Source organism: Pseudomonas sp. VI4.1 (assembly GCF_002029345.1).
Lineage (GTDB): Bacteria > Pseudomonadota > Gammaproteobacteria > Pseudomonadales > Pseudomonadaceae > Aquipseudomonas.
Map to the genome: position 1 here is coordinate 1 of NZ_MULM01000131.1, position 44,038 is coordinate 44,038.

The 44,038-nt window shown below is 59.9% G+C and carries 28 protein-coding genes and 8 pseudogenes; 25 read left to right on the forward strand and 11 right to left on the reverse strand.

The features are described 5' to 3' along the window. From BZ163_RS09835 to BZ163_RS09860, 7 genes and pseudogenes are all read left to right on the forward strand, one after another. Window positions 1-255, forward strand: a pseudogene (locus BZ163_RS09835) (PIG-L family deacetylase); the annotation flags it as partial. Continuing rightward, window positions 252-852 (forward strand): annotated as a pseudogene (locus BZ163_RS09840) (SAM-dependent methyltransferase). The pseudogenes BZ163_RS09835 and BZ163_RS09840, both read left to right, overlap by 4 nt. 124 nt (window positions 853-976) lie before the next feature. After that, complete coding sequence (locus BZ163_RS09845) at window positions 977-1,735, forward strand: PIG-L deacetylase family protein (protein ID WP_128870746.1); 759 nt, start codon at window positions 977-979, stop codon at window positions 1,733-1,735. Window positions 1,736-2,068: 333 nt separating this feature from the next. Continuing rightward, entirely contained in the window at window positions 2,069-2,869 is an 801-nt protein-coding gene (locus BZ163_RS09850; RefSeq protein WP_128870747.1) for an endonuclease/exonuclease/phosphatase family protein, read from the forward strand. 33 nt (window positions 2,870-2,902) lie between these two features. Next, window positions 2,903-3,027 (forward strand): annotated as a pseudogene (locus tag BZ163_RS36350) (autotransporter outer membrane beta-barrel domain-containing protein); the annotation flags it as partial. A gap of 38 nt (window positions 3,028-3,065) precedes the next feature. After that, a complete protein-coding gene (locus tag BZ163_RS09855) occupies window positions 3,066-3,533 on the forward strand; it encodes a hypothetical protein (RefSeq protein ID WP_371916797.1) in 468 nt (155 codons plus the stop codon). Window positions 3,534-3,772: 239 nt separating this feature from the next. After that, complete coding sequence (locus BZ163_RS09860; RefSeq protein ID WP_128870748.1) at window positions 3,773-4,837, forward strand: autotransporter outer membrane beta-barrel domain-containing protein; 1,065 nt, start codon at window positions 3,773-3,775, stop codon at window positions 4,835-4,837. 87 nt (window positions 4,838-4,924) lie between these two features. On the opposite strand, the pseudogene glgB reads toward BZ163_RS09860, so the two are convergent. The 3 genes and pseudogenes from glgB to BZ163_RS09875 form a co-directional block, all read right to left on the reverse strand. Next, window positions 4,925-7,155 (reverse strand): annotated as a pseudogene (glgB, locus tag BZ163_RS09865) (1,4-alpha-glucan branching protein GlgB). A 2-nt stretch (window positions 7,156-7,157) separates the two neighbouring features. Further along, on the reverse strand, window positions 7,158-10,499 hold the full coding sequence (treS, locus tag BZ163_RS09870; RefSeq protein WP_128870749.1) for a maltose alpha-D-glucosyltransferase: 3,342 nt from the start codon (window positions 10,497-10,499) through the stop codon (window positions 7,158-7,160). A gap of 173 nt (window positions 10,500-10,672) precedes the next feature. Continuing rightward, on the reverse strand, window positions 10,673-12,667 hold the full coding sequence (locus BZ163_RS09875; protein ID WP_128870750.1) for an alpha-1,4-glucan--maltose-1-phosphate maltosyltransferase: 1,995 nt from the start codon (window positions 12,665-12,667) through the stop codon (window positions 10,673-10,675). Window positions 12,668-13,509: 842 nt separating this feature from the next. Between BZ163_RS09875 and BZ163_RS09880 the strand changes: the two genes are divergently transcribed. The 8 genes from BZ163_RS09880 (at window position 13,510) to BZ163_RS34790 (ending at window position 21,163) form a co-directional block, all read left to right on the forward strand. Beyond that, entirely contained in the window at window positions 13,510-14,262 is a 753-nt protein-coding gene (locus BZ163_RS09880; protein ID WP_128870751.1) for a sulfite exporter TauE/SafE family protein, read from the forward strand. A 61-nt stretch (window positions 14,263-14,323) separates the two neighbouring features. Next, window positions 14,324-15,850, forward strand: coding sequence for a 4-hydroxyphenylacetate 3-hydroxylase family protein (locus BZ163_RS09885; protein WP_128870752.1), 1,527 nt, complete (start codon window positions 14,324-14,326; stop codon window positions 15,848-15,850). 68 nt (window positions 15,851-15,918) lie between these two features. Further along, a complete protein-coding gene (locus BZ163_RS09890) occupies window positions 15,919-16,962 on the forward strand; it encodes an aromatic ring-hydroxylating dioxygenase subunit alpha (protein WP_168187336.1) in 1,044 nt (347 codons plus the stop codon). A gap of 15 nt (window positions 16,963-16,977) precedes the next feature. After that, a complete protein-coding gene (locus tag BZ163_RS09895) occupies window positions 16,978-18,357 on the forward strand; it encodes a diaminobutyrate--2-oxoglutarate transaminase family protein (protein ID WP_128870754.1) in 1,380 nt (459 codons plus the stop codon). Next, window positions 18,354-19,658: a SidA/IucD/PvdA family monooxygenase gene (locus BZ163_RS09900; protein ID WP_128870755.1), complete on the forward strand. Its 1,305-nt coding sequence runs from the start codon at window positions 18,354-18,356 to the stop codon at window positions 19,656-19,658. Before BZ163_RS09895 ends, BZ163_RS09900 begins: the two co-directional genes overlap by 4 nt. Before the next feature lie 181 nt (window positions 19,659-19,839). Further along, on the forward strand, window positions 19,840-20,466 hold the full coding sequence (locus BZ163_RS09905; RefSeq protein ID WP_168187337.1) for an FMN-binding negative transcriptional regulator: 627 nt from the start codon (window positions 19,840-19,842) through the stop codon (window positions 20,464-20,466). A gap of 8 nt (window positions 20,467-20,474) precedes the next feature. Then, window positions 20,475-20,864, forward strand: coding sequence for a tautomerase family protein (locus tag BZ163_RS09910; protein ID WP_128870757.1), 390 nt, complete (start codon window positions 20,475-20,477; stop codon window positions 20,862-20,864). A gap of 134 nt (window positions 20,865-20,998) precedes the next feature. Next, complete coding sequence (locus tag BZ163_RS34790) at window positions 20,999-21,163, forward strand: hypothetical protein (protein WP_168187338.1); 165 nt, start codon at window positions 20,999-21,001, stop codon at window positions 21,161-21,163. A 111-nt stretch (window positions 21,164-21,274) separates the two neighbouring features. Here the strand turns inward: BZ163_RS34790 and BZ163_RS09915 are convergent, their stop codons facing one another. Then, complete coding sequence (locus tag BZ163_RS09915; RefSeq protein WP_128870758.1) at window positions 21,275-21,793, reverse strand: MgtC/SapB family protein; 519 nt, start codon at window positions 21,791-21,793, stop codon at window positions 21,275-21,277. A gap of 127 nt (window positions 21,794-21,920) precedes the next feature. Between BZ163_RS09915 and BZ163_RS09920 the strand changes: the two genes are divergently transcribed. From BZ163_RS09920 to mapR, 3 genes are all read left to right on the forward strand, one after another. Continuing rightward, window positions 21,921-22,154: a DUF3203 family protein gene (locus BZ163_RS09920; protein WP_128870759.1), complete on the forward strand. Its 234-nt coding sequence runs from the start codon at window positions 21,921-21,923 to the stop codon at window positions 22,152-22,154. Window positions 22,155-22,349: 195 nt separating this feature from the next. Next, window positions 22,350-23,780 carry a cytochrome c oxidase accessory protein CcoG gene (gene ccoG, locus BZ163_RS09925; protein ID WP_128870760.1) on the forward strand — a complete coding sequence of 477 codons (1,431 nt, stop codon included), beginning with the start codon at window positions 22,350-22,352 and terminating at the stop codon, window positions 23,778-23,780. Between the two features lie 97 nt (window positions 23,781-23,877). Beyond that, window positions 23,878-25,287, forward strand: coding sequence for a GntR family transcriptional regulator MpaR (gene mapR, locus BZ163_RS09930; protein WP_128870761.1), 1,410 nt, complete (start codon window positions 23,878-23,880; stop codon window positions 25,285-25,287). 197 nt (window positions 25,288-25,484) lie between these two features. On the opposite strand, the gene BZ163_RS09935 is transcribed toward mapR, so the two are convergent. The 7 genes and pseudogenes from BZ163_RS09935 to tpx all read right to left on the reverse strand — a co-directional run bounded on the left by BZ163_RS09935 (window position 25,485) and on the right by tpx (window position 38,430). Then, window positions 25,485-26,231 carry an SDR family oxidoreductase gene (locus tag BZ163_RS09935; RefSeq protein WP_128870762.1) on the reverse strand — a complete coding sequence of 249 codons (747 nt, stop codon included), beginning with the start codon at window positions 26,229-26,231 and terminating at the stop codon, window positions 25,485-25,487. Between the two features lie 171 nt (window positions 26,232-26,402). Then, window positions 26,403-28,480 (reverse strand): annotated as a pseudogene (locus BZ163_RS09940) (putative bifunctional diguanylate cyclase/phosphodiesterase). A gap of 270 nt (window positions 28,481-28,750) precedes the next feature. Beyond that, window positions 28,751-30,233: pseudogene (locus BZ163_RS09945) on the reverse strand (efflux transporter outer membrane subunit). After that, window positions 30,230-33,337 (reverse strand): efflux RND transporter permease subunit, encoded by a 3,108-nt coding sequence (locus tag BZ163_RS09950; protein ID WP_128870764.1) that lies wholly within the window; start codon window positions 33,335-33,337, stop codon window positions 30,230-30,232. The pseudogene BZ163_RS09945 and the gene BZ163_RS09950 overlap by 4 nt, the downstream one beginning before the upstream one ends. Continuing rightward, window positions 33,334-36,438, reverse strand: coding sequence for an MdtB/MuxB family multidrug efflux RND transporter permease subunit (locus tag BZ163_RS09955; protein ID WP_128870765.1), 3,105 nt, complete (start codon window positions 36,436-36,438; stop codon window positions 33,334-33,336). Before BZ163_RS09955 ends, BZ163_RS09950 begins: the two co-directional genes overlap by 4 nt. After that, on the reverse strand, window positions 36,435-37,751 hold the full coding sequence (locus BZ163_RS09960) for an MdtA/MuxA family multidrug efflux RND transporter periplasmic adaptor subunit (protein ID WP_128870766.1): 1,317 nt from the start codon (window positions 37,749-37,751) through the stop codon (window positions 36,435-36,437). Before BZ163_RS09960 ends, BZ163_RS09955 begins: the two co-directional genes overlap by 4 nt. 178 nt (window positions 37,752-37,929) lie before the next feature. Continuing rightward, window positions 37,930-38,430: a thiol peroxidase gene (tpx, locus tag BZ163_RS09965; protein WP_128870767.1), complete on the reverse strand. Its 501-nt coding sequence runs from the start codon at window positions 38,428-38,430 to the stop codon at window positions 37,930-37,932. 264 nt (window positions 38,431-38,694) lie between these two features. On the opposite strand from tpx, the gene BZ163_RS09970 reads away from it, so the two are divergent. From BZ163_RS09970 to BZ163_RS10000, 7 genes and pseudogenes are all read left to right on the forward strand, one after another. Next, entirely contained in the window at window positions 38,695-39,129 is a 435-nt protein-coding gene (locus BZ163_RS09970) for a YciI family protein (protein WP_256578982.1), read from the forward strand. 599 nt (window positions 39,130-39,728) lie between these two features. Further along, a complete protein-coding gene (locus BZ163_RS09975) occupies window positions 39,729-40,520 on the forward strand; it encodes a hypothetical protein (protein WP_128870768.1) in 792 nt (263 codons plus the stop codon). 10 nt (window positions 40,521-40,530) lie between these two features. Beyond that, complete coding sequence (locus BZ163_RS09980) at window positions 40,531-40,758, forward strand: hypothetical protein (protein WP_128870769.1); 228 nt, start codon at window positions 40,531-40,533, stop codon at window positions 40,756-40,758. Between the two features lie 12 nt (window positions 40,759-40,770). Next, window positions 40,771-41,724, forward strand: coding sequence for a transporter (locus BZ163_RS09985; RefSeq protein ID WP_128870770.1), 954 nt, complete (start codon window positions 40,771-40,773; stop codon window positions 41,722-41,724). Window positions 41,725-41,784: 60 nt separating this feature from the next. Then, entirely contained in the window at window positions 41,785-42,765 is a 981-nt protein-coding gene (locus BZ163_RS09990; RefSeq protein ID WP_128870771.1) for a MoxR family ATPase, read from the forward strand. Further along, window positions 42,762-43,696 (forward strand): annotated as a pseudogene (locus tag BZ163_RS09995) (DUF58 domain-containing protein). Before BZ163_RS09990 ends, BZ163_RS09995 begins: the two are co-directional and overlap by 4 nt. Next, window positions 43,693-44,038 (forward strand): annotated as a pseudogene (locus BZ163_RS10000) (DUF4381 domain-containing protein); the annotation flags it as partial. The pseudogenes BZ163_RS09995 and BZ163_RS10000, both read left to right, overlap by 4 nt.

Here is a 44,038-nt window from a genome sequence, read left to right on the forward strand (position 1 = left end):
GGCCCGGCGCGTGGGGGCAACCGTGCACGAACTGCCCGGTCTGGACCTGGCATTGGGCAACCCCCGATGACAGTGGCGTGCCGTGGCACCGGGCGCGAAAAGTCTTGCTCACGCCGCATCAGGTGGCGCGCAGCGCATGCCGTGCACGCTTTCGCCAGCCAGTTGGAAGGCGACCCGCGCATCGGCTTGCCGCCGGTCCTGGCGCCCTATGTGCTGGATCGTTTGCTGCAACCCTTCGAAGTGGTGTTTCTATGAGCGTCGAGGATCGCTACTTCGACGGCTTGTTCGCGGGTAATGACGATCCCTGGGCGTTCCGTGATCGTTGGTACGAGCAGCGCAAACGCGCCATCACCCTGGCCGCGCTGCCCCGCCCACGTTATCGCGCCATCTTCGAGCCGGGGTGCGCCAATGGCGAACTGAGCGCAGACCTGGCCACCCGCTGCGACCGCCTGTTGTGTTGCGACACCGCCGCCGCCGCGGTGACACTGGCGCGCCACGCGCCTGAGCCTGTTCGATCATGCCGAAGTCCGTCAGAGCCGCCTGCCGGGCGACTGGCCGAACGAACAGTTCGACCTGATCGTGCTCAGCGAAGTCGGCTACTACCTCGACGCCCCGGACCTCAAGCAACTGATTGAACGAGCCGCACAATCGCTGACCGCCGACGGTCAACTCCTGGCCTGTCACTGGCGCCCGCCGATCGATGGCTGTCCGCTCAATGCCCGACTCGTCCATGACCTGCTCCACGCGCATTTGCATTTGCCGCGCCTGGTCCTGCATCAGGAGGCCGATTTCCTGTTGGAGCTGTGGAGCCGCGAACCCCGTTCAGTGGCGGCCCTGGAAGGCTTGCGCTGATGGGCGATTTTCCCATTCCATAGGACATCGACGCGACGAATGGCCGGACATGAGCAATACTCAGCTCTCGGCAATCCAAGGTTTGGAGCGCTGCACATTGCAACCAGACAAGGACGTAGCCCCGATGAAACCTGTTTCCATCAATGAAAGCAGCCAGCCCGCACAGATCTGGAACAGCGCCCCTCAGCTGGACACCATCCCTGTCATCAACACCGAAACCCTGGTTCCCCCCGGCGCGCGTGCCGTGGTGATCGCGGCGCATCCCGGCGATGAAGTCGTGACCTGCGGCGGCTTGTTGCAGCTGCTCAGCAACTTGGGGCATCCCCTGCAGTTGATTTCGATGAGCGGCGGCAGCGCCAGCCATCCGGGGTCGCTGCAGTGGTCGGAGAAACGCCTGAGTGTGTTTCGCCCCCAGGAAAGCGTCGAAGCCTTGCGCCGGCTGGGGTTACCGATGCACAGCCTGAAGTGGATTCGCGGCGGCTTTACCGACAACGCCCTGGCCGGGCGCGAGCTTCAATTGACTCAATTCATCGTCCGTTACTTGCGGCCCGGTGATGTGGTGTTCAGCACCTGGGGCGAGGACGGCAATGATGACCATGGGGCGGTTGGCCGGGCCAGCGCCAAGGCTGCCGCCATGGTCGGCGCGACGTTTCATGAAGTACCGCTGCGGGCCTGGCACTGGCCGACCCGCGATCGCGCAATGATTCCCTGGCACCGCGCGCGCAAGATCCGGCTCGACACCTGGACCGTCGCGCGCAAAAGCCACGCCACCCATGCTTACGCCAGCCAGCTCGACGGTGAACCCGCCATCGGCCTCGCCCCGCTGCTACCCCGGGCACTGCTGGAGCGGATTCGCCTGCCCTATGAAATCGTCTTTGTCTGAACCACCCCAATCCAGATGTAGGAGCTGGCTTGCCAGCGAAGGCGGTCTCGAGCCTTGCAGTGCCCATGAAGACGCCTTCGCCAGCAAGCCGGCTCCTACAGGATTCGGCGTTGACCACAATCCACCTGTACACCGGTGATCCCTTGTAGGAGCTGGCTTGCCAGCGAAGGCGGCCTCGAGTCTTGCAGTACCCATGAGGACGCCTTCGCCAGCAAGCCGGCGCCTACAGGGTTCGGATTTTAGCCATGAAACCAACGTCACGACGAATTCCGCTGAACTGCCCGCCCCCGCATCAGTCGCATGCATAAGCAGCCCGAAATCAGAGGAGTGACCGTGAGCAGCGATGTCAAGCCGCAGGCCATCGAATCCACGCCGTTGGACACGCCACCGGTGGTTCATCGGCTGAGAATTCTCACGGTCAACACCCACAAAGGTTTTACCGCGCTCAACCGACGCTTCATTCTCCCGGAACTGCGCGAAGCGGTGCGCAGCACCTCGGCGGACCTGGTATTCCTGCAGGAAGTCGTCGGCGAACACGGGCGGCATTCCTCTCGGTTCGACAATTGGCCGCAAACCTCGCAATACGAGTTCCTGGCCGACAGCATGTGGAGCGACTTCGCCTACGGCCGTAATGCGGTCTACCCCGATGGTCACCACGGCAATGCCCTGCTGTCGAAGTACCCGATCCGCGAATACCGCAACCTCGACGTCTCGATCACCGGCCCCGAACGCCGCGGCCTGCTGCATTGTGTGCTGGATGTGCCGGGGCACGCCGAGGTCCACGCGATTTGCGTGCACCTGAGCCTGCTGGAAAGTCATCGCCAGTTGCAGCTTCAACTATTGTGTCAGCTGCTCGAATCCCTGCCTGACGCAGCACCCGTCATCATCGCCGGCGATTTCAACGACTGGCAGCTGCAGGGCAATGCCGCCCTCGTGCGCCGCGACTACCTGCATGAAGCCTTCGAACGCCACCATGGCCGGCCTGCGAAAACCTATCCGGCGCGGTTCCCGCTGCTGCGCCTGGACCGGATTTACCTGCGCAACGCCAGCAGTCATGACCCGCGGATCCTGGGCACCAGACCGTGGACACACCTGTCGGATCACTTGCCGTTGGCGGTCGAAGTCCACCTCTGAAAATCCGCACTTATATGAGCTCCCTGTTGCGACATCCTGACGGTTCAGGGTAATTACGCCGGTAACGGTGGGCAGCTTTTTTACAAAGTGCGCTGGGAGACGACAATTCCGCCAGCGACAAGCTGGTGGTCAGCGACGGGACATTGACGGGGCGTTCAACGGCTTTCAGGTCGGCAATGACCTGTTCGGTGCGCAATTGGCGGGCGGGCAAACCTGGCGCACGGGTTTCTTCGTTGGCCACAACCGCCTGAAGGGCGATGTCGACGGCTTCAACCAGGGCTTCGAAGGCAAGCGCGCCGGCAAGGTAGAGCTGGAGGGAGACAGCCTCGGCCTATACGGGACGCTGACCGATACCGTTCCCGGTTGCGGCAAACTGGGTGGTGGAACCCCAGGCACAGGTGACACCCACAGGGTTACGTTTGACCACGCCGATCAGATCGAGACGCAGCAGAAATCCACCCAGGCCGACGTCGGCGTCGGGCTGATCCTGAGCCTTGCCCCGGCGGTCAGCGTCTATGCCGGTGCCGACTACAGCAAGCAACCAGCAACGGGCCCAGTCCGGCAATACCGGTCTCAGGGTCAGCTGGTAGCGTTGCGCTGGCTTTACAGCTCGCGCTTTTTTGACGATCTGACGAACAAACAAGAGGTTAGAGAAGCGCCATAATTCAGTCACTTATAGCCCCTAAAAATACCAGTACCGCTCATCGGCCAATTTCTTGACGCAATGTCAAGGGTCTTCTTAGCTACACGTTACTACCCCCGGAACCATACCAGGGGCAAGCCTTCAGGCACCCGCGAGAACGGGCGGCCAGAGGTTTGCCCAACCCATTCGGTCGCCCCTCATTCGGGGTAGGAGAGAGACGCCAAAGCGAGATAAGGCATGCTATTGCAAGGAAGACCGCCATGAAAAAGTCACTCAGCCCACAAGAGATCAAATTCACGTTTTGCACGGTCTCGAGTTCTCTCCTGCTGTGCTCGGCCATGGGGGTCCACGCCTCGCCCGAGGATGAAAAAACCGCCTGGTATGACCAGGAGGTTCAGCGGCTGAGCTTGCCCGCCCTCGCTGCAACCGATCCTGGCCGCTTCAATGCCCACCCTGACTTGCGCAGTTCCCAGCTCACCGTTGAAGATGCCGCGCCGTTGGCCTGGGATCAGCTTTACGGGCAGGCATCGCGGCAGGCACAAACCGACTATCTGGCGCAGGGCGCTTCCATCCCGGAGGCCAACACCCTCAAAGGCCCGGCGATCCTCACCCTGCAAAATGGCAGTGGCCATACCCAGCGGGTCGGGCTGATCGGTGGCCCGAGTCAGTTCCAGGGCAATGGCAACGGCTTGCTGACCAGTCGCGCCCTTGCCGACCCTCACACCGAAACCCTCAACCTGCAAGGCGAGAGCCTCGGCGCCTATTGGAGCCTGACCGGCCCCCAAGGCTGGCACGTGGACTTGAGCGCCAGTGGTGGCCGGGTCAACGGTTACAGCCGTGACGGCCAGGGCGCCCGGCAAGCGGCCGAAGGCAGTGCGGTGACGCTGTCGGTGGAAGGTGGTTTCCCGATCGGCCTGAGCGAAAACTGGGTGGTTGAACCCCAGGCGCAGTTGATCAATCAACGAATCACCCTGGACACCCCGAACCGGGACTCGAGAGATCCGTCGTCCAGCGACCTGACGTCGTGGAGCGGTCGGGTCGGTGCAAAGTTGAAAGGCAGTTACGACATCAATGGCCTGCCCATCGAACCTTACGTGCGGACCAACTTGTGGCACACGGTGTACACCGGCAATACGCTGACCCTTGATCAAGTCGACAAGATCAGCAGCAGCCGCTATTCATCGTCCGTCGAAGTGGGGTTGGGCCTGGTGGCCAGAGTGACGCCCGCGGTGAGCCTGTACGTCAGTGCCGATTACAGCAGTGATGTGGATGACAATGATCTGAATGGGTTGATCGGGAGTATGGGGGTGCGGATGCGGTGGTGAGTGTTTGACCTGAGGGAATGCATTGTTTGAGCCGACGCCTTCACGAGCAAGCTCGCTTGCTCGCGAAGGGCGCGCCGCGATGTTAGATCAACCCTCCGGGCGCAGCATCAACACCGCCAACGGCGGCAGATTCAACACCAGCGACAACGCCTGCCCATGGCTTGGCTCATCGTCGGTAAACGCCCCGCCGCTATTGCCATAGTTGGAACCGGCATACGTCGCCGAATCGCTGTTGATCACCTCGGTCCAGCGCCCGGCAAACGGCACGCCAATGCGATAAGCCTCGCGCGGCACCGGTGTGAAGTTTGCCACCACCAGCACCGGCCGTCCGTCCTTGCTCCAGCGCAGGAAGGCATAGACGCTGTTGACCGCGTCATCACCGATCAACCACTGGAAACCCTGCGGCGCGTCGTCCTGCTCGTGCAGTGCCGGCTCTTCGCGGTACAGCCGATTGAGATCGCCGACCAGTTTCTGCACGCCCTTGTGTTCCGAATACTGCAACAGGTACCAATCGAGTTGCTGGTCGTGGTTCCACTCGCGCCACTGGCCGAACTCGCAGCCCATGAACAGCAGCTTCTTGCCCGGATGCCCCCACATGAAACTCAGGTACGCCCGCAAGTTGGCGAATTTCTGCCAGCGATCGCCGGGCATCTTGTCGATCAGCGAATGCTTGCCGTGCACCACTTCATCGTGGGAGATCGGCAGGATGAAGCGCTCGGACCACGCATACACCAGGCCGAAACTCAGTTCGTTGTGGTGATGGGCGCGGTACACCGGATCCTGCTGGATGTAATGCAGCGAATCGTGCATCCAGCCCATGTTCCACTTGTAGTCAAAGCCCAGGCCACCCTGTTGCGTGGTCTGGCTGACACCTGGCCACGCGGTGGACTCTTCGGCAATCACCAGCGCGCCGGGAGCTTCGAGGTTCACCACATCATTGAGATGACGCAGGAAGTCGATGGCTTCAAGGTTCTCCCGGCCGCCATGCCGGTTCGGTACCCACTCGCCGGCCTTGCGCGAGTAGTCGCGATACAGCATCGAGGCCACGGCATCGACCCGCAGGCCATCGACGTGGAAATGCTTGAGCCAGTGCAGCGCCGACGCCAACATATAGCCGTGCACTTCGGTGCGGCCCAGGTTGTAGATCAGCGTGTCCCAATCCTGGTGAAAGCCTTCCTGCGGATTGCCGTATTCGTACAGCGCGGTGCCGTCGAACTGTGCCAGGCCATGGGTATCGGTCGGAAAATGCGCCGGCACCCAATCGAGGATTACGCCGATTTCCGCCTGGTGACAGGCATTGACGAAGGCCGCGAAGTCATCCGGCGAACCATAGCGGGCACTCGGGGCGAATTGCGACAGCAGTTGATAACCCCATGAACCGCCGAACGGATGTTCCATGATCGGCATCAATTCGATGTGGGTAAAGCCCAGTTCCTTGACGTACGGAATCAGGCGCTCGGCCAATTCATGCCAGGTGTACTGCCGGGCTACCTCGCCCAGGTCATCCAGTTCGCACTGCCAGGACCCGGCATGCAGTTCGTAGATCGACAGCGGCGCGTTGGAACGATGACGGTCGCCGCGCGACAGCATCCAGTCCTGATCCTGCCAGTCGACGCTCAGCGGCGAGCGACTTTCGACGCGGTGTCCGGCGGCAACGAGGTGGCCAGGGCCATCGGGTCGGCCTTGAGTGGCAGGATGCCGTGGCTGCCGAGGATTTCGTATTTATAGGCCTCCCCTGCCTGCATGCGCGGGATGAAGACTTCCCAGACGCCGGTGGGATGGCGCAGACGCATGGGGTGGCGGCGACCGTCCCAGTTGTTGAAGTCACCGACCACCGACACCCGCCGGGCGTTCGGGGCCCATACGGCAAAGCGCACGCCGTCGACACCGTCGACTGTCTTCAGTTGCGCACCTAGGCACGCACTGAGGTCGCGATGGTTGCCCTCGGCGAACAGGTACAAGTCCATCTCGCCGAGCAACGGGCCAAAGCTGTAAGGGTCTTCGGACAGTTGTTCGCCACCCGCCCAGCGGGTGCGCAGCAGATACGGCTGGGCCCGATCGAAGTGCCCGACAAACAACCCGGGTGTCTGGGTGGCCTCGAGGGTGCCGAGTTCCTCCCCGGAGTCCCTGGCCACTACCTGCACGCTCAAGGCGTCCGGCAGATAGGCCCGAATGAATTGCCCGCCGGCGCCATCGCCGTGGGGGCCGAGAATTGCAAAAGGGTCATGATGCTCGGCACGTACCAGAGCATCGATATCCCGTGCATTGGGCAGCAGCGCTTCTTTAGCGTGACCCTGATCCCTGTTCGAGAAACTCATGACTACTCTCCATCAAAATCGGAAAAGGGTTTAAGCCCACTCAATAGCCCATATAAACCGTGCAGTGGCACGGGCAACCATGTGGGGCGATTTTCAGCCTCGTACGCCACCTCATAAGCCGCCTTCTCCAGACCGAACAACGCCAGCGCGGCGTCCTCGCCTTCCGGATCTTGCCACGCATGAGCAAGACTAGCTGCAGCCAGCCGATAAGCGTCGATAAATGCTTGTCGTGCTTCATTTAAATAGCGTTCGGCGACGCGCTGGCGAGCGGCTTGGGCCAGGTCGGTGTTGTCGACGTTGTGCACGTTGATCGTCATCGCCGCGGCGTAGTCGAAGGAACGCAACACGCCACTCACATCTTTATAAGGACTGTGTTTGCCCCGACGCTCGTGCAGCGGCCGCGCCGGCTCGCCTTCGAAGTCGATCAGGTACGCATCGCCCTTGATCACCAGGACCTGACCGAGGTGCAAGTCGCCGTGGACCCGGATCCGCAGGCCGCCGGCGGCCTTTTTGCCCAACTCCTGGACGTGGCTGAGCACGGCTTTTTTGTTGTCCAGTAAACGACTGACCAGGGTTTTGTCCGCCGGGTTCAGTTCGCTTTGATGCTGCTTGAGCAATTTCAGGGCGTTTTCCAGCTGTGCCGCCACATCCTTGGCCGAGGCCAGTGCCTCCTTCTGCGTGGTGACGTGCGGCGCGAAGTCCGGGTTGTCGGTCGGTGCCGCCAGCACCTGGTGCATTTCCCCCAGGCGCTGGCCGAGCATGCCGGCGAAATCCTTCAGCTCGCCGAGGGCGTTGTAGTGCTGTTCCTGCTCGGACATGGCGTCGGCCAATTCATCACGCAACGCCCGTTCCAGGTTGTTCTGCGTCCATTCCCAGGCATCCCCCTGATTGCTCAGGTAACCCTGGGCGATCATCAACAGATTGTCCTCGCCCGCCGCATCGCGGCGAATCACCGAGCCCAGCAGCGGCGAAATATTGGCGAAACCGGCTTCGGTCAGGTACGCGCTCATTTCCAGTTCCGGGTGCACACCCGAGGCGACTTTACGGATCAGCTTGAGCACCATGCTGCTGCCGACCACCACCGAACTGTTGGACTGTTCGGCGGACAGGTAACGCACTTCCGGCTCAGCCGTGAGCCCCAGCTTGTCCAGTTCGTCGGTGGCTTCGAAACGGATCTCGCCGCCATCCGACGGCAACAGGGTGTTGTTCTGCATGCCCTGCACCACCGTGCGGATGAAGTTTTCCAGGGCGAACGCATCGGTGATCAAGCCGACCTGCGGCCCGCGTCGCACCCGCGACAGTGCCAGTTGCTGCGGCAAGGCGGGGCCGACCTGATCATCGACAATGAAGCCGAACGGCAATTGGTAACGGCTGGTCTGGCCGCCGCTGGTGACTTCGATTTCACTGAGCAGCACCGGATGCTGCGCATCGCCGAAGCGCACGCCATAGGCCAGGTGGACCTTGTCGATGGCCGCGTCCTTGCCCGCGAACCAGCGGCGGTTTTGCAACCAGTTGGGCAAGATGCCCTGCTCCATCGTGGCGCGTGATGGCGCTTCGAGCAGTTCTTCCATGCGTTTCTTCAATACCAGCGTCGTGAAGTCCGGAAGGCTTTGCGCCGGTTCTACGTGCCAACTGGGCATTTGATTCTCCGCGGCGAGTCCAAACCAGTAAAAACCGTAAGGCGCCAGGGTCAGCAGGAAATTCAACTGGCCGATCGGCGGGAAGGCGTTACCGCCCAGCATCTCCACCGGCACCATGCCGGCGTAGGCGGACAGGTCCAGTTCCGCCGCCTGCGCACTGCGCGAGACGTTGGCGACGCACAGGATGATTTCGTACTTGCCGTCCGGCCCGCTGTATTCACGGGTATACGCGAGGATCCGGCGGTTGCTCGGCGAGAGCATTTTCAGGGTGCCGCGCCCGAAGGCCTTGGACTGCTTGCGCACGGCGAGCATGCGCCGCGTCCAGTTCAACAGCGAGTGCGGGTCGCCGGCCTGGGTTTCGACGTTGACCGAGAGGTAGCCATATTGCGGGTCCATGATCGGCGGCAGCACCAGGCTCGCCGGGTCGGCGCGGGAGAAACCGCCGTTACGGTCGATCGACCATTGCATCGGGGTGCGCACACCGTCGCGGTCGCCGAGGTAGATGTTGTCGCCCACGCCGATTTCATCGCCGTAATACAGGGTCGGCGTGCCGGGCATCGACAGCAGCAGGCTGTTGAGCAGCTCGACGCGGCGGCGGTCGCGCTCCATCAACGGCGCCAGGCGGCGGCGGATGCCCAGGTTGATCCGCGCCCGACGGTCGGCCGCGTAGTAATTCCACAGGTAGTCACGCTCCTTGTCGGCGACCATTTCCAGCGTCAGCTCATCATGGTTGCGCAGGAAAATCGCCCACTGGCAGTTGGCCGGAATTTCCGGGGTCTGGCGCAGGATGTCAGTGATCGGGAAACGGTCTTCCTGGGCCAGCGCCATGTACATGCGCGGCATCAGCGGGAAGTGGAACGCCATGTGGCACTCATCGCCATTCAGGCCTTTGGCGTCGGTGTCGCCAAAGTACAGCTGGGTATCTTCCGGCCATTGGTTGGCCTCGGCCAGGAGCATGCGGTCCGGGTAGTTGGCGTCGATTTCGGCACGGATCTGCTTGAGGACGTCGTGGGTCTCGGGCAGGTTTTCGTTGTTGGTGCCGTCACGTTCGATCAGGTACGGAATCGCATCCAGGCGCAAGCCATCGATACCCATGTCCAGCCAGTAGCGCATGACCGACAGCACGGCTTTCATGACTTGCGGGTTGTCGAAGTTCAGGTCCGGCTGGTGCGAATAGAAGCGGTGCCAGAAATACTGGCCGGCCACCGGATCCCAGGTCCAGTTGGACTTCTCGGTGTCGAGAAAGATGATGCGGGTGCCGTCGTATTTGTGATCGTCATCGGACCAGACGTAGAAATCCCGCGCCGCCGAACCTTTCTTGGCCTTGCGTGCGCGCTGGAACCAGGCGTGCTGATCCGAGGTATGGTTGATGACCAGCTCGGTAATAACCCGCAGGCCTCGTTTGTGGGCCTCGGAAATGAAACGCTTGGCATCGGCCATGGTGCCGTAATCGGAATGCACGCCACGGTATTCGGCGATGTCATAGCCGTCGTCGCGCCGTGGCGAGGGGTAGAAGGGCAACAGCCAGACGGTATTGACGCCGAGGTCGGCAATGTAATCGAGTTTGGCGATAAGACCGGGAAAATCGCCGATCCCATCATTGTTGGAGTCGAAAAACGATTTGACGTGAACCTGATAGATCACTGCATCCTTGTACCAGAGCGGATCCTTGATAAAGGTGGCTGCCTTGGGTTTCTTCGCCATTTGAAACTCCTGTTGAATTCAAATTTACTGCGGAGCCGAGTGCAAACCCAATGACACCGCTGTCCTGTGGGAGCGGGCTTGCTCGCGAAGAGGGAGTGTCAGTCGGCATTGATGCTGCCTGACACCCTCCGCCTTCGCGAGCAAGCCCGCTCCCACATTTGAAGCGCATGTCTTTATACGGTGAAGCGCCAGATCCCGAACGGCAGATGCGCCGGATCGATTCGCATGAACTGGTCCTTGCCGTGCCACGTCCAGCGATGGCCGCTCATCAGGTCCTCGCCCTGGCTGCTGGCGTCGTCGGGTAATCCCATTTCCCACAACGGTAATTCGAAATTCGCTTCCTGGACGTTATGCGGATCCAGGCTCACCGCCACCAGAATGAAATTACTGCCGTCGGCACTGCGTTTGCCGAAATACAGGATGTTGTCGTTCCAGGCGTTGTAGACCTTCAGCCCCAGGTGCGTCTGCAGGGCCGGGTTCTGCCGGCGAATCCGGTTGAGCTGGGCGATTTCGGCAATGATATTGCCCGGTGCGGTGAAGTCCCGCGGGCGGATTTCATACTTCTCGGAGTTGAGGTATTCCTCCTTGCCCGGCACGGGGGCCGCTTCACAGAGCTCGAACCCCGAATACATGCCCCACAGGCCGGAGCCCATGGTCGCCAGTGCCGCGCGAATCAGAAACCCGGCACGCCCGCTTTCATGCAGGAACGCCGGGTTGATGTCCGGCGTGTTGACGAAGAAGTTCGGCCGGTAGCACTCGCGCCACGGCGACTCGTTCAGTTCGGTGAGATAGGTCGCCAGCTCGGCCTTGGTGTTACGCCAGGTGAAGTAGGTGTAGCTCTGGGTGTAACCGACCTTGCCCAGCCGCGCCATCATCGCCGGCGTAGTGAAAGCTTCGGCGAGGAACATCACTTCCGGGTGCAACGCCCGCACATCGGCGATCAGCCATTGCCAGAACGGCAGCGGCTTGGTGTGCGGGTTGTCGACGCGAAAGATCTTCACGCCCTCCTCGACCCAACCGAACACGATGTCGCGCAACTCAACCCAGAGACTGGGAATCGCATCGGTGGCATAGAAGTCGACGTTGACAATGTCCTGGTATTTCTTCGGCGGGTTTTCGGCATACTTGATCGTGCCGTCCGGCCGCCAGTTGAACCAGCCCGGGTGCTGTTTGAGCCACGGATGGTCCTGGGAACACTGGATGGCGAAATCGAGGGCGATTTCCAACCCGTGGTCAGCGGCAGCAGCGACCAGGCGGCGGAAGTCTTCGCGCGTGCCCAGCTCCGAGTGAATCGCCTCGTGCCCGCCCTCTTCGCTGCCAATGGCATAGGGACTGCCCGGATCGTTGGGGCCTGCGGTGAGGGAGTTGTTGGGGCCTTTGCGGTAACTGCGGCCGATCGGGTGGATCGGCGGGAAATACAGCACGTCGAAGCCCATGTCCTGGATCATCGGCAGCCGCGAGTGCACATCGTTGAAGGTGCCGTGGCGGGCCGGGTCATCGGTGATCGAGCGTGGAAACAATTCATACCAACTGGCGAACTGCGCCAATCCGCGCTCGACATCCAGCGGATATTCGGGGCTGAGGCTCAAATAGGCGCGGTGATCGGCCTGGGCCATCAACTCGGCACTGCGCTGGTGCATGAACAGCGCGACCTGCTCGGTTTCGAGCAGCCCGGACAATTCATGGTGCAGCGCCGCCAGGTCCTCGCTCAACTGGCCTTCCGCACGCTCCGCCGCCTGCTGGACCTGGTTGCGGCCTTCCTGCAACTCGAGGCTGATGGGCACGCCCGCCAGGTGCTTCTTCTCCAGCTCGTAGCGGAAGCTGGCAAACTGATCGATCCAGGCCTGGATACAAAAGACGTAACGGCCCTGCTCCACCACATGGAACTGGCCCCGCCAGCCATTATTGCCCAGGCTGGTCATGACCTCGGTTTGCCAGGTCTCGTCGCCATCGGCACGCCAGCGCACCCGCACGGCCAGTTGATCGTGGCCATCGGCAAACACCTTGCTGGTCACCACCACGTCCTGCCCCGCCACGGCCTTGACGGCAAACTGCCCGCCATCGAGTGTCGGCATGGTGTTTTCGATCGCGATGCGCGGCAGCAGCAAAGCCTGCGACAGCGGCATATGCGGGTTGTAGTTGAGCTCTGTCGGTTTTTCAGCAGTCATCGAGCATCTCTCCTTTACGCCCCATGGACGCTCTTGTGCTTGGTCGCCATTCGCGCAAGGCCGTCGGCCCCGGAATGAACTCACTTAGGTTCCGAGCGACGGGCGCGGGTAAAAGTTCATCAAAAGATTCACCAGTTGCCGTCTCGATCAAAAAAGCAGAAGCCGCGCTAAGCCCTGCCGGAGTCCTGACCAGCTAGCAGAAACGAGGCCATGTTCATGGCATTCCAATTTCGACTGAACACCCCCTAGCATCGATTACCCTACCCGGACCAGCCTATGAATTCTGCTCGACTGACAGATCGGTATTCATAGCTTTATCGGCGACATCCAATGGGCGGTCCGCCGAAGGCTTGTAACGAGCATAGCTATAGATGCCGAGAGTCGTTCCTGGAGCCGATATCTCTGCCATGAGGAGTACCGTCTGTCGTTTTTTTTGTGGGTATAGATATCAGTCTTGAGCAGTATTGCCTGTTTAGTCCTACAAAGGAGCCTACTTAGCCTACAAATGAACATGCAGGCTATCCAGCTTCTCACTTAACAGAAAACTAAAGCGTGATTTTTTAATGGAGTAACACTTGGCTATTTCTACCCACCCTTAAACACGTAAATCACGATAAAGAAAACTCCATTTGCATTGTAAGAATTATCTCCATTGACTGAGTGAATATTCCTACACGAAATAAGTCGCCAACTTGCACTTAGCACCAAAATCAACTAAATCTAACTGCGCCGCTTGATTTCAAGTGCGGACTCCACGAACAACAAAACAACATGAGGCTCGAAAAGCTGGACCAGGCACTTCTCGGTTCTTGTTCTAATAATGGAAATGGAGGACTTCTATAATGAGCGATATTATTCCTATTGGCATGACCGGCTTCGTCGTGATTTTCGTTACGCTGCTCTGTGCCTACATCATCTTCGGGATTGCCGGTTTTGGTACGGCACTGGTGGCAAGTCCGATGCTGGCGCTGTTCATCCCCATTGCCAAAATAGTGCCGTTGCTAGCGTTAATGGATCTGTTCGCGGCGTTGATCAACGTCAGTCGTGACGGACATAACGCCGACCGGGCCGAATTGCGGCGGTTGGTGCCGGTGATGATACTTGGAAGCCTAGTAGGCGCGGCAATTTTACTTACCACACGCCCGGAAGTCCTTCTGCCGGCGCTGGGTATCTTTGTCACCGGTTACGCCCTCTACTCGCTAAGTGGTGTTAAACCGCAGCGCACCTTCACCCCACAGGCCGCCATCCCGCTTGGCACCATCGGAGGAATTTTCAGTGCCTTGTTTGGCAGCGGTGGATTTATCTATGCGATCTATCTGAGCGGACGACTGCCAAACAAAGAGTCCATGCGTATTACCCAAACCACCCTCATCAGCCTCAGCACCCTGATTCGCGTGGTGATGTTTGTGTTCGCAGGCGTGTACGCGGACACCAGCTTGTTATGGCTAGCATTGTTTTTGGCCCCTGGAATGTTGATTGGCGTAACCGTCGGGCGCCGAATTACTTTGAATATATCCAAAACGCAATTCCTTAAATTTATCAATGTGATGATTCTTGCATCTGGCATCACTCTGATAGTTCGTTTTCTTCTCTGATTTACCTGCAGTTCAAACGTTGTTTTTTCTGATTGCAAAACTAACAAACAAGGTCGACGTGATGAAAAAAATCGTGCATAACGAGATGATGACAGGACCGGACTTCCTCGACAGCCTTGATGATGGTCGAGAAATATACATTTACGGCGAGCGTGTGAGAAATGTCGCAAAGCACCCAGCTTTTCGTAATAGTGCCTACTCACTTTCGCGTCTTTACGATGCCCTGCATGCTCCGTCGACTCTGGACCTGATGACTGATATTGATCCTGACGGTTATCGAACCCATCGTTACTTTATGCCATCGCGCTCCTCTGATGATTTGTTACGTGCCCGGGATGCCATTGCCCAATGGGCACGACTTTCATACGGATTCATGGGACGCACTCCTGATTACAAGGCTGGGTTTACCGCAACTTTGCGCTCTAACCCTGATTTATACGAGCCGTTTCACCATAATGCCTTGTCGTGGTATCAGAAAAGTGCGCGAAAGGTGCTGTTTCTCAACCATGTTCTGGTCAATCCGCCGGTAGGCCGTGCTCACAGCGCTGCTCAAATGCGCGACATCTACTTGCACGTAGAAAAAGAGACGGACGAAGGCATGATAGTGCGGGGTGTCAAGATGGTTGCCACCAGTGCCGCGTTGTCCAATGCAACCTTCGTAGCCCAAAACAGCGCGACTCATTATCAGGCTGGCGCGGAAGAAGATTTCGCCCTGTGTTTTATACTGCCGATGAACGCACCCAACCTTAAAGTCATGTGCCGCCGCTCTTACGAGGCAGCATCCATGAGTCCTTTCGATCATCCTCTGTCGAGCCGATTTGATGAGAACGATTCGGCACTTATCTTCGACGGCGTATTGGTTCCTTGGGAAAACGTACTTATTTATCGCGACATCGAGCGCGCTCGAAGTTTCTATCGCGCGTCAGGTTTTTTGAATCGTTATCCACTGCAATCGGGTACCCGCCTGGCGGTGAAGCTGGACTTCATCTGTGGTCTGTTGGCCAAGGTACTGGCTTCAAATGGATCTTCCGAGTTTCGCGGGGTACGAACGCGCCTCGCAGAAATCGTCGCACTACGCAATATATTATGGGCGCTGACCGAAAACTTATGCCAATCCCCTGAAGTACGAAAAGACGGCTCGGTTGTACCGCGTCTTGAGGCCGCTGCGACTGTCCGCTACTTTGGAACGCAGATCATGAGTCAACTCAAACCGGTGTTCAACACCATCTTGGGCGGTGCGCCGATTATGCAGGTGGCCAGTTGGTTGGATATGGCGAACCCGCAGATACGGCCTTTGATCGACGACTATTATCAGGGCAACCATCAAAGTGCCTCAGAACGCATGAAGCTCATCAAGCTTCTATGGGACGCGCTAGGCAGTGAGTTTGCGGGTCGCCACGAACTCTATGAAAACAACTATGCCGGCAATAATGAACAGGTGCGCCTCGACATGCTGCGTCATTGCGAGTCAGCAGGTGTGATGGACCAGTGCACGTCGCTGGTCGATCAATGCCTTGACGATTATGACGAGAGTGGTTGGAAAGTTCCCGGCTGGCAGTTTAATCCACTTCAAAGCGAAACTCGATGAAATCCACAAACACTGGACGCCCCTTACGACGGTATCCGAGCTTGCGTGCGTGAATATTGGAGATATCGATGATCTATACCGGTAATTGGAATCGTGACGCTATTGACTACCAAGCTTTGTTGGGACAATGGCATGTGGTGTGCCCAAGTTTGGACGTTGGCTCGGAGCAACCCAAGGCAGCGCGATTGTTGGGCAACGACTTGGTTCTATGGCGTGACGACACAGGCCAGGTGCATGCCTGGCAAGACTACTGCGGGCACCGTGGGGCGCGTTTGTCATTAGGGCACATCAAAAAAGGAGAGATCGAGTGCCCATATCATGGCTGGCGCTACAACCCTGAGGGGCAGTGCACGCGAGTGCCAGCTCATCCGGAGCAAAGCGGGCCTGCGTCGCAACGACTCGTCTATCGCCATCTTGCTCAGGAACGCTATGGCTACATTTGGGTCAGCTTGAAGACACCGCAACGACCTTTACCGGAATTCCCACAATGGGATGATGTCAGGTACCGCAAGGTTTACGCCGGGCCATACTGCTATGAGGCGAATGCGTTACGGTCGGTTGAGAACTTTATCGACGCCTCACATTTTCCATTCGTCCACGCCAACCTCAATGGGTTGCCGGATGCTCCGGAGCCGCTGAAGAAATACACTGTTCACAAGGATGAGCGTGGCTTGCACTCCTCTGAAATCAGCGTTTTTCAGCCCTATGGCGACCATCGCGGGATACCGATTAACGCACGCTATAGCTATTCGGTATTCAACCCCACCACCGCTTACTTTATGAAAAAGACCGGCGAAACCGAGCGCTTCTGCACCTTTTTCAACGCCACTCCCGTGGACGAAGCGCAATGCATCATCTGGCTGATTGTTGCCATTAACTTCGGTACCGATCTCAGCCTCGAACAGATACTGTCACGCCAAAATATGGTTTTCGAGCAAGACCGGCACATCGTTGAATCCCAGCGCCCTGCTCGGCTGCCTCTTGACGCTCACGCCGAAATGCACGTTGTGAGCGATCGCATGGGGCTGGAGTATCGCCGCTGGATTCGAGCTCTTGGTGAGGCCGCTTCGCTTGACGGCCTCAAACCTACGATTAAAACCGTTTCGATCTGACAAGGACTGTTTCCCATGACACTTCAATCTTTGCAACTGCTTGCAAGTCGGGAGTCCAACGCCCGTACATACGCAAACACCATCCCCAGAATATTGAGTTACGGCGCTGGCGCAGAAGTGATTGATAGCGATGGTCGTCGCTACCTTGACTGCCTGGCATGCGCGGGCGCGCTGCCGCTCGGGCACAATCACCCATTTGTTCAAGACCGTGTCATGGAGTTTCTACAATCCGGCCAGCTGCAACAGGCTCTGGATATTGCTACTCCGGCTAAATTGCACTTCGTGCACGAACTCTTCGAAGTACTCCCTCCTGCATTTGCCACACAAGCGAAATTCCAGCTCTGTGGCCCCACCGGTGCGGATGCGGCTGAGGCAGCCCTCAAACTTTTCAAAACCGTCACTGGACGGCGCCCGGTTATCGTTTTTCAGGGCGCCTACCACGGCATGACGCACGGTACCTTGGGCATGATGGGCAATCTGGCGCCCAAGCAAGCAATCAGTGGTCTACCGGGCGAGGTGCATTTCCTGCCTTACCCCTATGCCTTCCGTAGCCCATTTGGTGCGGGCATTAGCGCCCATGAAACTGAACGGCTTAGCCTCGCTTGTCTCGAAAGCGTGCTGAGCGATCCTGAAAGCGGAGTTAGCAAACCAGCGATGGTGTTGCTGGAGGCCATTCAGGGGGAAGGCGGTTGCATACCCGCGAGTGCCCATTGGATGCGTCAGGTGAGGGAAATCACCGAACGCCATCAAGTGCCTCTGGTGGTGGACGAAATTCAGAGCGGTATTGGCCGCAGCGGCGACGTCTTCGCTTTTCAGCAATCCGGAATCATCCCCGATGCAATTCTGTTATCAAAAGCCATCGGCGGCGGTTACCCCCTGTCGTTATTGCTTTATCGAGAGCAGTACGATCAGTGGAAGCCCGGCGCCCACGCAGGCACGTTCAGGGGTAACCAAATTGCGTTGGTCAGCGGCGCCGCAACACTTGAGTTCATTCGCGAAGAGGGCCTGCTGGAACATGTCCGTACCGTTGGCGACCAACTACGCGAAGGCCTGCTAAAGCTGAAAAGCCAACATGCGTGTATCGGTGACGTACGTGGGCGAGGTCTAATGCTGGGGATGGAGCTGGTCGATCCGAATGGTCAGATTGATTCGCAAGGCCATCCTCAAGCAGCTGGCGACTTGGCGTCCAGCGTGAAGCGCGCTTGTCTTGAAGACGGATTGCTCATAGAGACCGGCGGTCGCCACGGCGCGGTACTGCGTTTTCTCCCTCCGTTAGTGATTAGCAGCCTGCAAGTCGAGCAGATACTAGAGCGCCTGGACCGAGTCCTTACCCAACACAATCACTCGGCTGCGCGGGTCATACCTCCAGTCAATATGATGGAGGTACAGGCATGACATCCCCCACTTCGATAGTTGATGTGCTCGGCATCGGATTCGGACCAGCAAATATCGCACTGGCGATTGCTTTGGAGGAGTTGGCCCCGCATCTGCGCGTAGCTTTTGTTGAGAAGCGTCTGGATTCATTTTGGCAGCCCAACATGCTGTTACCAGGCTCCGACATACAGAATCATCCGCTTCGCGACCTAGTCACGCCGCGTAATCCACGCAGTCGTTATACCTTCACCAATTTCTTGTACGAGCATGATCGGCTTTATGAACACCTGAACCTACCTTTGCACTATCCGTTGCGCGCCGAGTACGCCCATTACGTCAGCTGGGTCGCCGGGTTCTTTGGTGACCGAGTGCTTTATGGTTGCCAAGCTGATGCTGTTGAGGCGGTTTGCGCTTCTGAAGGCTCCAGCCCCCACTTCAAGGTGCACTGCACCGAGGGACGAGTATTACACGCCCGCTCCCTGGTAATCGCGCCCGGACGCACGCCCCATATCCCGGCGCCTTTCGCGGGCTTGGATGACGTGCGCGTACGCCATCTCAACGACTACTTGCCGGCCCTTGCGGACGCTGTGGCCGCAACTGCGGGAAAATGTCGCATCGCTGTAATTGGAGGTAGTCAAAGTTCCGTGGAGATTTTGCTTCATGCCAGCGAGCAATTCGGCGTGCGCGAAGTCGTAGGGTACACACGCAATTTCGGCTATCGCCAGAAGGACACCAGCCCATTTTCCGAAGAAGTGTATTTCCCCTCATTCGTCGACACCTTTTATCACGCTAGCGCCAAACACAAAGAGCGGCTACGTAAAGAGCTTGTGAACACCAACTATTCCTCCGCCGACATTGATGTCTTGAATCAGTTGTATGTGCGCCGTTACGAGCAGTCGCTGTTTGGGGATCGCCGTTTGCAACTGCGCACGTGCGAGGAAATTCAGGCTTGCAGGCCGTCGGCGATTGGGCTGGAAATAGAAAGTCTCCACTATTTGGAGGGCGGAACCCATCAGCAGACCTTCGACTTGGTCATTCTTGCCACTGGTTTTCTCGATCTCGGTGGAGGCGATAGGCAAGAGCCCTTTCCGCCTTTATTGCGGCGCTTCGCCGCCGACAATCAGTTGGACGGATTTTCTATAGGACGCGATTATCGGATTGATCTAATTGAGGGACCGCCTGCGTACCTCAATGGGTTGTGTGAGTCGTCACACGGTATGGGCGACGCGGGATCCTTCAGTCTGCTCGCACTGCGCTCAAAGACCATTGTTCAATCACTCGTCAGACAACTGGGCTTGGCAGAGCAGCCCGCTCGACAATAATTGGGCAGACTTCGTTGAGCAATTGTGTGGGCCAGTGGGTGCTGCGTCCACCATTTCTGCAGACATAACCCACCGAACCACGAGTGCTAAGCACATGGTGATATCGCTGCACAGAATGCCAACCCTATGCACACTTTGAACTTCTTTTTTAATTCTTTTTTATTTCTGCGAGAACATGCTTATGCCTACTTGCCCGTTTCATTATCCCCATCACCGATCAACCGAGCAGCAACTGATTGATCGCTTCATCGACGCCTTCCCCTTGGCAACTATCACGTCCAGACAGGAGGACGTGTTTATTTCCAGTCATATTCCGTTATTGCGTCAGTCTGACGGCTCGCTGTTCGGACACGTGGACGTCAAAAACCCTCAATTCAATAAAACGCAACGTCTCAGTTGCCAGATCATCTTCATGGGACCGTCGGCTTATATCCCTCCCCACGCCTACGTTTCCAACCAGCTGCCAACATGGAATTACCTGGCCGTTCATATGCAAGCGCAAATTACTGTTTCGAGTAACCCTAGCCAAAACCTCGATACCCTGCAGCAAACCGCCGAGCGCTTGTCAACGAAAGAGACGGATTATCGTTTCGACCCCGATGACGCTCGAGTTATGGCTAACCTACATCATATCCGGAGCCTTAAGATTCAGCCCGAACATGTAGAAGGACGTTTCAAACTGTCTCAGGACAAGCCTGCCGCGGACGCTTCCGCGGCCCTCGAATGGTTACTCTCTCATCGTTTGTATGGGCATCGAGGATTACTGGTCGACGTCCTCTCTACGACATCCGCACGCAGCTCCAATTGAGGTGAGGTATGCCCATAATACGAATAGAAGATACGGTCCAGCGCAGTGCGGTTGTTCGCCGTGCGGTAATCGAAACGATTTATCGTTGCTTAAAGCAGGTCTTCAAAGTTACTGACGAGGAACTACAGGCGCGATATCAAACCTACGAAGCTCAGGACTTCCGAGCACCCGGTGATTGTACGGAGTTCATCCAAATAGAAATAACGCTGTTCAAGGGGCGCACACTTGAATCCAAACGTCAGCTATATCAAACCATTTGTGATGCTTTGACAGAACAGCTCCGCCTCCCTGCACATTCAGTGTTGATCCTATTGAAAGAACATGACGCTGAAAACTGGGGAATGCGAGGTGGTCAACCGGCGTGCGAAATTGACTTCGGGTATTCAATCGAGATTTAACCCCGAAGGAGGTGGAGTTTTCAAGCAAGAACGGTCCCTACAAACTGATGAAATTTCGTGGAATCAATTCCTCTGTGCAACGGTCAATCCACTTAAGCACGTCTTACGCCATGTGCCACAAGGAGGCTTCAACGATGGTTATTCCCGTCCCAGCTAAAACACCCGATCCAAACATTGACAGTCCAACGATTCCACCGACCGAACCGGAACCGGTGCCTGAACAGGAGCCGCCGGGCACCACCCCACCGCCACGGGAAGAACCACCGGAGACGATGCCGCCGGTGATCGTCAAACCCTGAACACAATCTCCCTGACCGATGAAAGATCCAATGTAGGAGCTGGCTTGCCAGCGAAGGGGCCGTCAGATCATGCGACGCACTCCTTAGGACGCCTTCGCTGCAAGCCAGCTCCTACACAAGCCAGCTCCTACAGGTGATGTCATCTTTCTCGAAGATCTTCACGATCTTGGGCATCACCCCTAGGATCATCAATGCCAGCAAGGTACTGAGCACCGCTGTCGCCTCGCGCCCCAACCCGGCTGAAACGCCGATGGCCGCGGTCATCCACAAGCCGGCGGCGGTGGTCAGGCCTTTGACGTGGCCTTCATCGCCCTCCTGGTTTTTCAGGATGGTTCCGGCGCCAAGAAAGCCGATCCCGGCGATCACGCCCTGCACGACCCGGCTCATGGCGTCGGCCTGGGAGCCGGACATCTGCGGCACCAGCACAAACAGCGCCGCCCCCAGCGCCACCAGCATGTGGGTGCGCACCCCGGCGGCCTTGCCCTTCTGCTCGCGTTCGAAACCGAGAATCCCGCCCAGCAGCGCGGCCATCAACAAGCGCACGGTGATGCGGGTCAGCTGTGACGCATCCGTGATGTCGGCGAACTCCGCTTGCAGGGTCACCCAAACCTCATGCCACCAGGCGTTCATGGTGCAATCCTTGTAATGAATGGCTCGATAGGGGGTGGACCGCGGCGACCATTAATCGGTTGCACAGAACGATGTCCGTCAATTACGTCCTAACAGTTTAGAACCCGCCGAATAAAGGACACCTCCCATGACGGTACGCATCGAAAACCAGACCTGCTTCTTTACCACCGAGAACGGCGAAGAAATTCGTCTGTGTCCCGACGTCACCATCGTTACTGACCCTGAAAAGGCCATGTCGGCGGTGGACATCAATGGTCAGCACATCTACATCACCGAAGCGGAAGCCGATGCATTGACCGTAGCAGGTGCCGTGGACGGTCGCCGGCATTTGAAGGCCACCGACAGTGATTCGGTGATTTGACCGAATCACCTCGACAATGCCTCCCGGCGCCTGATGCAGGCGTCGGCATCGCGCTGTACTGGATGCTTCAAGTTGTCGCAGCCAGTGGGTTCCAGGCCATCTGATCCGCTTTTTATTGCAATATCTGAGTCTGTTATGCAAACAGATCGCCGCGCATAGTGCTCACGCCTGATGGAGGCTGATGAGCGACAGACCATGAGCGATAGAATTCCCGTCCGAACCCTGGAAAGTGTCCCGCCCGTACAAAGCTTCGAGCCTTCGCGTCCACAGATGAAGGCCAAGTCCAGCGACAACCTGATCCACACCCGCAGTTTCACCGGCCTGTTCCGTACGCTGCGCATGAGCGGCGCCGGGTTTCTGTTCCTGCTGTTTTTCGGCACCGTGTGGTTGAACTGGGGCGGCCGCCAGGCGGTGCTCTGGGACTTGTCCGAAAGCAAATTCCACATCTTTGGCGCGACCTTCTGGCCGCAGGATTTCATCCTGCTCTCGGCGTTGCTGATCATCGCCGCATTCGGCTTGTTTGCAATCACCGTGTTCGCCGGGCGGGTCTGGTGCGGCTACACCTGCCCCCAGAGCTCCTGGACCTGGATCTTCATGTGGTGCGAGAAGATCACCGAGGGCGAACGCAACCAGCGCATCAAGCTGCAAGCCGCGCCCTGGGGCCTGAACAAACTGATCCGGCGCTCGATCAAGCACACCCTGTGGCTGGCCATCAGCCTGTTGACCGGCCTGACCTTTGTCGGTTACTTCACGCCAATCCGGCCGCTGGCCGAAGAATTGCTGACTTTGCAAATGGGCGGCGTCAGCCTGTTCTGGGTGGTGTTTTTCACCGGTGCCACTTACATCAACGCCGGCTGGCTGCGCGAGGCGGTGTGCATGCACATGTGCCCGTATGCCCGGTTCCAGAGCGTGATGTTCGACAAAGACACCCTGACCATTTCCTATGACGTCGCCGTGGCGGAACACCGGGGCCCGCGCAAACGCGAGGTGGTACCGGCTACAGTCGGACTCGGCGATTGCATCGACTGCCAGCTCTGCGTGCAGGTCTGCCCCACCGGCATCGACATCCGCGACGGTTTACAGATGGAGTGCATCGGTTGCGCCGCATGCATCGACGCCTGCGATTCGATCATGGACAAGATGGGCTATGCCCCTGGGCTGATCAGCTATACCTCGGAGCATGAGTTGCAGGGTGGCAAGACCCGGCTGCTGCGGCCACGGCTGATCGGTTATACCGCGGTGCTGCTGGTGATGATCGGCGCCCTCGCCCTGGCGCTGGTGGAACGGCCGATGGTCTCGCTGGACGTGAGCAAGGACCGGGGCCTGTTTCGCGAGAACAGTCAGGGCCAGATTGAAAACATCTATAGCCTGAAGGTCATCAACAAGACCCAGCAACGGCAGGACTACCGGGTGACCCTGGTCGATGGCGACGGCTTCCAGCTCCAGGGCAAGACCGAGCTGAGCCTGGCGCCTGGCGAGATAGTCGATGTGCCGGTGTCGGTGGCGATGATGAGCGAACGGCCGAGCAGCGGGTCGCAGAGCATCAGCTTCAAGATTGTCGACGGTGACGAGCCCGATATTTATAGCGTGGCCAAGAGCCGGTTTGTTGCGCCGATGAACCGTTGATCCCTTAGACTGCGATGCTGCCATTCGCTGTAGGAGCGAGGCTTGCCCGCGAACAAATCACCTCGATATTTCTGAATGACACCCATCCAGGCACCCGATGAAACGCTACGAAAAATTCGCCGACGACATCGCTGAACTGATCCGCTCCGGCGTCCTCGGCCCCGGCCAGCGTGTGCCTTCGGTGCGCTACGCCAGCCAGACCTACGGCGTCAGCCCGTCCACGGTGTTCCAGGCCTATTACCTGCTCGAACGCCGCGGCCTGATCCGCGCCCGGCCGCGTTCCGGCTACTTCGTCAACGCCCATGCACCGAGCCCGTTTTCCGAGCCGGTCATCAGCAGTCAGGTCAACGAATCCACCGAGTCGACGTCCAGCGAACTGGTGTTCTCGGTCCTCGACTCGATCAAGGACCCGAACACCGTGCCCTTCGGCTCGGCCTTCCCCAGCCCTGCCCTGTTCCCGTTGCAACGGCTGTCGCGCTCCCTGGCCAGTGCCGCCCGGGACATGGACCCGCGCATGGTGGTCACCGACATGTCGCCGGGCAACCCGCAACTGCGTCGACAAATCGCCCTGCGCTACATGGTCGGCGGGCTGATGCTGCCCATCGAAGAGCTGCTGATCACCAACGGCGCGCTGGAAGCCCTGAACCTGTGCCTGCAAGCCGTCACCGAACCTGGCGACCTGGTGGCCATTGAAGCGCCAGCGTTCTACGCCTGCCTGCAAGTGCTGGAACGCTTGAAGCTCAAAGCCGTGGAAATCCCCGTGCACCCGCGCGACGGCATCGACCTTGGCGCGCTCGCGCAAACCCTGGAGCGCCACCCGATCAAGGCTTGTTGGTGCATGACCAGTTTTCAGAACCCCATGGGCGCGACCATGCCCGAAGCCAAAAAACGCGAACTGGTGGAGTTGTTGCGCAGCCATCAGGTGCCGCTGATCGAAGACGACGTCTATGCCGAGCTCTATTACGGTCAACAGGCGCCGAAACCGGCCAAGGCCTTCGACACCGAGGGGCTGGTGATGCACTGCGGTTCATTCGCCAAGAGCCTGGCCCCCGGCTACCGCATCGGCTGGGTCGCTGCCGGGCGTTTTGCGCAAAAGATCGAACGGCTGAAACTCATGACCTCGCTCTGCGCCTCGATGCCGGCCCAGGCGGCCATTGCCGACTACCTGCAGCATGGCGGTTACGACCGGCATTTGCGCAAATTGCGTTACGCACTGGAAGAGCAGCAGAGCGCGATGCTGGCGGCCATCGCTCGCTATTTCCCGGCGCAGACACGGGTCAGCCAGCCGGCGGGCGGGTACTTTTTGTGGCTGGAGTTGCCGGCGCAGATGGATTCGTTGAAGTTGTTTCAGATGGCCTTGGCGCAGGGGATCAGCATTGCGCCGGGACCGATCTTTTCACCAACCCAACGTTTCAGGAATTGTATCCGGTTGAATTATGGCAGCCCGTGGGATGAGGCTGCGGAGCAGGCGATGGAGACGTTGGGCAGGATTGTCAGGTCCTTTTAAAAGCAAAAGATCGCAGCCTTCGGCAGCTCACAGGGGAACGCAAAACTCTGTAGGAGCTGGCTTGCCAGCGAAGGCGGTGGATCAGTCGATACCTTTATCGCATGAACGGACGCTTTCGCTGGCAAGCCAGCTCCTACAGGGGTTTTGCGTCCACCTGTAGGAGCTGCCGAAGGCTGCGATCTTTTGATCTTCAGCTGTTACCGGCCACCACCCAGATCAACGAAAGTCCCCGTCGCATACGACGCCTTATCCGACAACAACCAGACAATCGCCTCCGCCACTTCATCCGGCCGCCCGCCCCGCGCCATGGGGATCGCCGATTCCAGCTTGCTGACCCGGTCCGGATCGCCGCTCAGCGCATGAAAGTCGGTATAGATGAACCCCGGTCGCACGGCGTTGACACGAATACCTTCGCCCGCCACTTCCTTCGACAGGCCGATGGTGAAGCTGTCCAGCGCGCCTTTCGACGCCGCGTAGTCCACGTACTCGTTGGGTGATCCCAGGCGCGAGGCGACCGAGGACACGTTGACGATACTGCCGCCCTGCCCGCCGTGCCTGGGGGACATGCGCAGGAGCGCATGCTTGGCGCAGAGGATCGGCGCCAGGACGTTGGTCTTGAGGGTTTTGAGGATGCGAAATTCCGACATTTCCTCGACCCGGGACTTGTGCCCGACGGTGCCTGCGTTGTTGACCAGGGCCGTGACCCTGCCCAGTTCGCTGTCCACCCGCTGGAACAGGGCGATCACCTCGTCTTCGATACTGACGTCGGCGCGAACCGCGATGGCTTGCGCGCCCAGGGCGCGGACTTGCTCGAGCACCGTCTGGGCGGCTTCTTCGTCGGCCTGATAGTTGATGCAGATCCGATAGCCCTGTTCGGCGGCCAACAAGGCGGTGGCGGCACCGATGCCGCGGCTGCCGCCGGTGATGACGATGACTTTATCCATGCTCGCGTTCCCCCGTTTCAAGCGTAAGCAGTCGGAGCAAAGAATAACCGTCATCGCCGGGTTTTGCATCGGCGTGTTTCCAAACCCTGCGGCTGGCTGAGGATGCTTGTGTGGCGAGGGAGCCACACAAGCACCCTCTTCAGAAAAGCAGTCTGTTCTCTTGGGGGTGGATCAACCGACTGCCAATTGTTCGCCACGCACAATATCCGCCAGGAAGCGCGCCGCCGGCAGCGGATGGCCGAGCAGATAGCCTTGCAACGAGTCGCAGCCGAGTTTCGTCAGGAAGTCCTGTTGCACCCCGGTTTCCACGCCTTCGGCGACGATCCGCAGACCCAATGCCTGGCCCAGGGCGACGATGGCGGAAACGATGGCGGCGTCGTCGCTGTCGTGCTCCAGATCGCGGACGAACCCCCGGTCGATTTTCAGCTCATTGGCGGGCAGGCGCTTGAGGTACATCAAGCTCGAATAGCCGGTGCCAAAGTCATCGATGGACAGGTCGACGCCCATTTCCGACAACTCCTGAAGCACCGTCATGCTGACATCGGCGTCGTTCATGGCGGTGGTCTCGGTGATTTCGAGGGTCAGGCTGTTGGCCGGCAAATGGTGCGTGGCCAAGGCTTTGGCCACGCTCTGCACCAGCCCGACGTGGCAGAACTGCAAGGCCGAGAGATTCACCGCGATGCGCCAATCGGTGTAACCGAGCAGGTACCACTCGCGCATCTGCCGGCACGCTTCATTGAGCACCCAGTCGCCGATCGGAATGATCAACCCGGTTTTCTCCGCCAGATCGATGAACTTGTCCGGCAGCAGCATGCCCTGGGTCGGGTGCTCCAGCGCAGCAGCGCTTCGGCGCCGACCGGATGGCCATTGGCGGCGTCGAACTTGGGCTGGTAATGGAGACTGAATTGCTGCTGCTCCAGGGCGTTGCGCAAGTCTTGCAGCAGTTGCAGTTGTTTGCGGGCGTTGCTGTTCATCGATACATCGAAAAAACTGTAGCCGTTTTTCCCGGTGCCCTTGGCGTGATACATCGCCGCGTCGGCGTTCATCAGCAGCTCTTCAGCGGTGCAGCCGTTACCCGGGTAAACCGCGATACCGACACTGGCGGAGATCTGCAGGTCGTGTTCGGCGACCTGGAACGAGCGCGCAATCAATCCGACCTGGCGGGCCGCCAGGTTCAAGACATCATTCTCCTCGCCCAGTTGCACCAGCAGCACGAACTCATCGCCACCGATCCGCGCCAGGGTGTCCTGACTGCGCAACTCCTCGCGCAACCGCAGGCCGACCGCTCGCAGCAACTGATCGCCCATGTGATGACCGAAGGCATCGTTGACCGGTTTGAACCCGTCCAGGTCGATGAACATCAACGCAAAACAACCGCCCTGCTCCTGTACCTTCGACATCGCCTGATCGATGCGGTCGGCCAGCAACACCCGATTCGGCAGGCCGGTCAGGGTGTCATGCAGGGCCAATTGAGTCAGTTCGCGATTGGCTTCGGTCAACGAGTGGGCAAGGCTGGCGGTGCGCACCTCCATGCGCGCATCGAGCACCGACGTCAGCAAGGCGATGGTCAAAATGGCCAGGGTGGTGATCAGCACCAGGTTGTCCAGGCCCTTGCCGTTCAAGCCGTCGATGGCCGCGCCACAGAAACTGCCGTCGGCGAAGCGCGCCGCGGCCATGGCGGTGTAGTGCATGCCGACGATGGCGAGCCCCATGATCACCGCGGCCCCGCCACGGATCAGGATCACATAAGGACTGTGCTGACGCAGGCGAAACGCGATCCATAACGCGGCGCCCGACGCGCCCACCGCAATGAGCAGCGATGCGCTGAACAGTGTCGGGTCGTAATCGATGCCCGGCTGCATGAGCATGGCGGCCATGCCGGTGTAATGCATGGCACTGATGCCGGCGCCCATGATCAGCGCGCCGAACGCCAGTTGCCAGGCGGGCAACTGCGGCTGACTGACCAGCCACAAGGCAAAGCCGCTGGACAGGATCCCGATCAGCAGTGACAGCAAGGTCAGGGTGACGTCGTAACCGAGGTCGATCGGCAGTTTGAACGCGAGCATGCCGATGAAATGCATCGACCACACCCCGATGCCCATGGCAAAGGCGCCGCCCGCGGTCCATAAATGCACAGCGCGACCTTTGGCCGTGGCGATGCGTTCGGTGAGGTCGAGCGCGGTATAGGAAGCGAGAATCGCTACACAGAGCGAGATGATAACCAGTGTGGGGGAATAGCTACCGAGCATAGGCCTTCTCGCGACCGCCCCGTCGTACTGCTTCCGTTCTCGAGGGGGCAAATCCGGCGATTGTACTCAATGCGCAACAGAACGCACTGACAAAATTAGCAAAAGGCCATCAAGTTGATGAAACGCTTGTTTGAAGTGAAAACAGGGTCATGGCCGATACCCTGTTTTGGGATAATACAGGTCACTGTAGGAGCTGGCTTGCCAGCGAAAGCGGTGGGTCAGTCGAAACATTCATTGCCTGAACGGACGCCTTCGCTGGCAAGCCAGCTCCTACAGGTTGTCGCTCACCTGCAGTGCGCCATCCCATCCGCCACCCAGGGCAGCGATCAGTTGCACGCTGGCAATCAACCGACTCTGTAACAAATTCAGCACGTTACGTTCGTTACTTAATGCAGTGGCTTGCACCACCACCACGTCCAGATAAGCAATCACCCCGGCCTTGTACTGATTCTGGATCAGACGCAGCGATTCACGCGCCGCGTCCAGTGCTTCCTGGCGTACACCCGCCTCGTTTTCCAGGACCTTGAGTTGCACCAGGTAGTTTTCCACCTCACGAAAACCATCGAGCACGGTCTGGCGGTAGTTGGCCACGGTTTCGTCGTAGGCGGCCTCGCTGCGGTCGACTTCCGCCGAACGCTGACCGCCGTCGAACAGGGTCATCGCCAGTTGCGGTCCGACCGACCAGAAGCGGTTAGGCACGCTGAACCAGTTGTTCGAGGTACTGCTGCTGTAACCGCCGTTCAGGCTCAGCGTCAGGTCCGGATAATAAGCCGCCTTGGCCACGCCGATGTTGGCGTTGGCCGCCATCACCGAACGCTCCGCGGAGGCAATGTCCGGGCGGCGTTCCAGCAATTGCGACGGCAGGGCTAGCGGCACCTGCGGCAAGGCCGGGATGTCCTGGGTCTCGGCCAGGCTGAACTGCGCCGGCGCCAACCCGATCAGTACGGCAATGGCGTTCTCGAACTGGGCACGCTGCCAGATCAGATCGACCATCTCGGCTTCGGTGCTCTTGAGCTGAGTGGTGGCCTGGGCCACCGCGTCCTTGCCGGAAACCCCGGCACGGTATTGATTTTCGGTCATTGTCAGCGAGCGCCGATAGGCTTCGACCGTCGCTTCAAGCAGGCGCTTCTGCTCATCGATCACCCGCAATTGCAGGTAGTTCTGCACCAGTTCCGATTGCTGGCTCAGGCGCATCGCCGCCAGATCGGCAAAACTCGCCTCGGCGTTGGCCGTGTCGGCTTCAAGGCCCCGGCGCAATTTGCCCCAGACGTCAGCCTCCCAACTGACCCCGGCCTGGGCGGTGTACGTGTCACGAATACCACTGGAGGTACTGGTCAGGCTTGAGCTGCTGCTGCCGGTGCCCTGGCTCGAACGATCCTTGCCGACAGTCAGGTCCACAGTGGGGAAAAACGCTCCACGGGCACTGCGTACCAAGGCCTGGGCCTGACGGTATTGGGCTTCGGACTGGGCGACGGTCTGGTTGGCGCTGTTGAGTTTCACGATCAGGTCATTGAGCTGTCGATCGCCATACAGTTCCCACCAGGCACCGCGGGCCAGGGAATCGCTCGGATTGGCTTGGCGCCAGCCGGCCGCTTCCTTGTATTGCACCGGCGCAGCGGCTGCCGGGCGCTGGTAATCCGGGCCGATGGCGCAGGCACTGAGCAGCGCCACGCACAGCGGACAGGCTGAGTAAACGCGAACCTCGGGCCGTGACCGCGGGTGCAGCCAGGTTGAACAGCGAACGGTCAGTCATAGCGGAGTTTCCAGAGCAGCATCGGTACGCACTCCACGCCAGTGATTGAAGCGATGGCGCAGTTTGTCGAGATAGAGGTAGACCACCGGGGTGGTATAGAGGGTCAGCACCTGGCTGAAGATCAACCCGCCGATGATGGTCAGGCCCAGGGGCTGACGCATTTCCGCCCCTTCGGCGCGGCTCAGCAGCAACGGCAACGCACCGAGGATGGCGGCCAGCGTGGTCATCAGAATCGGCCGCAACCGTTGCAGGCAGGCACTGCGAATCGATTCCAGCGGTTCCAGGCCCTGATGCCGTTCGAGCTGCAGGGCCAGGTCGATCATCAGAATGGCGTTTTTCTTCACCACGCCAATCAGCAAAAACAGGCCGAGCAACGAGATCAGGCTGAACTCGCCGCCCAGCGCATAGATGGACAGCAGTGCGCCCACCCCGGCCGACGGCAAGGTCGAGAGAATGGTCAGCGGATGGATGTAGCTTTCATACAGCACGCCCAACACCAGGTAGACCGCCACCAACGCCCCGAGAATCATCCACGGCTGGCTCTTCTGGGTGGCGGCAAACGCATCGGCGGTGCCGGACATTTTCGCGATCACGGCTTCAGGCAAGCCGACCTTGGCAATCGCCCGCTCAATGGCGGCCGTGCCCTGCTCCACCGTTACGCCTTCAGCCATGTCGAAGGCAACGCTCTCGGAGGCGAACTGGCCTTCGTGGCTGACCCGATCGTCTTCCAGGCTGCTTTCATAATGAGCGATGGTCGACAACGGAATGCGCGCGCCGTCGGCGGTGATCACCTGGACCTGATTGAGGGTGATCGGGTCCTGGGCGTATTTGGGGTTGACCTCCATCACCACCTGATACTGGTTGAGGCTGTCGTATATCGTCGATATTTGCCGCTGGCTGTAGGCGTTGTTGAGCACCGAGGTGACCATATTCATGTCGACGCCCAGGCGTTTGGCCTGATCGCGATCGACAATCAGCGTGACCTGTTGGGCGCCACGACCTTCACGGGCGTCAATCGCCGTCAGTTCCGGCAATGCCTTGAGCGCGGCCACGACTTTGGGGTACCACTCGCGCAACTCTCCCAGATCGCCGCTTTGCAGGATGTAGGAATATTGCGAGCTGGTCTGTTCACGGCCTCCGCCGAACTGCAGGTCCTGGTCGGCCATCAGCATCAGCTGAGCACCGGGGACCTTGGGCATTTCCTTGCGCAGGCGTTCAATGACTTTCTGCGCGGACAGGTTACGCTCCTTGATCGGTTTCAGGCGTACCAGCATGAAGGCGTTGTTGGTGCCGTTGTTGCCGCCGATGAAGCCGGCGACGCTTTCCACCGCCGGATCCTTGAGCACTGCGCGCCGGAAGATTTCCATTTTCGGCTGCATCACGCTGAACGACAGGCCGTCGTCACCGCGCACGAAACCGATCAGCTGACCAGTGTCCTGCTGAGGCATAAACGTTTTAGGAACAACGACATACAGCGCGATGTTAACGCCAACTGTCACAAACAGACTGAGCAGCGTCAGGAGGCGGTGACGCAGCACCCAGTCGAGGCTGGTGGCGTATTTGCCCACCATCCAGGCGTTGGCCCGCTGGCTGTAGCGCTGCAGACGGTTTTCCTGGCCCGGGATGTGCGGGCTGAGCCAGCGGGCGCAGAGCATCGGCGTCAGCGTCAGCGAGACCAGCAGCGACACCACGATGGACGCTGCCAGGGTGATGGAAAATTCGCGAAACAGGCTTTCGACGATCCCGCCCATGAACAGGATCGACAGAAACACCGCCACCAGCGAGACGTTCATCGACAGCAAGGTGAAACCGACTTCCTGGGCCCCCAGATACGCCGCTTTCATTGGCGGCACGCCTTTGTCGATGTGCCGGGATATGTTCTCCAGCACCACGATGGCGTCGTCCACCACCAGCCCGGTGGCCAGGATCAGCGCCATCAGCGACAGGTTGTTCAGTGAGAAGCCATAGAGGTACATCACCGCGAACGTGCCAACCAGCGACACCGGTACGGCCAGGGTCGGAATCAATGACGCGCGGAAGTTACCCAGAAACAGGAACACCACCAGGATCACCAGCGCCACGGCAATCAACAGGGTCATCTCCGCTTCGTGCAGGGTCGCCTTGATCACCGGCGAACGGTCCATCGCCAGGTTCAGCTTGACGCTGGCCGGCAGCACCGCCTGCAACGCCGGCAACTGGGCCTTGATCTCGTTGACCGTCTCGATGATGTTGGCGCCGGCCTGGCGGTTGATCACCAGCAAGACCGCCGCGTCGTCGTTGAAGAAACCGCTGTTGTAGCGGTCCTCGACGCCATCGCTGACCTTGGCCACATCCTTCAGGCGCAGGGCCGCGCCATCCGCGTAGTGGATGATCAGCGACTCGTAGTCCTTGGCTTTCTCCAGTTGATCGTTGGCCTGCACCTGCCATAACCGCTCACCGTCCTCGACCGAACCCTTGGGGCGGCGCACGTTGGCATTGGCGATGGTGTTGCGCACATCGTCCAGGGCCACGCCGTACTGGTTCAGCGCCTGGGGCTCGAGTTCGATGCGCACCGCCGGCAAGGAGCTGCCGCCGATCTGCACTTCGCCAACGCCCTGCACCTGGGACAGGCTCTGGGACAGGATGGTCGAGGCCAAGTCGTAGAGCTGGCCTTTTTCCAGCACGTCCGAGGTCAACGACAACACCATGATCGGCGCCTGGGACGGGTTGACCTTCTTATAGGTTGGCATGCTGCGCATCCCGCTGGGCAGCAGGTTGCGTGAGGCGTTGATCGCCGCCTGCACTTCCCGCGCCGCGCCGTTGATATCGCGGTCGAGGTCAAATTGCAGGATCACCCGGGTCGAGCCCTGGCTGGAACGGCTGCTCATGGTGTTCACCCCGGCAATCGCCCCGAAGGAACGCTCCAGCGGCGTGGCCACGGTCGAGGCCATCACTTCCGGGCTCGCGCCGGGCAGGCTGGCCTGGACCACGATCACCGGGAAGTCCATTTGCGGCAGCGGCGACACCGGCAACAGGCCGAAGCTCACCCCGCCCAGCAGCATGATCGCCAGGCTCAGCAACATGGTCGCGACCGGGCGCTTGATGAAAGGTCCGGAGAGGTTCATGGCTGCTCAACCACTTCCACGGACTCGGACTTGCGCCCCCAACGACGGCCCAGGCGGTCGAAGTACAGGTAGATCACCGGAGTGGTGAACAGCGTCAGCACCTGACTCACCAGCAACCCGCCAACCATCACCAGGCCCAACGGCTGGCGCAATTCAGCCCCGGAACCGGTGGCCAGCATCAACGGCACCGCGCCAAACAACGCGGCCAGGGTGGTCATCAGGATCGGCCGGAAGCGCAGCAGCGCCGCCTGATAGATCGCCGTCTCCGGGTCCAGGCCCTGATTGCGTTCAGCGTCGAGGGCGAAGTCGATCATCATGATCGCGTTCTTTTTCACGATACCGATCAGCAAGATGATGCCGATGATCGCGATCATCCCCAGGTCGTTGCCGCTCAACAGCAGCGCCAGCAAGGCGCCGACCGCCGCCGAGGGCAAGGTCGAGAGGATGGTGATCGGGTGGATATAGCTTTCGTACAGCACGCCGAGCACGATGTACATGGTCACCACCGCCGCCAGGACCAACAGCAAGGTGCTCGACAACGAGGCCTGGAACGCCTCGGCCGCACCCTGGAACTGGGTCTGCACGCCGATCGGCATGCCGATGTCCTGCTGCACCTGTTCGATGATCTCCACCGCATGCCCCAGCGCCACGCCCGGTGCCAGGTTGAACGACATCATCACCGCCGGGAACTGGCCGATGTGGGTGATCGCCAGTTGCGCCTGGCGCTCTTCGATGCGCGCCAGGCTGGACAGGCGCACTTGCCCGCCATCGGTGGTCTTGACGTGAATCTGGTTCAGCGCGTCCGGGCCGATCTTCTCGCCGGCCTGGGATTGCAGGACCACGCGGTACTGGCTGGCCTGGGTGTAAATGGTGGAAATCTGCCGCTGGCCAAAGGCGTCGTACAGCGCGTCGGTGATATTCGACACGGATACCCCGACCCGCGACGCCGCGTCACGATCGATCACCAGGTAGACCTGCAAGCCCTTGTCCTGCAAGTCGCTGGCGACGTCGGTCAGCTCCGGCCGTTGGGCCAGGGCGTCCACCAGGCGGCCACTCCACAGGCTCAGCAACTCCGAGTCTGGCGATGACATGCTGAATTGGTACTGGGTGCGGCTGACCCGGTCTTCGATGGTCAAATCCTGCACTGGCTGCATGTACAGGCGAATACCGGTCAGCTTGTCCAGCTCGGGTTGCAGGCGCGTTATCACTTCGGTCGCGCTCAGGTCACGGTTGCTGTGGGACTTGAGGTTGATCAGCAGCCGGCCGCTGTTGAGCGTCGAGTTATCGCCGTCGACCCCGATGTAGGACGACAGGCTCTCTACCGCCGGATCGGCGAGAATCACCTTGGCCAGTTCCTGTTGCCGCTCGCTCATGGCCGCAAAGGAAATCGACTGCGGCGCCTCGGAAATACCCTGGATCACCCCGGTGTCTTGCACCGGGAAGAAGCCCTTGGGCACCACCATGTACAGGAACACGGTCAGCGCCAAGGTGCCGATGGCCACCAGCAACGTCAGTGGTTGATGCTTGAGAACCCACTTTAACTTGCGCCCGTAAGCCGCGATCATCCAATCAATTGTTGCGCCGCTGGCACGGTAGAAACGGCCCTGCTCTTCCTCCTTGGGTTCACGCTTGAGTAGCCGCGCGCACATCATTGGGGTCAAGGTCAGGGACACCACCAGCGAGATCAGGATGGCCACCGCCAGGGTGATCGCAAATTCGCGGAACAGGCGTCCCACCACGTCGGCCATGAACAGCAATGGGATCAACACCGCGATCAGCGACAGGGTCAGGGACACCAGGGTGAAACCGATCTGTTTGGCGCCCTTGAGCGCCGCATTCATCGGGCTCTCGCCCTCTTCGATGTAGCGGGAAATGTTCTCCAGCATCACGATCGCATCGTCCACCACAAAACCGGTGGCGATGGTCAGGGCCATCAGGGTCAGGTTGTTGACCGAGAAACCGGCGAGGTACATCACGCCGAAGGTCCCGATCAGCGACAGCGGCACGGCCACCGACGGAATGATCGTGGCGCTGGCGCGGCGCAGGAACAGGAAGGTCACCATCACCACCAGGGCAATGGCGATCAGCAATTCGTGCTGCACGTCGGTGACGGAGGCGCGGATGGTCTGGGTGCGGTCAGTGAGCACCGTCACATCGAGACCCGCCGGCAAGTTGTCGGTGATGCTTGGCAGCAAGGCCTTGATCCGGTCGACCACTTCGATGACGTTGGCACCGGGCTGGCGCTGGATGTTCAGCAACACCGCCTGGTTTTCATTGGCCCAGGCCGCCAATCGTTCGTTCTCGGCGCCGTCGACGATCTCTGCCACGTCCTTGAGCCGCAGCGGTGCGCCGTTGGCGTAAGCCAGGATCAGGTTGGCGTAATCCTCGGGCGAGGTCAGCTGGTCGTTGGCATCGAGCATCGACACCCGGGTCGGGCCGTCGAAGTTGCCCTTGGGCTGGTTGACGTTGGAGGCGCCGATCAGGGTCCGCACGTCGGACAGGTTCAGGCCGTTGGCCGCGAGGGCCTCGGGGTTGACCTTGATCCGTACCGCCTGCCGTTGGCCGCCGGCGATGCTGACCATGCCGACGCCGCTGATCTGGGCGATTTTCTGCGCCATGCGGGTGTCGACCAGATCGTTGAGCTTGGGCAACAGCATGGTCTTGGAGGTGATGGCCAGGGTCAGCACCGGGGTGTCCGCCGGGTTGACCTTGTTGTACACCGGCGGCGCCGGCAAGTCCGTGGGCAGCAGATTGGTCGCGGCGTTGATCGCCGCCTGCACTTGCTGCTCGGCGACGTCCATGTTGATGTCGAGACTGAACCGCAGGGTCAGCACCGAAGCGCCGCCGGAACTGGTCGAGGCCATCTGTGTCAGGCCGGGCATCTGCCCGAACTGACGCTCCAGTGGCGCGGTCACGGCGCTGGTCATGACATCCGGGCTGGCGCCGGGGTACAGCGTCATGACGCGAATGGTCGGGTAATCGACCTGGGGCAAGGCCGACACCGGCAGCAGCCGATAGGCAATCACACCGGCCAGAATAATGGCCAGCATGCTCAGGGTCGTGGCGACCGGGCGAAGGATGAACAGCCGCGAAATGTTCATGCGCCGCCCTTTTTCGCCTTGTCGGTGGTCGCGGGCTCAGCCGAGGTCGCCGCCGATTTGCCTTGCAGGTGCTCGGTCGGGGTGGTCGGTACATCCTTGCTGTCGTTGACCACTTCCACTTCGCTGCCTTCCTTCAGGCGGTCGGTGCCTTCCAGCACCACCCGATCACCGGCGGCCAGGCCCTCGGTGATAACGGTATTGTCACCGTTACTGGCGCCGACTTTCAGCTGGCGGATCGTGACCTTCTTGTCGCCGTCCATCGCGTAGACGAAGGTGCCGTTGGTGCCGAACTGAATGGCTGCCGAGGGTGCGAGCACCACGTCTTTCAGCGTGTCGGCCAGCAGGTGGACGTTGACGAACTGATTGGGGAATAGCGCCTGGTCGCGGTTCTCGTAGCGAGCCTTGAATTTCAGGGTGCCAGTGGTGACGTCGATCTGGTTATCGAGGCTCTGCAACACACCGGTGGCCTGCAGTTTGGTGTCGCTGCGGTCCCAGGCTTCGGCAGGCAGCTTGGCACCGGTGCGGTAGCGAGCCAGCACCACGTCGAGGCTGTTTTCCGGCAAGGTGAAGGCCACGCTGATCGGCTGGGTCTGGGTGATGATCGCCAGCGCCGTGGTGTCATTGGCGGCGACCAGGTTGCCGACGTCCAGCTGACGCAGGCCCACGCGGCCGGTGATCGGTGCGCGGATCCGGGTGAATTCGAGATTGAGCTTGGCGTCGTTGACCGCCGCCTGGTTGGTCTTGACCGTGCCCTGATACTGACCCACCAGCGCTTCGGCGGTGTCCAGGGTCTGCTTGGCGATACTGTCTTCGCGATACAGGCCGCGGTAGCGTTCAACGTCGACCTGGGCATTCTTCAATTGCGCCTGATTCTGCAACAAGGTGCCTTCGGCCTGCAGCAGGGCGTTCTGGTAGGGCCGCGGGTCGATCTCGGCCAGCAGATCGCCCGCCTTGACCATCTGCCCTTCTTCGAACGCTATCTTGATCAGTTCGCCGCCGACCCGGCTGCGTACATTGATGGTGTTCTGCGCCGTCACGGTGCCCAACGCCTTGTAGTACAGCGGGAAGTCGCCCTTCACCGCCGGTGCCACCCGCACCGGTACCGGGCCGGCCGCGCCACCGAAACCCGGACGCATCCCACCGGACCGACCGGTGTGCCCGGCCACGGCTTTTTGCCCCGCGCCTTCTTTTGGCGCAGCCCCGCCGGGCCAGAATTTCCAGCACAGGACGGCGATGACCAACAGCACGAGCAGGCCGAACAGCCAGCGACGGGGATTACGGGAAGCAGAGGATTGCATTGATTGATCAACCATTGGGCGCGTGGGCTTTTTCTACGGGAGGCTGAACGATAAGCACTGGAGGGCGTTTAGCAAAGCGCCTTTACCGGCAATTTACCTTTCGCTTACGTATCAGGAGGTTTGTCTAAGGCACTGAAGCACAAATGAAAACGGCCTGGACAGGGCCAGGCCGTTAACAATTGTAAGGGAATACTTATTTCAGAACGGCAAGTGCTGCGTCGTAGTTCGGTTCGTCAGCGATTTCCTTGACCAGTTCGCTGTGCAGCACGTTGTCGTTTTCGTCCAGCACCACGACGGCACGGGCGGTCAGGCCCTTGAGCGGACCATCGGCAATCGCCACGCCGTAGTTCTGAATGAACTCGGCACCGCGCAGGGTCGACAGGTTCTGCACGTTGTCCAGGCCTTCGGCGCCGCAGAAACGGGCCTGGGCGAATGGCAGGTCAGCGGAGATGCACAGCACCACGGTGTTGGCGATGTCGCTGGCCTGGGCGTTGAACTTGCGCACGGAGGTAGCGCAGGTCGGGGTGTCGACGCTTGGGAAGATGTTCAACACTTTACGCTTGCCGGCGAAGTCTGCCAGGGTCTTGTCGGACAGATTGCCCGCCACCAGGGAAAAGGCTGGCGCCTTGGAACCGGCTTGTGGCAATTCGCCGTTGACTTGTACCGGGTTGCCTTTAAGAGTGACTTGAGCCATGAACGTAGTCCTTCTGATCGTTGATGTGGAGATTTTTGACGAGGCCGAAGTTAACCATGAAATGGTCTGGCGACCTATGCCCAGATACAAATTGTCATTCAGTTAGCCGCAAAACTGGATACAAAAATCCGCGGCTCATCCGGCGCCTACAGGAAGCCTGGGTCTCAGGACAATTTGCAGTGATCTTTCGTTTGCAGTGTTGTCGATTCAGGACAGGGTCATTCGACTAGAACCGAGTCACTCAACTCCAGCAGAGACAAAACCATGCGATTCATGATTTTTGTGAAAGCCAGCCCGGATTCGGAAGCCGGTATCCTGCCCAGCGAAGAACTGATGACCGCGATGGGCAATTTCAACGAGGAACTGGCCAAGGCTGGCATCCTCATCGATTGCGACGGCCTGCAGCCCAGCAGCAAGGGCACCCGCGTGCGCTTCTCGGGCGACCAGCGCACGGTGATCGACGGCCCGTTCGCCGAAACCAGAGAGCTGATCGCCGGCTATTGGTTGTGGCAGGTGAAGTCGAAACAGGAAGCGATCGACTGGGTCAAGCGCTGCCCCAACCCGATGCCAGGCACCGACGCCGAGATCGAGATCCGCCAGGTGTACGAGGCCGAGGATTTCGGTGACGCGCGTTCTTTGCATCGAGTTCTGAAGTTTTACGGGCGATCAGCCCGTCAATTTCGTTTTTCTCTTTGGTAATGAGATACAACTGCCAGCGTTCGGTCGAATCGTTGTTGAGCGCGCGTTTCGCTGCGGCCGAGTTCCTGCGCTTGTGCCGCGGTGGCCGCTGCCTGAACTCGCTGTTGCTTCTGGGCTTGCAGGTACTCTTGTTTGACCCGCCTCCTGGCTTCTCTTGTGCTTTGACTGGGGCCGCTGAATGCCCCGGACGCGCCTACGCGGTTACCTCCAGAACCGCCGCCCCCTGAACCGCCACCGCCACCCGAAGCCGGCGGGCCGGATCTGATGACAACATCTCCTGTTGATCCATCGTTGAGTGTTTGTTGTGCCATACAGTCTCTCCTTGTCTGTAGGGCGCAGCATGTCGATGGAGTAATGCTCAGGTGCGGTACATATATATAGGGTGGGATTTATTTATATGATCAATGCGTTACCAGCGGTCAATAGTTGTTGAATCTTGTACACAAAACCAAGGTTTAAGCCCCCCCACAACTGGATAACCTCTGTTTAGCTGCTAAGTTTTACAGACGCGTCCTACAGGCTTGAATGGAAAAGGATTACGCGTTAAAGGCCGCCAAGTGCCGAGCCGTCCGCTGAGCCACCAGGGAACCGGGGGAATCATGTCGAAAAATCCAGGAGCGAGCACCTTGTTGTTTGCGGTTTCGCTGGCGTCAGCCTGTTGTGCCCATGCCGACAACGCCGACACAGCCAATAAAAGCAACAACCCGCTGAACCTCGCACCGGGGATGAACCTGCAGGACTACTACACCCCGAGGTACTACGACTCCAATATCCATAGCAACGACCTGCTGGTGCGCGGCACATTGCCGATTGCGCCCAATGATTTCATCGGCGTCCCGCAGTTGCTGCGCGCCACTGCGCCTATCAGCACACGCCCCGATCCCAGTGGCGGCTACAGCACCGGTGAAGGTGACCTGAACCTGTTCGATATCTTCCTGCTCAAGACCGAGGGAGTGCAGTTGGGTATCGGGCCGATGATCACCGCGCCCAGCGCCGACCAGGACGAACTGGGTACGGGTAAATGGCAGGCCGGCCTGGCCGCCGTCGCGATCGATTCATCGCCCCGCGGCTTGCTCGGGGCATTGGTGCAATACCAGAGCTCCTTTGCCGGCGACAGCGACCGCCAGCATGTTGAATCGGCCACCCTGCAGCCGTTCATCATGCACAACCTGGACAAAGGCTGGTACCTGCGCTCTACCGGCACCTGGACCTTCGATCTGAAAAACGACACCCATTACATCCCTGTCGGGTTCGGGGCCGGCAAAGTCTGGAAGTCCGGGCCCAATATCCTTAACGCCTTCGTCGAACCGCAGTGGACCGTAGAGCACAAGGGCAACGGCTTGCCGCAGTTCACGCTGTTCGCGGGGCTCAACGTCACCTTCGGCAAATGAGGACTTATCCATGCACGGTGTAATTCGCGCAGCCTGCTACAGCCTGATGACGATGTTTGTCAGCTGCGGCGTCGGAGCCCAGGACCCTGGCACCCAGTCTTCGACCGGTTTCGCCGCCACCCCGGAAGAAGCCCGGGGCACGTTTCACGGAGGGTTGCGCCTGTACCTGCCAAAACCGCAAATTGCCAGCAGCCAGTGGAAAATGCCGCTGTCGACCCCCGTCAATCAACAACAGTAAGCGGAGTTCGTCATGGTCAGGCCATTTGTAGTGCGTCCTCTGTTGGCCCTGTGCGTGCTCGGCACCAGCCCGGCCGTCCTCGCGGCCGAAGGCGGGGTCGGTCGGCCGATCACCGGGCAGCAGGTGTTTTCCAATGCCGGGATCGTGCCGCCGGAACCGGGCTGGGTGATGTCCCTGACCAGCATCTGGTATGACGGCGATCTCAAGGGCGGCCGGGGTGTGCCGATTGTCGGCGAGATCGGTGCGGACCTGGACATGAAAGTGTCCTACACCATGGCCAACTTCACCCATGTCTGGGATACCGGCAAGGGTCGCTGGAACTATGCCTCGGCCATCGGCGTGCCGGTTCAGTACACAGACGTCACCATCAGCATTACCGGCCCGCGCGGTCGTACCCTGGGCACCGAGGACAGCGGCACACAGTTCGCCGACATGCTGGTCACGCCGATTGCCGCCGGCTACCACTTCGACGAACTCAACCACCTCTCGTTGTCCCTGCCGATCTATGTGCCAACCGGTGCCTATAACGATGACCGTCTGGCCAACCCGGGCCAGAACACCTACACCTTCATGCCGACGGTCGCGTTCACTCACCTCGACGGCAAGGGTGGCGAATTGACGTTGTCGAGCGGCCTGGAGTTCTACACCGAGAACGACGCCACGGATTATCGCAACGGCAACATTTTCACCCTCGACGCCCTATGGACCCACGGTTTCGGTAATGGCTGGAGCGCCGGCATGGTGGCGGGCTACGTCCAGCAAATCACCGACGACAAAGGCGATACCGCCGACGCACTGAACGGCTTTCGCGGCCGCTCGGTGGGTGCCGGCCCGGTGGTGGGCTGGGCCGGCAAGTTCGCCGATGCCCAGGCCAGCGTCAGCGCCCGATGGGTGCCGGAATTCGACACCAGGAACCGGCCTGAGGGTAACGGTTTCAGCGTCAACCTGACCTTGGCGTTTTTCTAGGTGTGAACGAACCCGAGCGGCCTCGGGGCCGGATCTTGAACTTGAGAAAGTGAGCATCCCATGACCGCACTCAACGACCTCAACGCCCTGCAAGCCAGCATCGCCGAAGCCGTGCTCGGCCAGGACCAGGTCATCCGCCAGATCCTGCTCGGCCTGTTGGCCAACGGCCATTTGCTGCTGGAAAGCTTGCCCGGCCTGGCCAAGACCCGCACGGTCAAGGCCCTCGCCAAACACCTGGACGCGAAGATGTGCCGCATCCAGTTCACCCCGGACCTGATGCCCTCGGACATCACCGGGGCCGAGGTGCTGCATCAGATCGATGGCAAAAACCAGATCCAGTTCCAGCCGGGTCCGTTGTTCGGCAACCTGATCCTGGCGGATGAAATCAACCGGGCGCCGGCCAAGGTCCAGGCCGCGCTGCTGGAAGCCATGGAAGAACGGCAAATCACCGTGGCCGGCAACAGCCATGTGCTGCCGGAACTGTTCATCGTCGTGGCCACCCAGAACCCGATCGAGCAGGAAGGCACTTACCCGCTGCCGGAAGCGCAGATGGACCGCTTCCTGATGAAAGTCCTGCTGGATTACCCCAGTGCGGAACACGAAAGCCAGGTGCTGCGCCTGCTGCGGGTCGAAGAACAGGCCCTCGGCGCCAGGACGGCTGCGGTCCAGGGTTTCGCGCTGTCCCAGGAGGTGATCTTCGCTGCACGTCGAGAAGTCAGCACGGTTCATGTATCCCCGGCCATCGACCGCTACCTGATCGACCTGATCAATGCCACCCGCTACCCCGCCGATTACGACGCCGACCTCGGCCGCTGGATCGCCATCGGCGCCAGCCCCCGCGGCGGCATCGGCCTGGACCGCTGCGCACGGGCCGACGCCTGGTTGCAGGGCCAGGACTTCGTGTCGCCTGACAACGTGCGCACCGTGGCGCATCCGGTGCTGCGCCACCGCCTGCAACTGAGCTATGACGCGGTGGCCGACGGTGTGACGGCCGATCAGGTGCTGGATCGTCTGCTCGACAAAGTCGCGATTGTGGCATGAACGTCGACGGGCTGGTCTATGTCTCTCTGGCACAGTTGATGGCCCTGGAGTTCAAGGCCCGTGACCTGAGTTTCCTCGCGCGCCAGCCTCAAGGCAGCATCCTCGCCGGCAACCATGCTTCGCGGTTGCGTGGCCGTGGCTTGAACTTCGATGAGCTGCGCCGCTATCAACCTGGGGACGATTTGCGTCACCTGGATTGGCGCGCCTCGCTGCGCACCGGCAAACCGGTGGTCCGTACCTTTACCGAGGAACGCGACAGACCGGCGTTGATCCTGGTGGACCAGCGCATGTCGATGTTCTTCGGCTCCCGGCGCAGTTTCAAATCCGCAATCGCCGCCGAACTCGGCGCACTGGCCGCATGGATGGTGTTCAACGCCGGGGACCGGGTCGGCGGGCTGGTGTTCAACGATCAGCGCATCGACAGCATCGCGCCGTTGCGCAGCCGCAAACGGATTCAGGCGCTGTGCAGCCACATGGCCCGGCAGAATCAGGCACTGAACGCCAGTAACCCGGACGCCGAGGGCGCAGACCAGCTCGACAAGGTCTTGCAACATTGCCTGGCCGTGGCCGGTCACGATCACCTGATCTACATCGTCAGCGATTTTGCCGGCGCCGGCCCGCGCACCCTGCAGCTGATGCGACAGTTGGCGGCGCATAACGATGTGATTGCCATGCAGGTGTACGATCCGCTGGCGTTGAACCTGCCGAAAAATGGCCGAGTGCTGATCACCCAGGGCCAGTTGCAAGTGGAACTGGCCGTGGAGCAACGCAGCGTCCATCAGCCCTTGGGCGATTTTCTCGGCGGTCGGCTCAAGGACGTCGCACGCTGCTGCGCCGCAGCCAGGTGCCGTTGATGATGTTTAGCACGGCCACCGATGCCCAGGAACAATTGCGGGTCGAACTGGGCAAGCTGGGTGGAGGTCGGCGATGAACCCGACTGTGCCCAGCATCGAGCAACTCAAGGAAATCGGCCTGCCGGCACCGGTCAGCTATGTGCCGCAGACGTGGGGTTGGTGGGTGCTGTTGGCGTTATTGGTCATAACTGTGTCGCTGCTCAAGTGCGCGGCGGTATTGGCAGTGGCGGCGGGATCGGTATCGGCGGGAGGCGTTGGTGCGGTTGGCGGAGTTGCAAAACAGCGAGGATCAGCTTCTTGCCCTGCGAGAACTCCCCGAACTGCTCAAACGCGTAGCCCTGTCGATGCCCTCCGCCTGGAACACAATCCCTGTAGGAGCTGGCTTGCCAGCGAAGGCGGTGTGTCAGCCAACATCGATG

Bases quoted from the DNA above. Each gene is read 5' to 3' on its own strand.
- BZ163_RS09905 (WP_168187337.1), top strand. From the start codon at position 19,840: ATGCCTACTTGCCCGTTTCATTATCCCCATCACCGATCAACCGAGCAG.
- BZ163_RS09920 (WP_128870759.1), top strand. From the start codon at position 21,921: ATGACGGTACGCATCGAAAACCAGACCTGCTTCTTTACCACCGAGAAC.
- BZ163_RS09915 (WP_128870758.1), bottom strand. From the start codon at position 21,793: ATGAACGCCTGGTGGCATGAGGTTTGGGTGACCCTGCAAGCGGAGTTC.
- mapR (WP_128870761.1), top strand. From the start codon at position 23,878: ATGAAACGCTACGAAAAATTCGCCGACGACATCGCTGAACTGATCCGC.
- BZ163_RS09895 (WP_128870754.1), top strand. From the start codon at position 16,978: ATGACACTTCAATCTTTGCAACTGCTTGCAAGTCGGGAGTCCAACGCC.
- BZ163_RS09860 (WP_128870748.1), top strand. From the start codon at position 3,773: ATGAAAAAGTCACTCAGCCCACAAGAGATCAAATTCACGTTTTGCACG.
- BZ163_RS09990 (WP_128870771.1), top strand. From the start codon at position 41,785: ATGACCGCACTCAACGACCTCAACGCCCTGCAAGCCAGCATCGCCGAA.
- tpx (WP_128870767.1), bottom strand. From the start codon at position 38,430: ATGGCTCAAGTCACTCTTAAAGGCAACCCGGTACAAGTCAACGGCGAA.
- BZ163_RS09845 (WP_128870746.1), top strand. From the start codon at position 977: ATGAAACCTGTTTCCATCAATGAAAGCAGCCAGCCCGCACAGATCTGG.
- BZ163_RS09885 (WP_128870752.1), top strand. From the start codon at position 14,324: ATGAAAAAAATCGTGCATAACGAGATGATGACAGGACCGGACTTCCTC.
- BZ163_RS09975 (WP_128870768.1), top strand. From the start codon at position 39,729: ATGTCGAAAAATCCAGGAGCGAGCACCTTGTTGTTTGCGGTTTCGCTG.
- BZ163_RS09970 (WP_256578982.1), top strand. From the start codon at position 38,695: ATGCGATTCATGATTTTTGTGAAAGCCAGCCCGGATTCGGAAGCCGGT.
- BZ163_RS34790 (WP_168187338.1), top strand. From the start codon at position 20,999: ATGGTTATTCCCGTCCCAGCTAAAACACCCGATCCAAACATTGACAGT.
- BZ163_RS09935 (WP_128870762.1), bottom strand. From the start codon at position 26,231: ATGGATAAAGTCATCGTCATCACCGGCGGCAGCCGCGGCATCGGTGCC.
- BZ163_RS09890 (WP_168187336.1), top strand. From the start codon at position 15,919: ATGATCTATACCGGTAATTGGAATCGTGACGCTATTGACTACCAAGCT.
- BZ163_RS09985 (WP_128870770.1), top strand. From the start codon at position 40,771: ATGGTCAGGCCATTTGTAGTGCGTCCTCTGTTGGCCCTGTGCGTGCTC.
- treS (WP_128870749.1), bottom strand. From the start codon at position 10,499: ATGGCGAAGAAACCCAAGGCAGCCACCTTTATCAAGGATCCGCTCTGG.
- BZ163_RS09960 (WP_128870766.1), bottom strand. From the start codon at position 37,751: ATGGTTGATCAATCAATGCAATCCTCTGCTTCCCGTAATCCCCGTCGC.
- BZ163_RS09910 (WP_128870757.1), top strand. From the start codon at position 20,475: ATGCCCATAATACGAATAGAAGATACGGTCCAGCGCAGTGCGGTTGTT.
- BZ163_RS09950 (WP_128870764.1), bottom strand. From the start codon at position 33,337: ATGAACCTCTCCGGACCTTTCATCAAGCGCCCGGTCGCGACCATGTTG.
- ccoG (WP_128870760.1), top strand. From the start codon at position 22,350: ATGAGCGATAGAATTCCCGTCCGAACCCTGGAAAGTGTCCCGCCCGTA.
- BZ163_RS09880 (WP_128870751.1), top strand. From the start codon at position 13,510: ATGAGCGATATTATTCCTATTGGCATGACCGGCTTCGTCGTGATTTTC.
- BZ163_RS09955 (WP_128870765.1), bottom strand. From the start codon at position 36,438: ATGAACATTTCGCGGCTGTTCATCCTTCGCCCGGTCGCCACGACCCTG.
- BZ163_RS09875 (WP_128870750.1), bottom strand. From the start codon at position 12,667: ATGACTGCTGAAAAACCGACAGAGCTCAACTACAACCCGCATATGCCG.
- BZ163_RS09980 (WP_128870769.1), top strand. From the start codon at position 40,531: ATGCACGGTGTAATTCGCGCAGCCTGCTACAGCCTGATGACGATGTTT.
- BZ163_RS09900 (WP_128870755.1), top strand. From the start codon at position 18,354: ATGACATCCCCCACTTCGATAGTTGATGTGCTCGGCATCGGATTCGGA.